Source organism: Kitasatospora sp. NPDC088779 (assembly GCF_040685395.1).
Taxonomy (GTDB): Bacteria; Actinomycetota; Actinomycetes; order Streptomycetales; family Streptomycetaceae; genus Kitasatospora.
Map to the genome: position 1 here is coordinate 1 of NZ_JBFBHW010000026.1, position 57,671 is coordinate 57,671.

Genomic DNA, 57,671 nt, shown 5'->3' on the forward strand with positions numbered 1-57,671 from the left:
CTGCGCGGCACCCTCGCCGACATCGCCGGGCAGGTCAAGGCCTCGGGCGTGGTGCGCACCGCCGTCATCCTGGTCGGACGGACACTGGCCGCCGAACAGTTCCGCGACAGCCACCTCTACTCGGCGGAGCGCGAGCGCCCGCACGAGCCCTGCGGGGCGTGAACCCCATGACCCGGCACGTCCTGATCCTCGGCGGGACGACGGAGGGGCGGGCGCTGGCCGCCGCACTCGCCGAGCCGCCGTCCCTGCGGGTCACCAGTTCACTGGCCGGCCGGGTCGCCCAACCCCGGCTGCCCGCCGGAGAGGTGAGGATCGGCGGCTTCGGCGGCCCCGAGGGGCTGGCCGACTGGCTGCGCGGCGAACGGGTCGACGCGGTCGTCGACGCCACCCACCCGTTCGCCGCCGGGATGTCCCGCAACGCGGCCCTCGCGGCGGCGGCCACCGGCGTACCGCTGCTGGTGCTACGCCGCCCCGGCTTCGCACCGGTCGCCGGGGACCGCTGGCTCCCCGTCCCCTCGCTCGCCGCCGCGGCCGAACTCCTGCCCGGCCTCGGGCGACGGGTCTTCCTCACCACCGGGCGACAGGGCATCGCCACCTTCGCCCACCTCGACGGGGTCCACTTCCTCGCCCGGTCAGTCGACCCGCCCGAGCCCCCGTTGCCACCGTCCTTCGAAGTCCTGCTGGACCGGGGGCCGTTCACGCTCGACGGCGAACGGGCACTCCTGCGCGAGCACCGCATCGACGTCGTGGTCACCAAGGACAGCGGCGGCGCCGCGACCGCACCCAAACTCACCGCCGCACGCGAACTCCACCTGCCCGTGGTCATCGTGCGGCGTCCGCCGGTCCCGGACGGCGTACCGGTGGCCCCGGACGTACCGGGCGCGGTGCGGTGGTTGCAGCACCTGCGCTAGAACGGCGGGTCGGGTCGGCCGAACCGACCGGGCCCGGGCGGACCGACCGGGCCGACCGGGCCGACCGGGCCGACCGGGCCGCGAGAAATTACCGGGCGGGTTTCGGCGCCGCACCGGCAGGATGGGCCGATGGCAGACGATCACCGCACCACGACCCTGCGCACGGCCGACGAACGGGCCACCCTGGCCAGCTTCCTGGACTACCAGCGCGACACGCTCGCGTTGAAGTGCGCCGACCTCACCCCCGAACAGCTCCGCATCCGGGCCCTCGAACCCTCCGGCCTCTCCCTGCTCGGGCTGGTCCGCCACCTCGCCGAGGTGGAGCGCAGCTGGTTCCGCAACGTCCTCAACGACGAGGCCCGGCCCGGCTTCTGGAAGAACCCCGACGGCTCCTTCGCCGAGTTCGACGCCGACACCGCCGACCCGGACGAGGCCTTCGCGGTCTGGCGCCGCGAGTGCGACCACGCCCGGCAACTCGTCGCGGCCACCGAGTCGTTGGACGTTCTGGGGCACTACGGCGAGGAGGTCTTCTCGCTGCGCTGGATCCTCACCCACATGATCGAGGAGTACGCCCGCCACAACGGCCACGCCGACCTCCTGCGCGAACACCTCGACGGCACCACCGGCGAGTAACCGAAACGGCCGACCAGCCCCAACGCGTGGGGCCGGTCGGCCATCCGACTGCCATTCGGATCCGGATCGGATCAGATGTCGCGGAAGGTCTCGATCTGCGCGCCGATGGAGTTGAGGCGCTCGGCGAGGTCCTCGTAGCCGCGGTTGATGACGTAGACGTTGCGCAGGACGGAGGTGCCCTGGGCGGCGAGCATCGCGAGGAGGATGACGACCGCGGGGCGGAGCGCCGGCGGGCACATCATCTCGGCGGCGCGCCAGCGGGTGGGGCCCTGGACCAGGACGCGGTGCGGGTCGAGGAGCTTGACGTCGGCGCCGAGGCGGGTCAGCTCGGTGAGGTAGATCGCACGGTTGTCGTAGACCCAGTCGTGGATCATCGTGGTGCCGTGGGCGGCCGCGGCGATGGCCGCGAAGAACGGCACGTTGTCGATGTTGATGCCGGGGAACGGCATCGGGTGGATGGTGTCGATCGGCGCGGTCAGCTTGGACGGGCGCACGGTGAGGTCGACCAGGCGGGTGTGGCCGTTGTGGGCCCGGTACTCGGGGGTCCGGTCGTAGTCGAGGCCCATCCCCTCCAGCACCGCGAGTTCGATCTCCAGGAACTCGATCGGCACCCGGCGGATCGTCAGCTCGGAGGAGGTGACGACGGCGGCGGCGAGCAGGCTCATCGCCTCCACCGGGTCCTCGGCCGGGGTGTAGTCGACGTCGCAGGTGATCTCCGGGACGCCGTGGACGGTGAGGGTGGTGGTGCCGATGCCCTCGATCCGCACGCCCAGCTTCTCCAGGAAGAAGCACAGGTCCTGGACCATGTAGTTGGGCGAGGCGTTGCGGATGACGCTGACGCCGTCGTGCCGGGCGGCGGCCAGCAGGGCGTTCTCGGTGACGGTGTCCCCGCGCTCGGTCAGCACGATCGGACGGTCCAGCGGGGTGCCCGGCTCGACCGAGGCGTGGTAGGCGCCGCCGGTGGTGGCGACCTCCAGCCCGAAGCGGCGCAGCGCGGTCAGGTGCGGCTCGACGGTGCGGGTGCCGAGGTCGCAGCCGCCCGCGTACGGGATGGCGAAGCGGCTGGCGCGGTGCATCAGCGGGCCGAGGAACATCAGCACGCTGCGGGTGCGGCGGGCCGCCTCGACGTCCATCGCCGCGAGGTCGAGCTCGGCGGGCGGGGTGAGTTCGAGGTCGCGGCCGTCGTTGGTCCAGCGGCTCTTGACGCCGATGCTGGTGAGCACCTCGAGGATGCGGTAGACCTCTTCGATCCGGGCGACGCTGCGCAGCGTGGTGCGTCCGGTGGTCAGCAGTGAGGCGCAGAGGATCGCGACGCAGGCGTTCTTGCTGCTGCGGACGTCGATGGCGCCGGAGAGTCGGGTGCCGCCGGCGACCCGCAGGTGCATCGGGCCGGAGTAGCCGAGGGAGACGATCTCGCTGTCGAGGGCTTCGCCGATGCGCGCGATCATCTCAAGGCTGACGTTCTGCTTGCCCTGCTCGATGCGGTTGACCGCGCTCTGGCTGGTGCCGAGGGCCTCGCCGAGCTGCGCCTGGGACCAGCCGCGGTGCTGGCGGGCGGTACGGATGAGGGTGCCGATACGGGTGAGGTAGTCGCCTGTCACTCGCCAGACCATATCTCATGGTTGAGATGACAACAGAGCCGGGGGTGGGTGTGACACTCCTTTTGTCCGTTTCTCGCCCCGCATGAACGTCAGATCTTCACATCACCAGGTGGTATTGCCGCGATTCTGTGAGAGCGTCACGGCCCGAGCGGCTCCGCCCTGCCGACGACGGTGCCCGCGCGGTCGATGCAGATGACGTCCACCGCCACCGGCGAGCCGACCAGCACGCCGAGCGCCGTCGCCCGCGCCGCCTCGGCGACCAGATCGCCCAGCGGCACCCCGGCCGCCCGGCACAACTGCACCGCCTCCAACCCGGTGTTGGCGGCGGCCACCGCCTCGGCCAACACCCCGTCGGCCCCGCCGCGCCGCGCCAGTTCTGCCAGGTACCCCTTGTCCACCTGGGAGCGCGCCGAGTGCAGGTCGAGGTGACCGGCGGCGAGCTTGGACAGCTTGGCGAAGCCGCCCGCGATCGTCAGCCGGGGCACCGGGTGGCGCTTGAGGTACTTGAGGACGGCGCCCGCGAAGTCGCCCATGTCGAGCAGCGCGTCCTCGGGCAGTCCGTGCACGGCGACGGCGACCTTCTCGGAGGTCGAGCCGGTACAGCCGGCCACGTGGGTGCGGCCCGCCGCCCGGGCCACGTCCACGCCGCGGCGGATGGAGTCGATCCAGGCGGAGCAGGAGTAGGGGACGACGATGCCGGTGGTGCCGAGGATGGACAGGCCCCCGAGGATGCCCAGCCGTGGATTCCAGGTGGAACGGGCGATCTCCTCGCCGTGGTCCACGGAGATCTCGACCACCACGTCCCCGCTGCCGCCGTGCGCGGCGGCCACCTCCGCCACGGCGTCGCGGATCATCTGCCGGGGCACCGGGTTGATCGCGGGCTCGCCGACGGGCAGCGGCAGGCCCGCCTTGGTGACCGTCCCCACCCCCGGTCCGGCCCGGAACACCACTCCGGCGCCGGGCTCGCCGGCCCGCACCGTCGAGCGGATCAGCGCGCCGTGGGTGACGTCGGGATCGTCGCCGGCGTCCTTGACCACGGCGGCCATCGCGCTCGCCGGCTCGGGCGGGACGGCGGCTCGACCTCCGGCCGCGAGGACCCCGGCGGCCAGTCCCCCGGCCCTGGGGGCGAGTTCCTCGGCGGTGAGCTCCTCGGCGGCGAGGGCGAAGGCCGGCTGCTGGCCCTTGGGGAGGGTGATGGTCACCGGGTCCGGGAACTCGCCGGTGAGCAGCGCGGTGTACGCGGCCTTGGTGGCGGCGGTGGCGCAGGCGCCCGTGGTCCAGCCGTGCCGCAGGCCGCTGCTCTTCAGCTGGCCGGCCCGGCCCCCGGCTTCGGCTCCGGCTTCGGCTCCGGCCTCGGCTCCCGCTTCGGCTCCCGCTTTGGCCACCTGCGTCTCGCTTCCGACTCCGTTGAGGTGCGGCCGCACCGACCGTCGGTACCGATTTTCCCCCATTCGCCTGACCGCGCCCCGACCGGGGGCGGTCAGCAGGGCCCCGCGACCCGGTGTCCGAGTCGGGGAGCGGCCGCTGCCCCGCGTTCCCGAAGAGTTCTCCGCACGGGCCTCGCACCTCGCGCCTACCAGTGAGTAATCTGGCGGTCCGCCAGAGGCGGGTTCATGACACGGGGTCCGGTGTCCGGGTTGTCCGGCCGGGCCATCAGCATGTGGGGGTTCTTGTGGCAGGGATGAGTCGGCGTACGTTCCTCACCGGTACGTCGGTGGCCGCCGCCTGGTCGGCCTTGTCGCTGGGCGGCGGGCAGTTCGCCTCGGCGGCGGAGCGCGAGCGCGCACTGGCGGCCACCGCCGCGCGGGCGGTCAGGACGACGGGCACCACGCTCGACCAGGTGGCCACGCCCGTCGGCACCGGCGGGTACAAGCGACTGACGGCCGGGCCGGGCTGGCCGCTGGTGGTACGCGGCGACCTGGCGGCGCCGGGCACCGGGCGGGACGACCGGCGGACCGGGCTGGCCAGCTTCGTCCAGTTCAGCGACCTGCACCTGGTGGACACCGAGTCCCCGGTGCGATTCGAGTACCTGGCCCGGTTCAACGGCAGCGCGTACCGACCGCAGGAGGCCCTGAACGCCCGCGGCGTCTCGGCCCTCGTCGAGCGGGTCAACGCGCTCGACGGCGGCCCCTACACCGGGATGCCGTTCAGCATGGTGATGGCCACCGGCGACAACACCGACAACCACGAGCAGGCCGAACTCGACTGGTACCTCACCGTCATGGGCGGCGGCCGACTCGCCCAGAACACCGGCGACCCGAACCGCTACGAAGGCGTGCAGAACTCGGGCAACGCCGCCTACTGGAACCCCGAACTCGCCTACAGCGACGGCTACAAGGCGAAGGGCTTCCCGCAGATACCGGGCTTCCTCGACGCCGCCGGCCGGCCGTTCGACGCGCCGGGCCTGCGTACGCCCTGGTACACGACGGTCGGCAACCACGACGACAGCCTTGAGGGTTCGCTGCCGGACCTCGGGCTGCTGAACGACCTCTACACCGGCCAGTACAAGCTGGAGGGCTGCAACGACGCGGACGCGGCCCAGCTGATGGACTCGCTGCGCCGCGACCCGGCCGGCGCCGCGCTCCTGCTCGCGAAGCTGCTCGCGAGCGGCGACGCGGTGCGCCGGATCACCCCGGACGAGCGCCGACGGCCGTTCACGCTCAAGGAGTTCGCCAAGGCCCACCTGAACCCGGCGCACACCGGCGCCGGCCCGTACGGGCACGGTTTCACCTCGGACATGATGGGCAGCGGCAAGCTCTACTACACCTTCCGCATCTCGGAGAAGGTGGTCGGCATCAGCCTGGACACCACCAACCAGGCCGGATTCGCGGACGGTTCACTGGGCACCGCGCAACTGCGCTGGCTGGAGCAGCAGTTGAAGGCGCACAGCGGGCACTGGTACGACACCGACGGACGCAAGGTGACGGGCGGCAGCACGGACGAGGTGATCCTCCTGTTCAGCCACCACACGAGCACCACCATGGGCAACCTGCTGCCCGACCCGCGCAACATCTTCGAGAAGCGGCACGACGGCAACGAACTGGTGGCGCTGCTCCAGCGCTACCCGAACGTGATCGCGTGGGTGAACGGGCACACCCACATGAACAAGGTCACGGCGCACGGCCACGCCGTGCCGGAGCGGGCGTTCTGGGAGATCAACACCGCCTCGCACATCGACTACCCGCAACACGGGCGCATCATCGAGATCGCGGACAACGGGGACGGCACGCTCTCCCTGTTCACGACGCTGATCGAGTCCTCCGCACCGTACGGCACGGACTTCGGCAGCACCTCGGACGCCAACCTCGCCGCGCTGTACCGCGAACTGTCGTACAACGACCCGAACGGCCGGCCGGCGGCGCTGCTGGGCGCGGGCGAGGACCACAACACGGAGCTGGTGATCACCAAGCCGACACGGTGACGGAGGCGGCGGCGAACAAGTAACAGAAAACAGATGACAGCTAACAGATGATGAAATCTGTTAGCTGTCATCTGTCAGTCATCGCCCGTTACTCCTCCGGGTACCGCCGCGGCGTCCAGACGACCTCCACGCCGCCGCCCCGCTCGACCGCCTGGGTCTGCGAGGAGCCGATCAGCAGGATCGTCCGCATGTCGACCAGCGCCGGATCCAGCTCGCCCAACCGGACGATCCGCACGCGCTCGGTCGGCCCGCCGACGTCGCGCGCCATCACCACCGGCGTCTCGGGCGCGCGGTACTCCAGCAGCAGGTCCCGGGCGAGGGCGACCTGCGTGGTGCGCGACTTCGAGCCCGGGTTGTAGAGCGCGAGCACCAGGTCCGCCTCGGCCGCCGCGCGCAGCCTGCGGGCCACCACGTCCCAGGGCTTGAGCCGGTCCGACAGCGACACCACCGCGTAGTCGTGCCCGAGCGGGGCGCCGGCCCGGGAGGCGGCCGCGTGGGCCGCGGTCATCCCCGGGACGATCCGCACCGGGACGTCCCGGTAGGCCTCCTCGCAGGCGACCTCCAGGACGGCGGTGGCCATCGCGAAGACGCCCGGGTCGCCCGAGGACACCACCGCGACCTTGTGCCCGCGGCGGGCCAGTTCGAGGGCGTACTCGGCGCGCTCCGACTCCACCTTGTTGTCCGAAGCGTGCCGCCGCTGCCCCGGCCGCTCGGGCACCCGGTCCAGGTAGGTGGTGTAGCCGACCAGGTCGGTCGCCTCGGCCAGGACGCCGCGCGCCTCGGGGGTGAGCCAGAGCGGCCCGGCCGGACCGGTGCCGATGACGGCCACCGCGCCGGCACCGTCCGTCCGCCGCTCCACCGGCTCCAGCGGCGCGACCTTGCTCGGCAGCACCGCCACCGAGAAGTACGGGACGGTCTCGCCCTCGACCTCCGCGAGCGGCAGGATGCGCTCCCCGTCCATGAACGCGCGCTCGACGTACTGCGCGTCGTCGAGCCGTCCGGCCCGCTCCAGCGCCCGCCGGACGGCCGGGAAGGTGCGCCCCAGCTTCATGATCACGGCGGAGTCGGCGGCGGCGATCCGCGCCGTCAGCTCCTCCTCGGGCAGCGTGCCCGGGATGACGGTGAGCGTCTCCTCGGCCTCGGTCAGCGGCTGGCCGAGCCGGGCGGCCGCGGCGCTGACGGAGGTCACACCCGGCACCACCTCGGTCGGGTAGCGGTGCGCGAGCCGCTTGTGCATGTGCTGGTACGAGCCGTAGAACAGCGGGTCGCCCTCGGCGAGGACCACGACGTCGCGGCCGGCGTCCAGGTGGGCGGCCAGCCGGGCGGCGGCCTCCTCGTAGAAGTCGTCCAGCGCGCCCCGGTAGCCGCCCGGGTGGTCGGTGGTCTCGACCGTGATCGGGTAGACCAGCTTCTCCTCTACCTGACCACCCGTCAGATAGCGCTCGGCGATCGAACGGGCGATGGACCGGCCGTGCCGGGCACTGTGGTAGGCCACCACGTCGGCCTTGCCGATGAGTTCGGCTGCCCGGACGGTCACCAGCGACGGGTCGCCGGGGCCGAGCCCGACGCCGTAGAGCCGGCCGACACCAGGGGTCTGACGATCCGTCACTCTTCTTCGCTCGCAATCGCGTTGACGGCGGCGGCGGCGATCGCGCTGCCACCGCGCCGGCCGCGCACCACCAGGTGCTCCAGGCCGGACGGGTGCTCGGCCAGGGCCTGCTTGGATTCGGCGGCGCCGATGAAGCCGACCGGGACGCCGATCACCGCGGCCGGGCGCGGCGCACCGGCCTCGATCATCTCCAGCAGCCGGAACAGCGAGGTCGGCGCGTTGCCGACGGCCACCACCGCGCCCTCCAGCCGGGGCAGCCACAGTTCCATGGCGGCGGCGCTGCGGGTGTTGCCCATCTTCCGGGCGAGTTCCGGCACGGACGGGTCGGTGAGGGTGCACACGACCTCGTTGTCGGCGGGCAGCCGCTTGCGGGTGACGCCGCTCGCCACCATGTTCACGTCGCACAGGATCGGCGCCCCGGCCCGCAGCGCCGCGCGCGCGGAGGCGACCACGCCCGGCGAGTACACCAGGTCCTCGACCAGGTCGACCATCCCGCAGGCGTGGATCATCCGCACCGCGACCTGGGAGACGTCCGCCGGGAGGGCGGCCAGGTCGGCCTCCGCACGGATGGTGGCAAAGGACTGGCGGTAGATGGACGCGCCGTCCTTCTCGTACTCGATCACTTCGTGGTCCTCCTGGCCTCGGCGACCGCCTCGGCCATCTCCTCGTTCGTCACGTCCACGGCCGCCCCGGCGGACGCCGGACCGTTCACCGTCACCCGGTAGCCCTGCCCGGTGGCGAGCACGTCCACCCACCGCCCGGCCGGATGACCGCAGCGCCGTTCACACCCCGACCAGTGCACCGGGAGACCGGCGGTCGGAAGGCCCGTAACCGGCGGGCTCCCGGCGACGGCCGCCGCATCGAGCGCCCGCGCCGCGTCGGCCCGGACGTCGGCCCGCGACTTGGCGCACCCCGGCAGCCCGGTGCAGGCGGTGGCCCGCTCCCAGGGCGAGCCGGGCGCGGTCCGGAACCCGGCCGCCGCCAGCGCGGGCAGCCGGTCGGCCGGCGCCCCCGGCAGCACCGCGCCGCGCCAGGGCGTCAGCCGGATCTCCCCGGCGCAGGCGCCCGCGAGTTCCCGCCACTGCGCGGCACCGGCCCGGCCGAAGCGCATGCCCACCGACAGCCCGCCCGCCACGGCCCCGCCCGCCGCCGTGGCGAGCGGGCCGACCGTCCGGACGGCACCGGCCGTAGGGACCACGCCGACCGCGGGCGCGGCCCCGGCGAAAGCGGGCACCGGCACGGGCCCGGCCGGCAGCAGCTCGGGGACCTCGCGCAGGTGCCAGGCCTTGCGCCCGCTCTCCCGCAGCACGTCCAGGAAGGTCCGGGCCGCGTCGAGCACGGCCGTCACCTCCTGCCCCGCCGGCGCCGGACGCCCGTGGGCGGCCCGTCCGAGGCGCAGCAGCGCCGACCCGTCCGGGCCTGCGATCAATGTCACATCGGCGTCGAACGCGGCGACGTCGCCCCGCCCGTCGTCCAGCGCGAACAGGAACTTGCCGGAGAGTCCGGCCGCCCAGTCGCTCGCGCACAGCCGCGCGTCCAGCTCCCGCACCCAGGCCTGCACGTCGGCGAAGCCGTGTCCGTCGAGCCCGGCGAGCGGGGAGGCCACGATGTTGCGGACCCGTTCGTGCGTGTCCGAGGGCAGCAGGCCGACGGCGCGCAGCCGTTCGGCGAGTTCGGCCCCGCAGTGCGAAGCCAGGCCGCGGAGTTGGACGTTGCCGCGGGAGGTGGTCTCCAGTTCGCCGTCGCCGAGCGCCTCGGCGGCGTCGGCCAGCGCCAGCGCCTGACGGACCGTCAGCAGGCCGCCGGGCAGGCGGACCCGGGCCAGGGCGCCGTCGTCGGCCGGGTGTAGACGAAGGGCCCCTGGGCAGGCGTCCGCGCGCCCCCGGTCGGGCACCGCGGCGCCCGGCGCGGTGGCGTCGGGTGTCGGTGGCATGGCCGCGAGCATACAGATGATCCGATCGGTTGCCTTTGTCCGTCGCCTCACACCCCGGGCGCTCCGGGCGGCCTCCCCGGGATCGCCCTCCCCCAGGTCAGCCGCACCCCGTACGATGCTGGCGGACGGTCCCCGCGGGCCGTCCGCACGCCAGCGACGGCGCAGGGGAGGAAACCGGTGCAAGCCCGGTGCGGTCCCGCCACTGTGACCGCGGTTCACCGGGAGACCGGACGGCCGCGGGAGCCAGGAACTCCTGCCGTCCTCCACCGGCCCGGGGCGCGGACCCCGAGGAAGGCTCGAAGAGCAATGCGCTGCCGCATGCCCGCGCCCGGGTCCCCGGGCGCCTCACGCCCGCCCGACTCCGGGCGCTTCGCCGACGCCTCGGCGCTCCTTCGGTCGCCGGCCACGCGCCGTCGCCCGCTTTCGTCCGCCAGATGCCACGCGCCTTCGTCCGCCGCGCACCACGCGTTTTCGTCCGTCGCTCGTCACTCGTCACTTTCCACGCCGGCGCGCCCTTCGGCTCGGGGCGGCTCCGAGGCCGGGAGGGCCTTCGCATGATCCTGCTGCTGTCGACGTCCGACACCGACCTGCTCAGTGCCCGCGCCGCCGAGGGCCCGGTCCGCTACCGGCTCGGCAACCCGGCCCGGCTCACCCCCGAGGACCTGCCCGCGCTGCTGGAGGGCACCGACCTCGTCGTGGTCCGCCTGCTCGGCGGTCGCCGCGCCTGGCAGGAGGGCCTGGACACGCTGCTGGCCGGCCCCCGCCCGGTGATCGTGCTGACCGGTGAACAGGCCCCCGACGCCCAGCTGATGGAGCTGTCCACCGTCCCGGCCGGCATCGCCGCCGAGGCGCACGCCTACCTCGCGCACGGCGGCGCCGCCAACCTCGCCGAGCTGGCCGCCTTCCTCTCCGACACCGTGCTGCTGACCGGCCACGGCTTCGCCCCGCCCGCCTCCGCCCCGGCCTGGGGGCCGCTGGAGCGCGAAGCCCGTACGCAGGACGGCCCGACGGTCGCGGTGCTCTACTACCGCGCCCACCACATGAGCGGCAACACCGCCTTCGTCGAGACGCTCTGCCGGGCGATCGAGGACCAGGGCGCGCAGGCCAGGGCCTACTACTGCGCCTCGCTGCGCGGCGCCGAGCCCGAACTGCTGGCCGCGCTCGGCGAGGCCGACGCGCTCGTCACCACCGTGCTCGCCGCCGGCGGCACCCGCCCGGCGGACGCGCAGGCCGGCGGCGACGAGGAGGCCTGGGACGCGGGCGCGCTCGCCGCCCTGGACCGGCCGATCCTCCAGGCGCTCTGCCTCACCTGGTCGCGCGCCCAGTGGGAGGCCAGCGACGACGGCCTGTCCCCGCTGGACACCGCCACCCAGATCGCGGTGCCGGAGTTCGACGGCCGGCTGATCAGCGTCCCGTTCTCCTTCAAGGAGCTGGACGAGGACGGCCTCACCGTCTACGCCGCCGACCCGGAGCGCGCCGCCCGGGTGGCCGGCACCGCCGTCAAGCACGCCCGGCTGCGGCACATCCCGGCCGCCGAGCGCCGCCTCGCGCTCGTGCTGTCCGCCTACCCGACCAAGCACGCCCGGGTCGGCAACGCCGTCGGCCTGGACACCCCGGCCAGCGCGATCCGCCTGCTGAACCGGCTGCGCGCGGAGGGCATGGACCTGGGTTCGGACCTCCCCGGGGTGGACGGAACGAACGGGGACGGCCACGACGGCTCCCACGACGCGTCCTCCGACGGCTCCCGCAAGGGCTCCCACGACGCGTCCCAGGACTCCTCGCTCGACGCCTCCCACGAGGGCGACGCCCTGATCCACGCCCTGATCGCCGCCGGCGGCTACGACCAGGACTGGCTCACCGAGGACCAGCTGGCCCGCAACCCGGTGCGCATCCCCGCCGCCGACTACCGCCGCTGGTACGCCACGCTCCCGCAGGCGCTGCGCGAGCAGGTCGAGGAGCACTGGGGCCCGGCCCCCGGCGAGCTCTACGTCGACCGCTCGCAGAACCCGGACGGCGACATCGTGCTGGCCGCGATCCGCTCCGGGAACCTGCTCGTCCTGATCCAGCCGCCGCGCGGCTTCGGCGAGAACCCCGTCGCCATCTACCACGACCCCGACCTGCCGCCGAGCCACCACTACCTGGCCGCCTACCGCTGGATCGAGGCCGCGCAGGCCGACGGCGGGTTCGGCGCGCACGCCGTCATCCACCTCGGCAAGCACGGAAACCTGGAGTGGCTGCCCGGCAAGACCGCCGCGCTGTCCGCCGAGTGCGGCCCGGACGCCGTCCTGGGCGATCTGCCGCTGATCTACCCGTTCCTGGTCAACGACCCGGGCGAGGGCACCCAGGCCAAGCGCCGCGCCCACGCCACCCTGGTCGACCACCTCGTCCCGCCGATGGCCCGCGCCGACTCCTACGGCGACATCGCCCGCCTGGAGCAGCTGCTGGACGAGCACTCCAACATCGCCGCGATGGACCCGGCCAAGCTGCCCGCGATCCGCGCGCAGATCTGGACCCTCATCCAGGCCGCCAAGCTGGACCACGACCTCGGCCTGGACGAGCGCCCCGAGGACGACGGCTTCGACGACTTCCTGCTGCACGTCGACGGCTGGCTGTGCGAGATCAAGGACGCCCAGATCCGCGACGGCCTGCACGTCCTCGGCCAGGCGCCAGCCGGCACCGACCGGGTCAACATCGTGCTCGCCATCCTGCGCGCCCGCCAGATCTGGGGCGGTGTCAGCGCGCTGCCGGGCCTGCGCGAGGCGCTCGGGCTGGACGAGGCCGCGCTCACCCTCGGGGCCACCGACGCCGCCGAGGCCCAGGCCCGCGCCCTGGTCGAGGCCATGGAGGCGCAGGACTGGGCGGTCGAGGCGGTGGAGAAGGTCGCCGCCGGGCTGCCGGAGGCCGTCCACGAGGTGCTGACCTTCGCCGCCACCCAGGTGGTGCCGCGACTGGCCGCCACCACCGACGAGCTGGACGCCGTGCTGCACGCGCTGCGCGGCGGCTTCGTCCCGGCCGGGCCGTCCGGCTCGCCGCTGCGCGGCCTGGTCAACGTGCTGCCGACCGGCCGCAACTTCTACTCCGTCGACCCGAAGGCCGTCCCGAGCAAGCTCGCCTGGGAGACCGGCCAGGCGCTCGCCACCTCGCTGGTCGAGCGGTACACCGCCGACAACGACGGCGACTACCCGCCCTCGGTCGGGCTGTCGCTGTGGGGCACCAGCGCGATGCGCACCGCCGGCGACGACATCGCCGAGGCCTTCGCCCTGCTCGGCGTCCGCCCGGTCTGGGACGACGCCTCGCGCCGGGTCACCGGCCTGGAGCCGATCACCCTCGCCGAGCTGGGCCGCCCGCGCATCGACGTGACGCTGCGCATCTCCGGCTTCTTCCGCGACGCCTTCCCGCACGTGGTCGCCCTGCTGGACGACGCGGTGCGCCTGGCCGCCGCCCAGGAGGAGCCCGCGGAGCAGAACTTCGTACGCGCCCACGTCCAGGCCGACCTCGCGGTGCACGGCGACGAGCGCAAGGCCACCGTCCGCGTCTTCGGCTCCCGCCCGGGCACCTACGGCGCGGGCCTGCTCCAGCTGATCGACAGCCGGGACTGGCGCACCGACGCCGACCTGGCCGAGGTGTACACGGTCTGGGGCGGCTACGCCTACGGCCGCGGGCTGGACGGGCGGCCGGCCCGCGAGGAGATGGAGACCGCGTACAAGCGCATCACCGTCGCCGCGAAGAACACCGACACCCGCGAGCACGACATCGCCGACTCGGACGACTACTTCCAGTACCACGGCGGCATGGTGGCCACCGTCCGGGCGCTCACCGGCAAGGCGCCGACCGCCTACATCGGCGACTCGACCCGCCCGGAGACGGTCCGCACCCGGACGCTGACCGAGGAGGCCGCCCGCGTCTTCCGCGCCCGGGTGGTCAACCCGCGCTGGATCGAGGCGATGCGCCGGCACGGGTACAAGGGCGCGTTCGAGATGGCCGCGACGGTGGACTACCTGTTCGGCTACGACGCCACGACGGGCGTGGTCGCGGACTGGATGTACGAGAAGCTCACCCAGGAGTACGTGCTCGACCCGGTCAACCGGGAGTTCCTGACCGGCGCCAACCCGTGGGCGCTGCACGGGATCAGCGAGCGGCTGCTGGAGGCGGCCAGCCGCGGGCTGTGGGAGCAGCCCGACCCGGAGCTGATCGCGCAGTTGCAGGCCGCGTTCCTGGAGACCGAGGGGGACCTGGAGGGCGACGAGGGCTGAGTCACGGGGGTGGCCACCAGTGTTCCCGTAGCCCATTCGGGTGACAGGAACACTGGTGGCGTAGTCCGTCCAAGCGGACAATACGGGGCATGCCCCGCCGCCTCGCCCTCACCAGCCCCGCCCGGCGCACGCCGCACTCCTCGCACCCCGATCACCCCGGGCACTCCGGACACTCCTCGAATCCCGGGCACCCCCGGCGCCCCGAACCTCCCGGGCACCCCGAACACGGCGGGCACCCCGGAAACGGCGGCCACCCGCAGGCGCGCCCGCACCGCTACCGCGCGCGGTTCGGTGCCCTGGCGGCCGGGGCCGTACCGGTGCTCGCCTTCCCGGCACCGGGGCAGGCCTGGCTGGCATGGGTCGCGCTCGTCCCCGGGATGCTGCTGATGCAGCGCGCGCCCGGCGGGCGGGAGGCGGCGGTGCGCGGGTGGTGGTTCGGGGCGGGCTTCATCCTGATCGCGATGTACTGGCTGGTCCCGTCCATCGGGCCGGGACTACCGGTGCTCGCCGTGCTGTTCGGGGCGCTCCAGGGCGGCTTCGGGTACGCCGTCCACCGGCTGCTGCACCCGCCGCTGACCGGCCGTCGGGCACTGCTCGCGCTGCTCGTCGTCCCGGCGGTCTGGGTGACCACCGAGTACGCGCGCTCCTGGGACGCGCTCGGCGGGCCGTGGGCGCTGCTCGGCGCCACCCAGTGGCAGCACCCGGCGATCCTCGGGCTGGCCTCGACCGGCGGGATCTGGCTGGTCAGCGCGGCCGTCGCGGCCGCCAACACCGGGGTGCTGATCGTCCTGACCGCCGTGCACCGGCGGCCGCGCGCCCTCGCGGCGCTGACCACCGTCCTGGTCCTGGCCGCCGGCCCGCTGCTGTTCGCGCTGCGCGACGCCCCCGCCCCGGCCGGGGCGGTCACCGTCGCGCTGGTCCAGCCCGGCATCGTGGACGACCCGCAGGCCCGGTTCGAGGCCAGCGCCCAGGCCACCGCCGCGCTCGGCGGGCAGCCGGTGGACCTGGTCGTCTGGGGCGAGAGCAGCACCACCGCCGACCTCGACCGCGACCCGGCCGCGCTCGACCGGCTGCGCCGACTCTCCACCGTCACCGGGGCGCAGATCATCGCCGGGGAGGACGCCCGCAAGGCGGACGGGCGGATCTCCAAGGACGCGGTGCTGGTCTCCCCCGCGGGCGTGCTGGACCGCTACCGCAAGATCCGGCTGGTGCCCTTCGGCGAGTACATCCCGCTGCGGCCGGTGCTCGGCTGGATCGCCGGCGTCAGCCGGGCGGCCGGCGAGAACCGGGCGCCCGGCACCGCCTTCCACGTCCTGCCGGCCACCGACCGGGCCGGCGGGCCGCTGCCGGTCGGCGCGCTGATCTGCTTCGAGTCGGCCTTCCCCGACCTGGCCCGCACCGCCGCGCGGGACGGCGCCCGGGTGCTGGTCTACCAGTCCTCCACCTCGACCTTCCAGCACACCTGGGCACCCGAACAGCACGTCTCGCTGGCGGCGATCCGGGCCGCCGAGACGGGCCGGCCGGCCGTGCAGGCCTCGCTGACCGGGGTGTCGGCGGCCTTCGACGCGCAGGGCCGCGAGCTCGCCCGGCTCGGTACCGACGGCACCGGAGCGCTGACCGTCCGACTGCCGCTCACCGAGCCCGGGACGCTGACCTGGTACGACCGGATCGGCGACGTGGTGCCGATCGGCGCGCTGCTCGTCACGGCGGGCGCGACGGCGGCGGCGTGGCGCTCCAGCCGCAGTCGGCGCCCGGCGTGAGGGCGGAGGCTGCGCCCGGCGTGAGGGCGGCGGGGTCCTCGGCAGGGGCGTCGGCAGGGGCGTGGGCAGGGGCGTGGCCTCCGGCGGGTCAGCCCTCGGTGCCGGCCAGGTAGACGCCGAACGACGCGCCCTGCGGGTCGCGCAGCACGGCGATCCGGGGGCCGCCCGGCACGTCGGTGGCCGCCATCAGCACGTCCGCGCCGAGGCCGCTCGCCCGGGCGACGGTGTTGTCGACGTCGGCGACCGAGAAGTACGGCAGCCAGTGCGGCGGCACCTGCGGCGGAAAGCGGTCGTCCATCACCAGCATGCCGCCGAAGTCCTCGCCGCCCAGGCCCCACTGGGTGTACTGCTCGGACAGGCTGACGGACCAGCCGAAGACCGCCGGGTAGAAGGCGGTCGCACCGGCCGGGTCGCGGGTGAGCAGTTCCACCCAGCCGAGCGAGCCCGGCTCGTTGAACACACCGGCGCCCGCGAACGCGCGGGCCTGCCAGAGCAGGAAGACCGCGCCGGAGCTGTCCCCGACCACCGCGAAGCGGCCGAGGTCGGACGCGTCGGTGGGCTCCTTCAGGACCTTGCCGCCGGCGTCCTCGACCTTCGCGACCGTGGCGTCGGTGTCGGTGACCGCGAAGCAGGTCGACCAGGCGATGGGCTGCTGCGGCGCGAACCGCGGGCTGACGGCGGCCGCCGGGGCGTCGCCGAGGAACATCTGGGTGTAGCCGTTGGCCTCGGGGCGCACATCGGCCTCGGCCCGCCAGCCGAACAACTCGCTGTAGAAGGTGCTGGCGGCGGCCGGGTCGGAGGTGCCCAGCTCGACCCAGCAGGGGCCGCCGATGGTCACGGAGTTCTGCTTCATGGCTTCTTCTCTCGACTTCTTCTCTCGGTTCTCGATCTCTCGGTCTTCACTGACTGATCGTCACTCTTGATTCGAGTCAAGCGACTTCGATGACCACCTTGCCGCTGGCGTGGCCGGACTCGACGAAGGCGAGCGCCTCGGCGGCCCGGGCCAGCGGGTAGCGGCCGGTGATGTGCGGGTCCAGCTCACCGGCGGCGACCAGGGCCGCCAGCGCGGACAGGGTCTCGGACGTCGTCGAGCGGGTGATGTAGCGGCCGCCGAGTTCCGCCACGGTGGCCGGGTCGGCGGTGCTGACCAGTTCCGTACGGTCCGTGCGCACGGGGGCGGCGGCCCGCAGGGCGTCGCCGCCGACCAGGTCGAGGATGCCGTCGACGCCGTCGGGCGCCGCGGCCGCGATCCGTTCGGCGACGCCGTCGCCGTAGCGGACCGGCACCGCCCCGAGGGACTCCACGTACGCGTGATTGGCGTCGCTCGCGGTGCCGAGAACGGTCAGGCCGCGACTGCGGGCGATCTGGGCGGCCGCGCTGCCGACACCGCCGGCGATGCCGAGGATCAGCAGCGTCCGGCCGGCGCCGAGGCCGAGGTCACGGACGGCGTCGTCCGCGGTGGCCGCCGACACGGGCAGGACGGCGGCCTGGTCGAAGCCGACACCCTCGGGTTTGAGGGCACTCAACTCGGCGAGCATCAGCGTCTGTTCGGCGTAGGCACCGGCGGCCGCGAGGCCGAACACCTCATCGCCCGGGGTGAACCCGGTGACCCCGGGGCCGACTTGCAGGACCACGCCCGAGGCCTCCTGGCCCATGACGGCGGGGAGTTCGCGCTCCCGGCCGAGCAGGCCCGTGCGGATCTTCCAGTCCACCGGGTTCACCCCGGCCGCACCGACCGCGATCGCCAGTTGCCCGGGGCCGGGCTCCAGCGCCGGGCGGTCCAGGAACTCCTGTGTCTCCGGCCCGCCGTAGTCGACGAAGCCGAATGCCTTGGCCATCGGTGATCCCACTCCTCGGGTAGCGGCTGCGATCCCCCGTCCTCCCCCGCCCCAGCATGCGGGCGGGGGAGGACGGGTGCGGGCGCTGCTGGGCCGAACGGGGGCGGGCGGGGCGGCGGGCGGCGGCAGTGGGCGTTGGCGGGCATTGGCGGGCGAACAAAAAACAGATGACAGATAACAGATTTCGAAATCTGTTATCTGTCATCTGTTTTTTGTCAGTTGTCAGCTGTCAACGGCCGTCCGTCAGCGCGGCGCCCGTGCCACCGGGATCCACAGCTGGGCTTCCGCCTGGCCGTCCGGCAGGAACCGGGTACGCAGGATCTCCGGCCCCGGCCGGAACTCGTACGGATTGGACGGGAACCACTGCGTGAAGACGTCCCGCCACATCTCCTGGAGGGCCTTCGGGAAGGTCCCGGTGTTGGAGAAGGCCGCCCAGGTCCCCGCCGGCACCTCCCGAACGTCCAGGCCGTCCGGGACGACGGTGCCCGCGTCCGCCACCACCGCGTGGTAGTAGTCGAGTTCGACACCCTCTTCGCGGCTCTCCGAGAAGAACTCGGTGACCGAGAGGATGCCTTCCGGCTCACGGCCCGAGAGCGCCGAGATCCGGTCGACGGTCTCCTGGCCGAGCCCCTTGATGAACGAGGCGATGGCCGGGTTCACCCCCTCGTGCACCAGCGGGACCCGAGCCCGCCGACCGATGATCCGGAAGTCCGGCTGCTCGATGATCCGGTATTCCATACTGCTGCTTCCCTCCACGACGAGTCGGAAGGACATCCGGGGTTGGGACTTGAGCACCGCGCCCTCGCGCCGGGCCTCACCGGGCCCGACCCCGTGCATCGCCCGGAACGCCCGGGCGAACGCCTCCCCCGAGGTGTAGCCGTACCGGATCGCGACCTCCAGCAACGTCCGCTCCCCGCCGAGGACTTCGGCCCCGGCGACGGTCAACCGCCGGCGCCGGACGTAGTCCGACAGCGGCATCCCGGAGAGCATCGAGAACAGCCGCCGGAAGTGGTACTCCGACGTCATCGCGATCCGGGCCAGCTCGGCGACCTCGACCTCCTGGTCCAGGTTCCGTTCGATGTGATCCATCGCCCGGTTCAGGTGTTCCAGCACTCCGACCCCGTCCTTCCCTTACTGATCACCACCGTAGGAAGGACCCACCCTGCCGCACCCGACAATCGGTGCCCGATCCGGTCGGGTACCGATCGCCGGGTGGCGGGCGGCAGGGCTCAGATCAGGCCCTGGGCCAGCATCGCGTCCCCGACCAGCTCGAAGCCGGCGATGTTCGCGCCCACCACGTAGTCGCCCGGGTGGCCGTAGCGCTCGGCGGTGGTGAAGCAGGAGTCGTGGATGTGCTTCATGATCCCGGCCAGCCGCTCCTCGGTGCGGGCGAAGGTCCAGGAGTCGCGCGAGGCGTTCTGCTGCATCTCCAGGGCGCTGGTGGCGACGCCGCCCGCGTTCGCCGCCTTGCCCGGGCCGAAGGCCACCCCGGCTTCCTGGAACACCCGGACCGCCTCCGGGGTGGTGGGCATGTTGGCCCCCTCGGCGACCGCCAGCACCCCGCCCCGCACCAGGGCCAGCGCGTCCGTCTCGGTCAGCTCGTTCTGGGTGGCGCAGGGCAGCGCGACGTCGCAGGGCACGCTCCACACGCCCGGGCCCTCGACGAACCGGACGTGACTGCCGCGCAGTTCGGCGTAGTCGGCGACCCGGCCGCGCCGGACCTCCTTGACCTCCTTGAGGAGCGCGAGGTCGATGCCCTTCTCGTCCACCACGTAGCCGGTGGAGTCGGAGCAGGTGAGCACGGTCGCGCCGAGCTGCTGCGCCTTCTCGATCGCGTAGATGGCGACGTTGCCGGAGCCGGAGACGACGACCCGGCGCCCGTCCAGGCTCTCGCCGCGGCTGTGCAGCATCTCGGCGGTGAACAGCACGCAGCCGTAGCCGGTCGCCTCGGTCCTGGCCTGCGCGCCGCCCCAGCCGAGGCCCTTGCCGGTGAGCACGCCGGTCTCGTAGCGGTTGGTGATCCGCTTGTACTGGCCGAACAGGTAGCCGATCTCCCGGCCGCCGACGCCGATGTCCCCGGCGGGGACATCGGTGTGCTCGCCGAGGTGGCGGTACAGCTCGGTCATGAAGGACTGGCAGAACCGCATGACCTCGGCGTCCGAGCGGCCCTTGGGGTCGAAGTCGGAGCCGCCCTTGCCACCGCCGATCGACAGCCCGGTGAGCGCGTTCTTGAAGATCTGCTCGAAGCCGAGGAACTTGACGATGCCGAGGTTCACCGAGGGGTGGAAGCGCAGCCCGCCCTTGTACGGGCCGAGGACGCTGCTGAACTCCACCCGGAAGCCCCGGTTCACGTGGATGTCGCCGGAGTCGTCCGTCCACGGCACCCGGAACATGAGCTGCCGCTCGGGTTCGCAGATCCGCTCGATGATCCGGGCGTCGACGAACTCGGGACGGCGGGCGAGCACCGGCCCGAGGGTCTCCAGGACCTCGTGGACCGCCTGGTGGAACTCCGTCTCACCCCTGTTCCGGCGGACCACGTCCGCGTAGAGCGCCTCGATCACGCGCTGCTCGGCGTCGAAGGAGGTCGGGGAGGTGGCGGCGGGAGGGGTTGTGGGCATCTGATCAGGACCTTCCGTGGTCGTCGGTGCTCGTTCGCGAGGCATTCCCGTGCCCAGGAAACGGGGGAATCCTCGCAGTGTCCACAGTCCGGCTCCCGACGCATCCACATGCTGAAACCCCCACGCCTCGCGGACCGTACGATCCACCAGCGCCCTCGCGTCCGCACGGAGCCCGGCTGAACCACGGTCCGTAGTCGCATCGGGCACGGGCGGTATTTAGTTGTTCAAATTGGAACTACCGAGTACGGTCATCGACATCCGCTCCACCCCGGGCCACCCGGTCCGCCCCTCTCGACCCCATCGGTTCGTCGGTTCGCCGACCCATCTCCTCATCGACGGAGGCCCACCCATGCCGCAGCCCGGTCCCGCCACGGTGCGCTCGCGTGTGCGCATCCCGCTGACCTTCTCCGACGGCTACCGCGCCGAGGCGGAGGCCCTCACCTTCCACGACCTCGCCGACGGCGCCGAACACCTGGCGCTCGCGTTCGGCGAGGTGCCGGAGGGCGGGACGCCACTGGTGCGCCTGCACTCGGAGTGCCTGACCGGCGACGTCTTCGGCTCGGACCGCTGCGACTGCGGCCCGCAGCTGCGCGAGTCGGTCGAGCGGATCACCGAGGCCGGCGGCTACCTGCTGTACCTGCGGCAGGAGGGCCGGGGCATCGGGCTCTACAACAAGCTGGAGGCCTACTCCTTGCAGGACTCCGGATTGGACACGTACGACGCCAACACGGCGCTCGGCCTGCCCGAGGACGGCCGGGACTACACCGCCGCCGCCCAGATGCTCACCACCCTCGGCGCCACCGGCATCGACCTGCTGAGCAACAACCCGGACAAGGCGCAGCAGCTGGCCGACCTCGGGATCACCGTGCGGCGGCGGGTGCCGACCGGCGTGCATCTGTCCGCGAGCAACGTGCGCTACCTGCGGGCGAAGGTGGAGCGGACCGGGCACTCGATCGAACTGTCCCGGCTGGTCGGCTGAGCCGGATGACGGCCGGACCGGATGACGGCCGGACCGTCAGCCGTCAGCCGTCCACCCCCGCACCCGCCCCCCGCGCCCGGACCGTGCGCAGCACCCCGTACGCCGCGAGCGGGAGCGCGACCAGCAGCGCGGCCCAGAACGCGCCGTGCCCCCAGAACTCCGCGACGGCCGCGAGCTGCCCCTTGAACACCGGGATCCGCAGCGCCTCGACCGGGCCGAGCGGTCCGGGCCAGGCGCCGAGCACCAGGGTGGCGGGGATCCAGCAGCCGAGGAGCGCCCGGGCGGTACCCGGCGTCCCCAGGGTGCTCGCGAGGGAGACGACGGCCAGCAGGACGACGAACCCGGACTGGTAGGCCGCGCCGGTCCGGCCGGTCCCCCAGGAGTCCGGCGTCGGGTGGTGCCCGGTGGCCGCCAGCCGCACCTCGACCGCCGCCCACAGCAGCAGGGCCAGCACACAGGTGCTCCCGAGCGCGAAGAGCACGCGGTCACGGGCGCCCACGGGGCCCGTCCGCCACTGCTTGCCGTCCCACCGTGCCGCCGCGCCCCGCCCGGCGAGCCGCCGCCAGGCCTCCCGCACCTGCCGCCGGGCCTCGTGCGCGGGCTTCAGCAACCGGTCCGCAGCGCGCTCGATCAGCGCGAACGACGCCACGATCGCCGCCACCGCCGCGAAGCCGGCCCAACTGCCCATCCCGCCCTCGAACATGACCACCCGCTCGGCCACCGGTCTCGGCATCTCCAGGCCCGTCATCGGCGGTCCGAGCCGCAGGTAGCCGATGGCGAAGGCCCCGACGCCGGTCAGGGCCGCCGTGCCGAGGCCGACCCGGGCGGGGAAGAAGGCCAGGACGGCGGCGGCGACCAGTGCCGCCCCCAGTTGGCCGACCACCTGCTGGGCCGCGTGCTCGCCGGCCTTCTTCAACGGCCCGCCGAAGGCGCCGTCCGGCGAGATCCTGAGCTGGACCCCGGCCTCGACGGGGTAGCGGAACACCGCCCCCGCCCACAGCAGCAACCCGAGCGCGAGGAACAGCAGCAGCACGGCGCCCGCCCGGCGCGGCAGGCCGGTCCGGGCGTGCGGCCACCACGCCCGCAGCCGGGCCGCCCAGTCCACCGGCGTCCGTCCACGCCCGCCCTGCCACAGCCGCCCCAGCCACCGGTCCCGGCCGGCCCGGCTCTCCCGCCCGGCCCCGCCCTCCCGGCCATCCGCGTCGTCGGGCCGCTCGCCCCGGCCCCGGCCGCGCGGGCGCAGCGTCTCGGCGGCGACCAGGGCCGCGCGCCCGGCGTCGTCCCCCGGGTCGGCGCCCACCGCCCGCCGCCGCAACGCCGACCAGCGGCGCCGGACCGCCTCCGGCGCGGCGGTCGGGTCCGGCGCGGGCCGGCGCACCGCGGCGCGTACGGCCGTGCGGATCCCGGAGCCGGCGGCCAGGGCCGCGTCCACCACCACCGCCGCGACGAGGGCGGCGAGCTCCGCCATCCGTTCGGGCAGCGGCAGCCGGTGCAGGGCGGTGGGCAGCGGCGAGAGCCGGCCGAGCAGCCGGTCGCGCTCCTCGGGGCGCACGCTCAGCCACACCACCAGCCGGTGTGCCTCCTCGCGCTCCTGCGGGCTGAGCCCGTCGCCGCCCCGCCGGCCGCCGCCGACGGTGCGGGCGGCACGGTCCACTTCGGCCAGGACGTCCGGGAGCCGGGCCAGGGCGAGCAGTCGGGAGCAGTGTTCGCCGGAGCACTCAGGGTGGAAGCAGTCGTAGCGGGCGGCGACGGCCGGGGCGCCGCCCCGGACCAGCGCGTCGATGAACACGGCGCCGTCCGGTTCGGTGGCGATGCGTTCCAGCCCGGGGGTGTCGATCGGGCGGTCGAGGTAGTAGGGGGTGGCGGAGGGGGCGAAGGCGGCGCCGAAGGCGAGCACCGCGAGGGCTCCCGCCGCGTCGCGGCGGGAGCCGGGCGCCCGGGCGACGTCGGTCAGGTGGTGCAGGTCGAAGATGTTGTCCTGGACGTCGTCGCGCAGCCAGTCGCGCAGCCGCTCCGCTCCCCCGGCGGAGAGCCAGCGGGCCGCGTCGCCGGAGCGCCTGAGCAGGACCTCGGCGAGCTTGGCCGGATCGGTGAAGGGGGAGCCGAGGAAGGTGATCGGCCGGTGGGTGCGGCCGGTGTCGGCCCGGGTCTGTCGCCGGACCACCGCGGGGCTGCCGCCGGCCAGCCAGCTGCGGACCTGCGGGGCGGTCCAGCGGTCCTCCGGGTTCTTGGTGAACAGCCCTTGGAGGAGCAGCAGTTGGCGGGGGTCGGCGAGGGCGGAGAGGTCGACCTCGTCCCCCAGGACCAGTTCCAGTTGCAGCACCTCGTCGCTGATCAGCAGGCCGTCCGCGCCGAGGAAGCGGGGGCGGCCGGTGAACAGCTCGTACAGGACGTTGCCGAGCGCCCACCAGGGCCCGGCCTCGTGATTGCGGCCGGCCAGGAGCTCGGGGGCCATGTACGGGATGGTGACGATCGTCTCGGGCGTGAAGCGGCGGCTGGCGGTGAGCCGGGCGACGCCGCCGAAGTCGGCTATCACGAACTCCCCGGGCGCGCGGCCGGGGCGGACCAGCACGTTGGCCGGCTTGAAGTCCAGCGGGTTGCGCTCGATCCGCCGTTGCCAGAAGTCGAGCAGGGCGACGAGCTCGTAGACGATCCGCTCGGCCTCCCGCGGGTCGGTGTACCGGCCGCGCTCGCGCAGTTCGGCGAAGTGGTCGGCGAGGGTGACCGGCAGGTACTCCATGGCCACCCAGTCGAGTTCGGCGCCGTGGTGGCCGACCCGCCCGAAGTCGACGATGTGCGGGACGTGGCGGCGGTAGTCGTCGTTGCGCAGGTAGCCGAGCAGGTCGGCGTCCATGGACTGGCCGGCGGCCGTCACCTTCACCGCGGCCTCGCCGCCGCCGTCGGTGCGCCGGACGTGCCAGACGGTGCCCTCGGTGCCGGAGCCGGCCACGCCGAGCGGGTCGAAGCGGCCGCGCAGGGCGTCCGGGAAAGCGCCCGCGAACCGTCCGCCGGTGGGCCCCGCACCCTCCGGCGCCCCGCCCGCCGATATCCCACCCCCTGACACCCCGCCCACGGGGCCCTCGCCCCTCCGGCTGGGCCCGGGGCCGACGTTGTCGGCCCAGCCGGGGGCGGCGGCGCGCCCGGTGCCCGCGCGCCGCTGGACCTTGGTCGGCGCCTCCGGGTCGACCCGCTCCGGCGCGGCCCGCTGGACCCTGGTCGGCGCCTCCGGGTCGAAGCGGGCCCCGCCGTCCGGCTCCCGCCCGGTCGCGGCGTCGGGGTCCGTCCGGGTGCGCGGGACGGCGCCGAGCCGGGACGGCCGGTCCGGCACGACACCGAGGCGCCGCCCCCACGGCCGCCGGTCCGCCCTGGTCGGGGGCTCGGGCCGGACCCCGGGGCCGCTCTCCGGCCAGGGGCCTCGTCGGTCGTCGTCGGCTGGGCCGGCGTCCTCCGGTGTGGCCATGGCGGCGCTCTCCTCCCCGCTTCCCGGGGCCGGCGCGGGGCCGTAGCCGCGCGCCGCACGGCCCCGGGTGGTGATTTTGACGCGCCATCATCCCGCATGGTGGGCCGTGGTGTTGGCCGATTTTCCGGAACGCGACCGAGCGGTTGCACGAACGCCGCCGAACGCCGCCGCGGGCCTCCCCCACCTGCCCGGCCCTGTCCCCTTCGGCCGCGGAGCCGACACCCCCGACGCGTCAGCCCCCGACCGGGCGTCCCCGGGGCTCCTCGGCGATCCGGCGGGCGATCTCGTCCGGCCGCACCGGGCGGCCGAAGTGCCAGCCCTGGGCCCAGTCGCAGCCGATGGTCCGCAGCCGTTCGGCGTCCTTGCGGGTCTCCACGCCCTCGGCGGTGACGGTCAGCCCGAGTGCGTGCGCCATCGACACCAGGCCGCTGACGATCCGCCACCCGGTGGACTCGTCCTTCTCCGGATCGTGCAGGTCTCCGACGAAGGAACCGGCGATCTTCAGCCCGGAGACCGGCAGGTCGCGCAGGTACGCGAGGTTGGACCAGCCGGTGCCGAAGTCGTCCACGGCCAGCGACACGCCGAGGTCCACCAGCCCGTGCAGGGTGCGCAGCGCCTCGTCCTCGGGCCCGACCACGGTCGACTCGGTGATCTCCAGTTGCAGCCTGGCCGGTTCGAGGCCGGTCGTGTCGAGGATCCGGCCGAGGTCGGTGACGAGCGCCGCGCTGCGCGCCTGGCGGACCGCCAGGTTGACGTTCAGCTGCGGCGCGGCGTCGCCGAACCGCTTGACCCAGTCCGCGGCCTGGCCACAGGCCTGCTCCAGCACCCAGCGACCGAGCGGCATGATCAGCCCGGTCTCCTCGGCGGTGGTCACGAACTCGTCCGGGCCGAGGACGCCGAGCTGCGGGTGGCGCCAGCGCACCAGCGCCTCCACCGCGGCCAGCCGGCCGTCCGCCAGCGCGTACAGCGGCTGGTAGTCGATGAAGAACTCGCCCCGGTCGAGGGCGGCCGGCATCCGCACCGACACCGCGTAGCGGCTGACCGCGCGGGCGTTCTCCTTGGGGTCGAACAGCGTCCAGCGGCCGCGGCCGGCCTCCTTGGCCCGGTACAGCGTCAGGTCGGCGGCCCGGACGGCCGCGCCCGGGGTGGTGGTGGACACCCGCCGCTCCAGCACGCCGACGCTCGCGCCCACGGCCAGCTTGTGGTCGCCGATCAGCACCGGCCCGGCCAGCGCCTTGAGCACCGTCTTCGCCGCCGCGACGGCCTCCTGCTCGCCCCGGCAGTTCTCCAGCAGCACCACGAACTCGTCGCCGCCGAGCCGGGCCACCAGGTGGCCGAGCGGGTTGAGCGCGGCCTTCAGCCGGGCCGCCACGGCGGACAGCAGCTGGTCCCCGGTGTCGTGGCCGAGGCTGTCGTTGACCACCTTGAAGCCGTCGAGGTCGACGTAGCAGAGGCCGAACCTGGCGCCCGGATCCGGATCCTCGAACAGCTTCTCCAGCCGCTCGAAGAAGGCCGCCCGGTTCGGCAGGCCGGTCAGCGGGTCGTGGGTGGCCTGGTGGCGCAGCCGCTCCTGGAGCCGGTAGCGGTCGGTGACGTCCTCCAGCATCGCGACCTGGTACTGCGGGACGCCGTCGTCGTCGCGGATCAGCGAGACGGTCAGATGGGTCCAGACCACCTCGCCGTCCTGGCGGTAGTACGGCTTGTCGAACTGGAAGTAGTCCCGCTTGCCGCTGATCAGCTCCTCGTACGCCTCCCACACGCCCGGGGTGTCCTCGGGGTGGACGAGATCGCCGACCCGGCGGCCGGTCATGTCCTCCGGGCTCGCGCCGAACAGCTCCTGGAGCGCCTTGTTGACCGCCAGGATGTTGCCGTCGGTGTCGCCGATGCCGATCCCGATGGCGGCGCTCTCGAACAGCGCCCGGAACCGGGCCTCGGAGGCGCGCAGCGCCCGCTCGGCCTCCTTGCGGGCGGTGTCGGCGGCGGTGCGGATCGCCTCCTGCTCCCGCAGCGTGCGCTCGCGCAGGGCGGCGGCCCAGCCGGCCGCGAAGGCGCCGGTCAGGGCCGGGCCGCGGTCGTCGCCGAGCGGCTGCGCCTGGAGCAGCTCCACCGCCCGGGCCAGCACCACCGGGTCGGTGAAGTGCGCGTCGACCAGTTCCGCGCCGGCCTGCTCGGCCAGCCGGGGCTCGAACGGCTCGCCCAGCTGCGCGCGGTGGAGCAGGGCGGCGGTCCGGGCGGTGAGGCGGCCGAGCAGCCCGGGGTGGACGGCCGTGCCGTGGTCGGCGGAGAGCAGTCGCGTCCAGGCCTCGTGGAACCGTTCGGCGCTGCCGGACACCGGGGCGGCGCTCATGCGTCCACCCGGGTGCGCGCGGTCACCGCTGCGGGGTGGTCGGCGCGGGCAGCGGACCGGGCGGGGGGAGCAGTGGTCCGCGCGGCGGGCACGGTGGGGTGAGCAGTGGTCCGCGCGGCGGGCACGGTGGGGGGACCGGCGGCCGCTTCGCGGAGCCCGCGGCCGTCGGTCACTCGCCCGATCCGTCCGCTCAAGGGCGGAACCCCACGCCCGCCACCCCGGTCATCCGCTCGGGGTGCTCGCCGACCGTCTCCGGCTGGTCCGGACGCCACTGCGGCAGGTAGACCACGCCCGGTTCGACCAGCTCGAAGCCGGCGAACATCCCGCTGATCTGCTCGTGGGTGCGCATGGTCAGCGGGGTCGGCGTCTTGCGGTAGAGCTCCTGGTGGTCCTCCGCCTGGTCCGGGCGGCCCTCCAGGGAGGCGTGCGAGAGGACCAGCGCGCTGCCGGGCGGGAGCGCGTCACGGAGCGTGCCGATCAGCTTCCACGGGTCCTCGTCGTCGGTGACGAAGTGCGCGACGGCGACCAGCAGGACGGCCACCGGCTCGCCCTGCGCCAGCAGCGCGGCCACCTCGGGGCGGGCCAGCAGGTCGTGGACGTCGCGCAGGTCGGCCTGGACGACCTCGCTGCCGGGGTCGTCCTCCAGCAGCAGGCGGCTGTGCGCGACGGCGACCGGGTCCCGGTCCACGTAGAGGACCGTCGCCTCGGGGCGGATCGCGCGGGCGATCTCGTGCACCGCGCCGAAGGTCGGGATGCCGGAGCCGATGTCCAGGAAGCGGGTGACGCCGCGCTCGGCCAGGTAGGACACGGCCCGCCGCAGGAAGGCCCGGTTGGAGCGCATGATCTGCGGCAGCTCCGGCCACAGGGCCATCGCCTTGCGCGCCATCTCCCGGTCGACCTCGAAGTTGTGCGAGCCCCCCAGGTAGTAGTCGTAGACCCGCGCGGCGTTCGGTTTGTCCAGGTCCGTGCCCTCCGGTACCCAGCTCGGTCGCCGCATGCCTGTGACTCCTTCACTCCGTTTTCCGGGGATGCAGTGCCTCGCGACAACTGCTGTGACAGACGAGACTACAAGCACACAAGATCCTCCCCTGCACCCCGAACGGCTGCAAGCGGAACACCTCCCTCCTGGCATGCGACGTTTACGGAGCGTTCCCCTCCCGTCTCACCGGAACCGGTCCCGCCGACGGCCGGGCCACCGTAGGGCCCGGCCGTCGACGAGGGAACCCGACCGAAACGGGCCGGCCCCGGACCGGGGCGCTCTAGGGTGGGGCGCGTGGACCCCAACCACTACCGCTTCCGGGGCATGTGGCGACTCGCGGCGCCGGCCCCCGACGTGTACGCGGCGCTGGAGGACGTGCGGAGTTACCCGCTGTGGTGGCCCGAGGTCCTCGAAGTCCGGCAGACCGGCGAGGAGTCCGGGGACCTCGTGGTGCGCGCGCTGCTGCCGTACCGGCTGGTGATCCGCCTGGAGGCGCGACGGCGCGACCGGGCCGCCGGAGTGCTGGAGGCGGTCATGCGGGGCGATCTCACCGGGTGGTCACGGTTCACCGTCACCTCGGACGGGCCGGGCAGCCGCGTGCTCTTCGAGGAGGACACCCGCCCCGGCAAACCCCTGCTGCGCCGCCTCGCCCTGCCCCTGCACCCGCTCTTCCGGGCCAACCACGCGGTGATGATGCGCCGGGGGCGGCGGGGGCTGGCGGCACACCTGGGCAGCGGGAGCGGGCCGGCGAACGGGTGACCACGCGGCCGGTGGCGGCCGGCACCCGTCCGGCTCTAGCGTGGCGGCGCACCCCCGACCACCGGAGGCCGTGATGCCCACCACCGCACCGGACGCGTTCGGCTTCGCGGCCCCCTTCGACCGGACCGGGACGGGCAGCAGCAAGTGGGCCCGCGCGGGGGCGCCCGGGGTGATCGCGATGGGCCTGGCGGACATGGACCTGCCCGGACCGCCGGCCGTGGCCGCCGCGCTGGAGCACCGGGCCCGCCACCGCGCGTACGGGTACACGGTGTGCGACCCGGCCGGGCGGGCGCTGGTGGCCCGCTGGTACCGCTCGCGGCACGGCGTCGAGGTGGATCCGGACTGGGTGCTGCTGCTGCCCTGCGGCCCGCGCACCGCCCTGCGCCTGCTGCTGGAGACCGTGCGCCCGCAGGCGCCGGTGCTGTTCCCGACGCCGGAGTGGGGCGGCTTCGCCCAGCTGTGCCGGGCGGCCGGCCTCCCGTACCGGGAACTGCCCCTGACCGCCGGCCCGGACGGCTACCGGCTCCCGGACGGTCCGCTCCCCCACCCGGCCGGAGCCGTCCTGCTGAGCAGCCCGCACAACCCCTCCGCCCGGGTCTGGCCGGCCGCCGACCTGCGGGCCCTCGCCGAGCGGGCGGCGGAGGCCGGCGCGCTGCTGGTCTCGGACGAGGTGCACGGCGATCTCACCCACCCCGGGTACGTCCACCCGGTGGCGGTGGCCACCGTCGACGCGGCGCTCCGGCCCCGGGTGGTCACGCTGAACTCGGTCGGCAAGACCTTCAACTGCTCCGGCCTGCCGAGCAGTTTCGCGCTCGTCCCCGATCCGGGCCTGCGCGCCCGGTTCACCGAGGTGCTGGCCGGCTTCGGCCTCTGGGAGGGCGGTCTGCTGGAGCAGACCGTCCAGCGGGCGGCGCTGGCCGAGGGCGGGCCGTGGCTGGACGCGCTGCTCGCCCACCTCGCCGCCGCCCGCGCCCGGCTCACCGGCCGGCTGGGGCCCGCCGTCCGCTCCGCGCCGCAGTCCTCCTACCTGCTCTGGCTGGACGCCGCCGCCCTGGGGCTGCCACCGGACGGGGCCCGCCGGGCGCTGCTGGAGCGCTACGGCCTGGAGGCCTCGGACGGCGCCGAGTTCGGCCCCGGCGGCCGGGGCGCGCTGCGGCTGAACTACGCCCTGCCGGGCCCGGTGCTGGACGCCGTCCTGGAGCGCCTCGACCGGCGGTGACCGAACCACCGGGCCACCCCGCCCGGCAGCCCCGCGCACGTCCCGCCCGGCGCCCCCGCGCACGCCCGGAAAGCCGCCCGGATCCCCGGATTCACCCGATCGCGCCACCCCTGACCTGCAGAAACGAACGTTCACACGATATTTGCGAAGCGCCCCCGCATGCTCCGTAGCAGACTGGGCAGGGTAGTTCGGGCCGCAATCCTGACCCCGAGGATGGTAAGTCCGGTGATACCGACATCCCGCACCACTCCGCCCGACCGGCAGAGCCCCCCAGCGCCCCCGCCGGGGGTGACCCCGCTGACCGAGTCGGGGGCGCTCAGCCACGTGTCGGGCGTCTGCTTCAAGATCGGACCGCCCCGGCTGGTGGGCGTCGAGGTCGAGTGGTTCGTCCACGACGACCGATGTCCCGGCAAGCCCGTCCGACCGGAACTGGTCCACGCCGCACTGGAGTCGCTGCCACTCGGCGGCCCGGACGGAGCCTCGCTCCCCTCCGGCTCGCGGCTCACGCTCGAACCCGGCGGGCAGGTCGAGCTCAGCTCCCCGCCCGCCACCGGCCTCCTGGCCTGCGTCGAGGACACCCGACGCGATCTGACCGCCCTGCGGGCCGCCTTCGCGGCGCAGGGCCTGCGCCTCACCGGCACCGGGACGGACCCGCTGGCCCGCCCCCGCCTGATGGTCCTGGACCACCCCCGCTACCTCGCGATGGAGCGGTTCTTCGACTCCGCCGGCCCCTGGGGCCGGATCATGATGACCGGCACGGCCTCGGTGCAGGTGTGCCTGGACGCCGGCGACGCGGACGGCCCGCACGCGGTGGAGCGCCGCTGGCGACTGACCCACCTGCTCGGCCCGGTCCTGGTCGCCGCCTTCGCCAACTCCCCACTGCTGGACGGCAGGCCGACCGGTCACCGCTCCACCCGGCAGACCGTCTGGTCCCGGATGGACCCGACCCGCACGCTCGCCCCGGAGCCGGACCACGGCGACCCCCGCGAGGCCTGGGCGCAGTACGTGCTGGACGCCGAGGTGCTGTGCGTGCGCCGCCCCGAGGGGCTGCCGTGGACGGCCCCACCCGGCCTGACCTTCCGCGACTGGGTCCGCGGCGGCGGCGAACGCCCGCCCACGCTGGGCGACTTGGACTACCACCGGACCACCCTGTTCCCGCCGGTGCGCCCGCACGGCCACCTGGAGCTGCGCATGATCGACGCCCAGCCCGGGGACGGCTGGGTGGTGCCCACCGCCCTGGTGACCGCGCTGCTGGACGACGTGCCGGCCGCCGAGGCCGCGCTCGCCGCGCTGGAGCCGCTGGGCCGCCCGGACGGTCCGCGCCCGCCGCGCAGCGACGTCTGGCGCCGGGCCGCGACGCTGGCCGTCGCCGATCCCGAGCTGCGCCGCGCCGCCCTGACCTGCTTCGCCGCCGCCGACGCCGCGCTGGGCCGCCTGCCCGGGGCCGGTCGGCTGCGCGCCGCCGTCGCCGACTTCGCCGAGCGCTACCCCGCGCGCGGCCGCTGCCCGGCCGACGACCAGCTGGACGCCCTGCGCTCCGGCACCCGACGCACTCCTCCGGAGGAGGCCGCACCATGACCGACGTCCGCCCCCCTGCCGCCCCGGCGGCGGGCACCGAGGAGTTGCGCGAGACCATCGCGGCCGAGCTGCTGGCCGCCCGCGCCCGCACCGCCGCGCTCACCGACTGCGTCGAGGACGGCGACCTCACCGCCCAGCACTCGCCGTTGATGTCCCCGCTGGTCTGGGACCTGGCGCACATCGGCAACCAGGAGGAACTCTGGCTGCTGCGCAACGTCGGCGGCCGCGACCCGATGCACCCGGAGATCGACCCGCTGTACGACGCCTTCCAGCACCCCCGGGCCGAGCGGCCGAGCCTGCCGCTGCTGGCACCCGCCGAGGCCCGGGCGTACGCGCACGAGGTGCGCGGCCGGGTGCTGGACCTGCTGGCGGCCAGTCCGCTGGAGGGGGCGCCGCTGCTGGACGCCGGGTTCGCGTTCGGGATGATCGCCCAGCACGAGCAGCAGCACGACGAGACGATGCTGATCACCCACCAGCTCCGCCCGGGGGAGCCTGCGCTGGCCGCTCCCCCGCCGCCGCCCGCCCCGGCGGACGCGGCCGCGCTGCCCGCCGAAGTGCTCGTCCCCGCAGGACCGTTCACGATGGGCACCGACACCGAGCCATGGGCACTGGACAACGAGCGCCCCGCGCACGTGGTCGAGCTGCCCGCCTTCCTGCTGGACACCACGCCGGTCACCAACGCCGCGTACCAGCGGTTCATCGCGGACGGCGGCTACGACGAGCCGCGCTGGTGGACGCCCGAGGGCTGGGAGCACCGGCGGCGGGCCGACCTGACCGCCCCGCTGTTCTGGCGCCTGGACGGCGGCCAGTGGCTGCGGCGCCGGTTCGGCACGGTGGAGCCCGTCCCGGCGGACGAACCCGTCCTGCACGTCAGCTGGTACGAGGCGGACGCCTACGCCCGGTGGGCCGGACGGCGGCTGCCGACCGAGGCGGAGTGGGAGAAGGCGGCCCGGCACGACCCGGCGAGCGGCCGCTCCCGCCGCTACCCGTGGGGCGACCAGGCCCCCGGAGCCGAGCACGCCAACCTCGGGCAGCGGCACCTGCGCCCGGCCCCGGCCGGCGGCTACCCGGCGGGCGAGTCCCCGTACGGCGTACGGCAGTTGATCGGCGACGTGTGGGAGTGGACGGCCAGCGACCTCCGCCCCTACCCCGGGTTCCGGGCCTGGCCCTACCAGGAGTACTCGGAGGTCTTCTTCGGACCGGAGTACAAGGTGCTGCGCGGCGGCTGCTTCGCGGTGGCGCCGGTCGCCTGCCGGGGCACCTTCCGCAACTGGGACTACCCCGTCCGGCGGCAGATCTTCGCCGGGTTCCGCACCGCCCGCGACCTGGAGGTGGCCTGATGTGCCGCCACCTCGCCTACCTGGGTGGGCCGGTGGCGCCACGGGAGCTGCTGGTGCACCCGCCGCACGGCCTGTACCGGCAGTCCTGGGCACCCCGGGCGCAGCAGTACGGCACGGTCAACGCGGACGGCTTCGGCCTCGGCTGGTACGCGGACGGCGACGAGGTGCCGGCCCGCTACCGCCGTGACGGGCCGATCTGGGCGGACGCCGCGTTCGCCGACCTCGCCCGGGTGATCCGCACCCGGGCGCTGCTGGCGGCGGTCCGCTCCGCCACCGAGGGCTGCGCGGCGGGCGAGAGCGCGGCGGCGCCGTTCGCGGCCGGGCGCTGGCTGTTCAGCCACAACGGCGCGGTGGCGGGCTGGCCGGGCAAGCTGGACGCGCTGGCCGCCCTGCTCCCGCCGGCCGAGCTGCTGGAGCTGGAGGCACGCTCCGACTCGGCGCTGCTGTGGGCCCTGGTCCTGCACCGGCTGCGGGCGGGGGCCGGGCTCGGCGAGGCGCTGGCGGGCACCGTCGCGGACGTCACCGCGCACACCACCGGCCGGCTCAACCTGCTGCTCACCGACGGCCGCACACTCGCCGCGACCGCCTGGGGCGACACCCTGCACCACCGCGACCTGCCCGGGCTCGGCACGGTGGTGGCCTCCGAGCCGTACGACGACGCTCCCGGCTGGACGGCCGTCCCGGACGGCTCGCTGGTGGTGGTCGACGAGCGCGGCGTCACCGTCCGTCAGCTCCTCGGCCGCTACTGATCCTCCACCGCCCCTTCATCTTCTGAACAGAGGACCCACCCTGTCATGGACACATTTGATCTCACCCGGCTGCTGCCCGCCGACCACTTCAGCAGCGCGCTGCGCCACGACGTGCAGCACGGCCTGACCTCCGAACCCAAGTGGCTGCCGCCGAAGTGGTTCTACGACGCGCGGGGCAGCGAGCTGTTCGAGGAGATCACCCGGCTGCCGGAGTACTACCCGACCCGCGCCGAGCGGGCCATCCTGACCGCCCGGGCCGGCGAGATCGCCGCCGCCACCGGGGCCCGCACGCTGGTCGAGCTGGGCTCCGGCTCCTCCGAGAAGACCCGGCTGCTGCTGGACGCGCTGCGCGCGCTCGGCACCCTGGAGACGTACGTCCCGGTGGACGTCAGCGAGAGCGCGCTGACCGCCGCCGGCGTCGCGCTCGCCGCCGAGTACCCCGGGCTCGCCGTGCACGGCGTGCTGGCCGACTTCACCGCCCGGCTCGGCCTGCCCCCGGAGGGCGGCCCCCGACTGGTCGCCTTCCTCGGCGGCACCCTGGGCAACCTGCTGCCCGAGGAGCGGGCGGCCTTCCTGCGCGGGCTGCGCGCCTCCCTCGACCCGGGCGACTTCCTGCTGCTCGGCACCGACCTGGTCAAGGACCCGTCGGTGCTGGTCGCCGCCTACGACGACGCGGCCGGGGTGACCGCCGAGTTCAACCTCAACGTGCTCAACGTGCTCAACCGCGAGCTGGGCGCCGACTTCGACCCGACCGCGTTCGCGCACGTCGCGCGGTGGGACCCGGATCGGGAGTGGATCGAGATGCGGCTGCGCTCGCTGCGCGCGCAGACCGTGAAGATCCCGGCGCTGAACCTGCCGGTGCACTTCGACCGGGGCGAGGAGCTGCGCACCGAGGTGTCCGCCAAGTTCCGCCGGGAGCGGGTGTCCGCCGAGCTGGCGGCGGCCGGGCTGCGGCTGAGCCACTGGTGGACGGACGAGGAGGGCCGGTTCGGGCTGTCACTGTCCGCCCCGGCGTAGGCACGGTCGGCGCAGCTGAATTTGCTTGTTCACCTTACGAATCCTCAGAGCAAAAATTGAGGTTTCCGGTGTACAAGACTTAAACGAATAAGGGTTACGATCTCGGCTACCGAGCTCAGCGTTGAGTACCAGGAGTCAAGATCGTGAGCGTCACCAAGCAGCCCTCCGGGGCGGTCGAGGCCTCCGCGCCCGGCCGCCTCGGCTTCGTCGTCTTCATCACCGCCGCCGCAGCCCTCGGCGGGTTCCTGTTCGGCTACGACAGTTCCGTGATCAACGGCGCCGTCTCCGGGATCCAGGAGAAGTTCGGCGTCGGCGACGGCGTGACCGGTCTGATCGTCTCCTCCGCCCTGCTGGGCTCGGCGATCGGCGCCGCACTGGCCGGCCGGTTCGCCGACCGCTACGGCCGCATCAAGGTCATGAAGGCGGGCGCGCTGCTGTTCGCGGTCAGCGCGATCGGCTCGATGCTCCCCTTCGCCGCCTGGGACCTCGCCTTCTGGCGCGTGCTCGGCGGCGCGGCCATCGGCATCGCCTCGGTGATCGCCCCGACCTACATCGCCGAGGTCGCGCCCACCAAGTACCGGGGCCGGCTGGCCTCCTTCCAGCAGGCCGCGATCGTGCTCGGCATCGCGATCTCCCAGCTGGTCAACTGGCTGCTGGCGAACGCGGCCGGCGGCGACACCCGCGGCCAGCTGCTCGGCCTGGAGGCCTGGCAGTGGATGCTCGGCATCTGCGTCGTCCCGGCCGCGGTCTACTTCACCCTCGCCTCGGTGATCCCCGAGTCCCCGCGCTACCTGATCCAGGCCGGCCGGCTGGACGACGCCCGCGCCGTGCTCGCCCAGGTCGAGGGCCAGGACGTCGACACCGACGCCCGGATCGCCGAGGTCCAGGGGCTGATCGCCTCCGACCACCGCCCGCGCTTCGGCGACCTGCTCGGCGGGCGCTTCGGCCTGCTGCCGATCGTCTGGGTCGGCATCGGCCTGTCGGTCTTCCAGCAGCTGGTCGGCATCAACGTGATCTTCTACTACTCGTCGATCCTGTGGCAGTCGGTCGGCATCGACCAGAGCAACTCGCTGCTGATCAGCTTCGTCGGCTCGGTCATCAACATCCTCGGCACCGTGGTCGCGATCCTGCTGGTGGACCGGATCGGCCGCAAGCCGCTCGCCCTGATCGGCTCGGCCGGCATGGCCGTCGCGCTCGGCGCGGCCGGCTGGGCGTTCTCCTCCGCCACCGGCAGCGGCGACAACGTCACGCTGCCCGACCTCCAGGGCACCGTCGCGCTGGTCGCCGCCAACGCCTTCGTGCTGTTCTTCGCGATGTCCTGGGGCGTGGTCGTCTGGGTGATGCTCGGCGAGATGTTCCCGAACCGCATCCGGGCCGCCGCGCTGTCCGTCGCCGCCTCCGCGCAGTGGATCGCCAACTGGGCGATCACCGTGTCGTTCCCGTCGATGTCGCGCTGGAACCTGTCGGCGACCTACCTGGTGTACGCGGCGTTCGCGGCGCTGTCGATCGTCTTCGTGGCGAAGTTCATGAAGGAGACCAAGGGCGTCCGGCTGGAGGACATGGGCTGATCCGACAGTCCGACCATCGGCCCCCGCACCCTAGCGCGATCATCGCGGGTGCGGGGGCCGAATCGTTCACTCCCTGCGGCGGCCCGGACACCTCCGGTACTCCTGTTCGCCAGGAGGGATGTGTCCTTGATCTTCAACCGGCTCCGCGCCCGCAGACCAGCCGCCGTCACCGCCACCGCCACCGCCGGCTGCCCGTACGCCCACACCCACGCCCACACCCACTCCCCGGCCGCGGCCCGGCCGTCGCCCACACCGTCGCCCCCGCCGTCATCCCCGCCGCCGTCCCCACCACCGTTCACCGACCCGGAGCAGGCCGCCGAGTTCATCCGCCGCTTCCATCACGAGCAGCCCGCCACCGGGGCCCCGGACACCCGGATACGGGCCGTCCTCGACGAGATCGAGCGCACCGGCAGCTACGAGCACACCCCCGCCGAACTCGCCTACGGCGCCAAGCTCGCCTGGCGCAACGCCGCCCGCTGCATCGGCCGGCTGTACTGGCGCAGTCTGGTGGTGCGCGACCTGCGCCACCTCGGCTCGGCCGACGACATCGCCGCCGAGTGCTTCGAGCACCTGCGGCTGGCCGGCAACGGCGGACGGATCCGCCCGGTGGTCTCGGTGTTCGCCCCCGACCGCCCGGGCCGCCCGGCCGCCCGCATCGTCAACCAGCAGCTGGTCCGCTACGCCGGCCACCGGGTCGGCGACGCCGTCGTCGGCGACCCGGCCGGCACCGAACTCGCCGCCCGCGCCCGCGACCTCGGCTGGAAGTGTGCCGAGGACCGCTTCGAGGTGCTGCCGCTGCTCGTCCAGGAACACCCCGGCGAGCGCCCGCACTGGTACGAGCTGCCGGACGACACCACTCTGGAGGTACCGCTCACCCACCCCGCGTACGAGTGGTTCGCCGGCCTGGGCCTGCGCTGGTACGCGGTGCCCGCGATCAGCGACATGACGCTGGAGATCGGCGGCGTCCGCTACCCGGCCGCGCCCTTCAACGGCTGGTACATGGGCACCGAGATCGGCGCCCGCAACCTCGCCGACGCCGACCGCTACGACCTGCTCGGCACCGTCGCCGAGCGCCTGGGCCTGGACACCTCCAGCGCGCGCACGCTCTGGCGCGACCGCGCGCTGATCGAACTCAACGTCTCGGTGCTGCACTCCTTCCAGGAGGCCGGAGTGACGATCGCCGACCACCACACCGAGTCCGAGCGCTTCCTCCGGCACGTCGCCCAGGAGAAGCGGCTCGGCCGGCCGACCCCGGCGGACTGGAGCTGGATCGTGCCCCCGGTCTCCGGCGGGCTCACGGCCGTCTACCACCGGTACTACGACCCGGTGGACCCGTCGCTGCGGCCGGCCTTCCTGCCGCGCGAGCCCTGGTGAGGCGGCGGGGGAGGGAACGGCGGAAACAGCGGAAGCAGCGGGACGGGGGGAAGGCCGGCGGCGGAGTCTAGGAGCGTTCGGTGAGGCGGTCGAAGCGCAGGACGAGCCCGTCGAGCAGCGCTTCCAGGCCGGTCTCGAAGGCGCCCTCGTCCACCATCCCACGATGCCCGGCCAGCCGGTGCGCCTCGCCGAGGTGCGGGTAGTCGGCCGCGTCGTACACCTCGGCGTCCGCGGGGAAGCCGGCCGCGAAGGAGGCCAGCGCCGAGCCGGTGACGAAGTAGCGCATCAGCGCGCCGATCCGGGTGGCCTGGCCGCGCGGCCAGCCGGCCTCGACCAGGTGGCCGAAGACCGCGTCGGCCAGGCGCAGCGCGTTCGGCCGGCGGCCAGGGCCCTGGGCGAGCACCGGCACGATGTTGGGGTGGGCGGCGAGGGCGGCGCGGTAGGAGCGGGCCCAGTCGCGCAGCGCGTCCGGCCAGGGCGTCGGCCTACCGCCGGGCGAGCGGTCGGGCGCGCCGTCGGGAGTGCCGTCGGGCAAGCCGTCGGGAGTGCCGTCGGGAGTGCCGAACATCGACAAGTCGACCTCGCCGATCACGCTGTCCACCACCGCGTCCAGCAGTTCGTCCTTGGTCGCGACGTGGTTGTAGAGCGAGGGACCGCTGACCGACAGTTCGGTGGCGAGGCGGCGGGTGGAGAGGGCCGCCAGGCCCTCGGCGTCGATCAGCCGCAGAGCAGCGGCGACGATGCGCTCGCGGCTGAGCAGCGGGGTGCGCGGGCGGGCCATCGGGGTGCTGCCTCCGGTTCCTCCGGTCGGGTGGGGCGGGGACCGATCCTGGCAGGCGCCCCTTCCCAGCGCGGGCCGGCCGGGGCTACAGTCCCTCCATAAAACTTGCAGCGCTAGTTTAATGGATCTGGAGCCGCCGCCGTGAACCTGGAGCTGTCCGAGGAGCAGAGCGCCGTCCGGGACCTCGCCGCCTCCTTCACCGACCGCGAGATCGTTCCGCACGCCGCCGCGTGGGACCGCGCCGAGTCCGTCGACCGCGCGATCATCGGCAAGCTGGCCAGGCTCGGCTTCCTCGGCCTCACCATCCCCGAGGAGTACGGCGGCAGCGGTGGCGACCACCTCGCGTACTGCCTGGTCCTGGAGGAGCTCGGCCGCGGCGACTCGGCCGTCCGCGGCATCGTCTCGGTCACGCTCGGCCTGGTCGCCAAGTCCGTCAACGGCTACGGGACTCAAGAGCAGAAGCGGCACTGGCTCCCCCGGCTCACCTCGGGCGAGTCGCTCGGCTGCTTCGCGCTCACCGAGCCCGGCACCGGCTCCGACGCGGCCAACCTCAGCACCCGCGCCGTCCGGGACGGCGACGACTGGCTGATCAGCGGCGCCAAGATGTTCATCACCAACGGCACCTGGGCCGACGTCGCCCTGGTCTTCGCCCGCACCGGCGGCGACGACCCCGACCGGCAGGGCCACAAGGGCATCACCGCTTTCCTGGTGCCCACCGACCTGCCCGGCTTCACCCGCACCGAGATCCACGGCAAGCTCGGCCTGCGCGGCCAGGCCACCGCCGAACTCGCCCTCGACCGTGTCCGGGTGCCCGACAGCGCACGGCTCGGCGAGGTCGACAAGGGGTTCCGGGTGGCGATGTCCGCGCTCGCCAAGGGCCGGATGTCGGTCGCGGCGGGCTGCGTCGGCATCGCCCGTGCCTGCCTGGAGGCCGCCGTCCGCTACGCCGGCGAGCGCGAGCAGTTCGGCCGCCCGATCGCCTCGCACCAGCTCGTCCAGGAACTGCTGGCCGGCATCGCCGTCGACGTCGAGGCCGCCCGGCTGCTCACCTGGAAGGTCGCCGACCACATCGAACGCGGCCTGCCGTTCGCCACCGAATCCTCCGTCGCCAAGCTCTACGCGAGCGAGGCCGCCGTCCGGGCCGCCAACAACGCGCTCCAGGTGTTCGGCGGCTACGGCTTCATCGACGAGTACCCGGTCGGCAAGTACCTGCGCGACGCGCGGGTCATGACCCTCTACGAGGGCACCAGCCAGATCCACCAGTTGCTCATCGGCCGCGCCCTCACTGGGGTCAACGCCTTCTGACCAGCCCGTTCATCCCATCCGATCAGCCAGGACGGGTCAATCGGACCACCCGGACCGTCCTGACTGCTCGGATCACCCCGACTGCTCGGATCACTCGGATCACTGAGATCACTCGGATTCAACCGGATAGGAGCCCGACGACGTGCGTCCCGTCTACTTCGCCGCAGCCCGCCGCACACCCATCGGCCGGCTGCGCGGAGCGCTCGCCACGGTCCGCCCGGACGACCTCTCGGCCACCGTGCTGCGCGCCCTGCTCGCCGACGTCCCCGCCCTCGACCCCGCCCGCATCGACGACGTCTACTGGGGCGCCGCCAACCAGGCCGGCGAGGACAACCGCAACGCCGCCAGGATGGCCGTCCTGCTGGCCGGCCTGCCGGAGACCGTCCCCGGCGCCACCGTCAACCGGCTCTGCGCCTCCGGGCTGGAGGCCGTCACCCTCGCCGCCCGGGCCATCGGCTCCGGCGAGGCCGACGTCGTCCTGGCCGGCGGCTGCGAGTCGATGACCCGCGCCCCCTTCGTCCTCCCCCGCCCCGACGAGGCCCTCCCGCACCGGATCGAGACCTACGACACCCGGCTCGGCTGGCGGCTCACCAACCCCCGGATGGCCGAACTGCACGGCGTGCTCAGCATGGGCGAGACCGCCGAGGAGGTGGCCGGCCGGTACGGCATCGGGCGGGAACGCCAGGACGCCTTCGCGCTGCGCAGCCACCAACGGGCCGCCGCCGCCCGCAAGGACGGCCACTTCGACGCCGAGCTGATCCCGGTCGAACGGCCCGACGGCGTGATGGTCAGCCAGGACGAGGGCATCCGCGAGGACACCAGCCTGGAGAAGCTCACCCGCCTCAAGCCCGCCTTTCGCCCCGGCGGCACCGTCACGGCCGGCAACGCCTCGCCGATGAACGACGGCGCGGCCGGGCTGCTCCTGGTCGGCGAGGAGGCGCTGCGCGACCTCGGGTTGCGCCCGCTCGGCCGGTACGTCGCCGGCGCCTCCGTCGGGGTGCACCCCGACGTGATGGGCATCGGCCCGGTGCCGGCCACCCGCAAGGTGCTCGGCCGGGCCGGCTGGTCGCTGGCCGACCTCGACACCGCCGAGCTCAACGAGGCCTTCGCCGCCCAGGCCCTGGCCTCCGCTGACGGCATCGGATTCACCCCCGAACAGGCCGACGAACTGGTCAACCCGAGCGGCGGGGCGATCGCGCTCGGCCACCCGCTGGGCGGCTCCGGCGCGCGCATCCTCACCACCCTGCTGCACCGGATGCGCCGCACCGACGCCCGGCGCGGCCTCGCCACCATGTGTGTGGGGGTCGGTCAGGGCACCGCCGTCCTCGTCGAGAACGTTGACTGAGTGCGCGCCCGCGTTCGCGCTCGCGTTCACGTCCGGGTTCGCGTTCACGTCCGAGTTCGAGTTCACGTCCGAGTTCGAGTTCACGTCTGAGTTCACGTCCGAGTTCAAGGGAGCACCGGGAATGACTGAAGTAGCCGCAGTGGCCGAAGTGACGGGCCTGGCGGGCAGGTTCGCGGGGAGGGTCGCCGTCGTGACCGGCGCCGCGCAGGGCATCGGCGCGGCCACCGCCCACCGGCTCGCCGAGGAGGGCGCGGCCGTCGCCGTCGTCGACCTCACCGCCGAACGGGCCGCCGGGACGGTCGCGGCGATCACCGCCAAGGGCGGCACCGCACGGGCGTACGGCTGCGACGTGGCCGACTACGACGCCGTCGAGGCGGTGTTCGCGCAGGTCGCGGCGGACCTCGGTGGGGTGCACATCCTGGTGAACAACGCCGGGATCACCCGGGACAACCTGTTCTTCAAGATGCCGAAGGCCGACTGGGACGCGGTCCTGACCGTCAATCTGACCAGCGCGTACAACTGCAGCCACGTCGCGCAGAAGTACATGGTGGCGCAGAAGTACGGGAAGATCGTCTCGCTCAGCTCGCGCTCCGCCCTCGGCAACCGGGGACAGGCCAACTACGCGGCCGCCAAGGCCGGCATCCAGGGGCTCACCGCGACCCTCGCGATCGAGCTGGGGCCGTTCAACATCAACGTCAACGCCGTCGCCCCCGGGTACGTCGCCACCGCGATGACCGCGGCCACCGCCGAGCGGGTCGGCAGCACGGCCGAGGACCAGCAGGCGGAGGTCTCCGCCCGGACCCCGCTGCGCCGGGTGGGACAGCCGGAGGAGATCGCGTCCGTGGTCGCCTTCCTGGCCAGCGAGGACGCCTCGTACGTCAGCGGGCAGACGCTGTACGTCAACGGCGGGGCGCGGTAGGTCTAGCCCGGGCAGGGACCTTCAAGGACCCTTCAGCATTAGTACGATAATACTGACGTGTTGTCACATAGCCGTCTCGGGCGTGGGGTTACCTTCACCTGGGACGGCCTTTACCTTTTCGCGTGGCCGAGCATGACCATGCCTCTGATCAGGCGACCCCACCAAATGACTATGGCATGATCATGCGGCAGTCGATGGGATGGCCGGACCGACCCGACCGGACCAGGTCGGGCCCTGCGCCCCAAGGAGTCCCATGGGCAGCCCCGCCCCCCTTCGCCGTGCCCTGGCTCTGCTCGCCGTCGGGGCCACCGCCCTCACGGCCGGCACCATCGCCGTCCCGGCGGTCGGCGCCGCGACCGCCGCCCCCGCGCACGACCTCACGGGCGTCCACGTCCGCCCCGCCTCCTTCGGGCACCACAACGCCCAGGGCCGCACCGCCCCGCTGACCACCACCCAGTGCGTCAGCCAGATCGGCATCCACTGCTACTCGCCGCTGCAGTACCGGAACGCCTACAACCTGAACCCGTTGTACCAGGAGGGCATCACCGGCAAGGGCCGCACGATCGTCATCGTCGACTCCTTCGGCTCGCCGACCATCCAGCACGACCTGGAGGTCTTCGACAAGCAGTGGGGCATCCAGGACACCAACGTCGAGGTGGTCAAGTGGGGCAACGTCCCCGCCTTCGACCCCAAGAACCCCGACCACACCGGCTGGGCCGGCGAGACCACGCTGGACGTCGAGTACGCCCACGCCATCGCCCCCGACGCGCACATCGTCCTGGTCGAGACCGGTGTCGCCGAGACCGAGGGCACCACCGGCCTGCCCGAGATGATGGACGCCGAGAAGGCCCTCATCAAGGCCGGTCGCGGCGACGTCATCTCGCAGAGCTTCGGCGCCACCGAGAACACCTTCCCGGGCTACGACAAGGGCGACTTCAAGTCGCTCACCGACCTGCGCTACGCCTTCCAGGCCGCCGCCGACCACAACGTCACCGTGCTCGCCGCCTCCGGCGACAACGGCGCCACCGACTCGCAGGCCAACGGCACCGACCTGTACCCGTACAAGGTCAACTCCTGGCCGTCCTCCGACCCGCTGGTCACCTCCATCGGCGGCACCCAGCTCACCCTGGACGACAACGGCGCGCGCACCGCGCCCGACAAGGTGTGGCACGACAAGTCCGGCGCCGGCGGCGGTGGCGTCTCCGGCATCTTCGAGCGCCCGTGGTACCAGGCCGGCGTCGCCAACGTCACCGGCAACCACCGCGGCACGCCCGACATCAGCATGAGCGCGGCCGTCGACGGCGGTGCCTGGACCTACGAGTCCTACGACCCGACCTCCGTCGGCTGGCACCTCACCGGCGGCACCAGCGAGGCCACCCCGCTGTTCTCCGGCGTCGTCGCCCTCGCCGACCAGCTCGCCGGCCACCGCCTCGGCCAGCTCAACTGGCGCCTGTACGGGCTCAACCTGCTCCCGAGCGCGTGGAGCGGCATCACGGACGTGAAGGAGGGCGACAACTCCTGGGGCAGCGTCACCGGCTACACCGCCACCGAGGGCTACGACCTCTCCAGCGGCCTCGGCACCATCGACGGCGCGAAGTTCGTCCACGCCATCGCCGGTCGCTGACGGGCCGCAGTGAGTAGCAGGTAACAACTAACAGCGAACAGATAACAGATTTCGAAATCTGTTATCTGTTCGCTGTTCTCTGTCATCTGTTCGCGGCCAGGTACCGGTCGTCCGGCCCAGCCGCGCGCGGCGCGAAGGGTCAGACGCGGTCCGCCGGGGCGGAAGCAGGCGTCGCGGCGGGCTCCGGGGCGGCGGCCAGTTGGGCGAGGTAGCGCTCGGCGGCGCGGAGCTTGCGGCCGTCGGGGCCCGGGAGGTAGGCGCGGAGCTCGATGATCTCCGGGGCGATCCGAAGGGCCGCCGCACGATCGGGGACAGAGCGCCAGCAGGCCTCGGCGTTGGTGGCCGCCTGTTGGGTCTCCGGGTGGTCCGGTCCCTGCGAACGGAGCAGCGCCAGGGCCACCTCGCGGTAGATGTCCGCGGCCTCGGCCGACCGGCCCGCGAGACGGCACACGTGCGCCCGGACCTGGCGCACCTGGAGGACCGGTTCGGAGACGGCGCCGTGCTCGGCGATCGCCTCCAGTTCGAGGGCGAAGGCGAGTTCGGTGGCGGCGCCGTGCTCTCCGGCGTCCGCGCTGCGGACGATCCGGCCGATGGCCTCCCGGTAGTCGGCACGCGGCTGACCGGACACCGGAGCGTCGACGGGCACCGCATCGGCAGGTACCTCGTCCGCCGGGACGGGGTCCGCCGGGGCCTCCGCCACCGGGACCGCGTCCACGGGGGCCTCGCCCACGGGGGCCTCGTCGTCGGTCGGGGCCGTGCCGTCCGGCGCTTCCGCCGTCGGCACCGCGTCGGCGGGGGCCTCGTCCACCGGAGGGGCCTGCGCCGGGACGGCGTCCTGCGGTTCCGCCGTCAGCGTGGCGGCGTCCGCCGGTGCCTGCTCCGGCTCCCGCTCCGACTCCGGCTCCATCTCCGGCTGCTGGGGCTTGGCCAGCGTCACGCCTGCGGACGGCTCGACAACCTCGGGCGTCGCGTCCGCCGAAGCGGGCTTGTGCAGGGTCACGCCGGCCGGACCGGCCGGCTGCCCCTTCAGCAGGCTGACCGGGCGGGCCGGCCTCGGCGGGGTGGGCGGCACGCCGGGCTTGACCAGGCTCACCGGACCGGCCTCGGCCGTGGGAGCGGGGGAGGCCGACGGCGGCGGAGCCGTGGGCGCCACGGGCGGTTCGACGACGGCGTCCTGTGACTCCGCCCGGCCCGGCACCGGCGGCACCGACAGCGCGGGCGGCCCGGACGACACCACATCGGCGCGCACGGCATCGACCGGCACCGCATCGACCGGCGGCACCGCGTCGGCCGACGCCGACACGTCGGCCGGCGGACCGTCGCCACGGCGGGCGGTGTTGCGGAAGACCGGGCGGTCCGGGGCGTGCGTGGCCAGGATGACGACGTCCGGCCGCAGCACCGAGTACACCTGCTGCCGCAGTTGCTCGGGCGCGAGCACGTCGCCCGCGCCGGGGCGGCCGCCGTGCAGCGCCTCGATCAGGGCGCGGGTGAAGGTGCCGATCTGCTCCGGGTCCGGGCTGACGACCGCCCAGAGCGGGATGCCCTCGCTGAGCGGCGAGGCGGCGCCCTGGAGGTACGGCCAGGCGTTCTGGTCGGCACTGAGGTCGGCGACGACGAGGGTCTGCCACTCGGCCGGGCGGTGGCTCAGCTCGGCGGCGACGGCCTGCCAGGGCAGGCCGTCCTGCTTGGAGTCGCGCAGGGTGAGCTGGAGCTGTCCGCCGCGCTTGTCGGCGACCACGTGACCGCCCAAGTGGACGAGCAGCGGCCCCGGATGGCGGGACGCGGCGCGCAGGTGGGCGAGGACGGTGTGCGGGTCACTGGCGCCGGGGAGGTGGACGGCGTCCACCGCGTCCGCGGCGAGCAGCACCTGCGGTGAGACGGCCGCGAGCATCGCGGACAGCACCGACGCCTGGGCGGGACCGCCCCGACCCCAGGTGCGGCGCCCGGAGTTGCCGTACCCGCCCTCGACGACCAGGATCCGTCCGCGCGGCGCCGCCCCCAGTCCGCCCGTACCGGGAGCGCTCACGCCCGGGGCCGGGAAGGACAGCGGCGTGGCCGTGGACGGCAGCGCGCCCACGGCGGGCATGCCGGTGACGGTCCATCCGGTGGGCGCGGTCGGCGGCGGGCCCGGCACCGCGGCCGGAGCCGTCGGCGGGGTTGCCGGAGCGGACGGCGGGAGCGGGGGCACGGGCGGCGGCTCGTAGAGCGCGGCGGGCCCGGGCGGGTGCTCCTCGGCCGGGGTGCGCGGCGGCGGTACGGCGTCCCAGGGGCCCGAGTCCGCTGCCGGTTCGGGGCCTCCGGGGACAGCTGTCGTCTCCGCCATCTTCTGGTCACCGCCCACCCCGCCGCTTCGCGGCGTCTGATGCCCTTGCTGGGTGGTGCCTACCACCACTCCCGTCGCGCCACCCTACGAGATCCCGGCACACCCGATCCAGGCCGGGTCTCCGATCGGCGCGCCACGCGGCCCGCTATCGTGCCGTCATGGCAGGCCCCGGTACACCTCTCCTGTTCCTCGACGTCGACGGACCACTCATCCCCTTCGGCGCGCCGCCCCCTGGCGGCTACCCCGTCTTCCGCGGCGACTCCGCCGCCGCACCCGGTCCGGGCGTCAACCCCCTGCTGGCCCGCGTCGATCCGGCACTCGGCGGGCGCCTGCTGAGCCTGCCGTGCGAACTGGTGTGGGCGACGACGTGGATGTCCGATGCGAACGAGTGCCTCTCCCCCTGGCTCGGACTGCCGCAACTACCCATCGTGGACTGGCCGGTGGCGGAAGGCGACGAACCGGCCGGCCTGCACGGGAAGACCCGCGCGCTGGTCGCCCGAGCTGCCGGCCGCCCGTTCGTCTGGGTGGACGACGAGATCACCGCCACCGACCGCCGCTGGATCGCGGCCCACTCGCCCGCCCCCGCACTCCTCCACCGCGTCGACCCCCAACGCGGCCTCACCGCAGCCGACTTCGCCACCCTGGACGCCTGGTTGCGCGCACTACCGACTCGACGCGCCCTGGACTCCCCGACCATCTAGACTCCCGGACCGTGGACTACGCCGCCGGACCGCCCCTGCCCTGGCGCCTGACGCTGGACGGCGGGGCGGTGGTCGAGCTGTGGGCGGACGGGTACGGCGTCGAGGGCGGGGCGTACGTCTTCAGCGTGCTCGCCCGGGCCACCGTGGCGGAGCAGGGGCAGGTCGACGTCGTCGCCCGGACGCCGGCGGACCCGACCGGGTGGGTGTGACCGTGGCCCGCGTCCCGGTCGCCGCCGTCTGGGACGTCCACACCGCCACCGAACGCACCGTCGACGGCCGGTGCGTCTGCCCGACCTGACCGACCCCACCGGCCCTGCCCTGCATGCCGCTGCCCGGTCACCCCGAGGGGCGGCCGGGCAGCGGCATGCAGGGGACGTCAGGAACCGGCCAGCAGATCGCGGAGCAGGGCGACGGTGTCGGCGTCCAGGTCACGGCCGGTGCGGCGGCTGAGCGCGTCGAGACGGTTGACGGCGCGCAGGAGTTGGTCGCGGGCGCCGGCCGAGGCGTAGGCGTAGAAGAGGTCCCGGTGCAGGAGTTCGACGTCCGGGGCGACGGCGAGGCCGCGGAAGACGGCGGCCTCGGCGCTACGGTGGTCGCCGTACTGCAGGCGGCGGGCGGCCAGTTCGTGGGCGGTGTCGACGATCGCCGCGATCATGTCCTGGCGTTCGGCCTCGGCCCAGCCGTAGGAGGCGGGCGGGGCCTCAGCGAACGGGGCGCCGCGCACCAGGGCCAGGGCGTGGGCGAGGGCGGCGTCGGCGGTGGCGCTGGTGCTGCGCATGCCGCGCCGGTAGAGGCTGCGGAACTCGTCCCAGTCGCAGGTGACGACCGGGGTGAAGGAGTAGCCGTCGGTGGTGTCGGTCGGCAGGAAGGCGCGGCCCTCGGGCGAGGTGCCGAACCAGGCGGCCAGGTCGGCGAGTTTGCCGGGGAGCGGGCTCTTGGCGTCGGCCGCGGTGGGGTGCGGGTCGAGGTGGGCGGCGCCGGGGTGGAGGTCGTGGTCGAGGGCGTGGTGGTCGGCGCCGGGCCGCAGCGCGAGGTAGACGGCGAGTTCGGTGAGCCGGGACAGCGCGCCGGGTTCGGCGGCACCGAGGGCTCCGGCGACGTCGACCGGGCCGAGCAGGCGGATCCGGGGGGCGTTGCGGGCGGCGTGCGCCTCCGGGGAGCGCAGGATGGCGAGCAGGTCGTCGCTGTCGCTGCGCCCGGGGGTGGTCTGGGCGACCGGGGCGGCGGCGGGGCCGGGCTCGGATCCGGGTTCGAGCCCGGGCTCGGCGTAGGAATCGGCCTGGGAGCCGGCTTCGGCCGGGGCCTCGGCTTCGGTGCCGGGCACGAGGTCGGGCGAGGGCTCCGGCCGGGACGGGACGCGCGGGTCGACGCCGGAGGGCGCGGGCGCGGGCTGGTGGACCGGGGCCGGCTCGACGGGCGGCGGCGGCACGACCGGCTGGACGGACTGGACGGCGGGCACGGACGGCACGGACAGCACGGGCTGGACGGACGGCACGGCGAGGACCGCCGCGGGGGCTTGCTGCGGTGCCTCCGCCGCGTCCCCCGCCACCGCGTCCGGGCGGCGCAGGTCCCGGGTGGCCTCGTCCGCTGCCTCGTCCGCGGCCTCGTCAACGACCTGACCGACCACGAGCTCTTCCTCGGTCCCGATCCCGCTCCCGGTACCGGCTCCGCTCCCGACCTCGACCTCGACCTCGGTCTCGACCTCGGTCTCGGTCTCGGCGGAGGCGGCCTGCCGCCCCTGTCCGTTGACCGCGTACCGCCCCGGCCCGGCCGGAGGGGCCGGCACCGGCGTCGCCGGGTCGGTGCCCGCGAACGGGCTGGCGCCGGTGCCGATGACCCGGGCGAGCAGCCGGGGCCCGGCGGCCGTGTCCGTACCGCCCTGCACGCCGGCCGCGGGGGCCCCGACGGCGGCCAGTACGGGTACGGCGGCGGGCAGTTCGGCCGTGTCGGCGTCGTCGTCCGCGTCGGGGTCGAGGCCGGGACCGTCCAGGGTCCAGGCGGGGGCCGGGTGCTGGGTGAGGTCGTCGGCGGCGCGGAGCAGTTCGGCGACCTGGTCGTACTGCTGGTCGCTGAGCCGCTGGAGTTCGACGGTGAGGTGCAGGCCGGGGATGGCCGCCTGGCCGGTGGCCGGGAGGGTCCAGCGGGCGACCGGGCCGGTACCGCGTTCGGGGGCACGGGTGATGACGGCGACGCAGGTGCGCGGCCGGGCATCGAGCAGGCGGCCGAGTTCGGCGGGGACCTCGCCGCCGGGCTGCTGGGCGCAGAGCACGATCTCGGGGGTCCAGGACTCGTCGGCCTGGCCCCGGCTGCGGGCGTCGCGCGGGCTGGCGGCCTCGGCGGCGACCAGCGTGGCGCGGGCCTTGGCGGTGCGCGGGCCGAGGGCGGCGAGCGCGGCCTCCAGGGTGGGGTGGCGGTGGATGCGTTCGGCGGCCGGGCCGCTGATCGGCACCTCCTCGGCGAGGTCGACCAGGTGCAGGTGGAGCCGGTCGGCGAGCGGGCTGTGCGCGAGTTCGATGGCGAGGGTGCGCAGGATGTCGCGGGCGTCGTCGGGGTGGCCGGAGAGGTGGAGCAGCCGGACGGCCTCCAGATCGGCGAGGACGACCGAGCCGTCGGGCGAGGTGCCGAGGGTGACCAGGGCGGGGTAGGGCGCGGCGGTCTTGCGGGCCTGGGCGGCGCTGAGCAGGTCGCCGGAGTCGAGGCTGCACCACCAGACGTTGGCGGCGTGCGCGGCACGGAACGGCGCGATCGGGGTGGCCGGGCCGGAGAGGTGCAGTTCGATGGTGTGGCCGGGGGTGATCCGGGCGGCGACGATGGCGGGCAGGCGCTTGCCGCCGCGCACGGTGTTGCGGGCCATGGTGCGCAGGGCGCGGTCGAGCAGGTCGAGGCCCGCGTCGTCCTGACGGGCCCTGAGCTCGTTCTCGAAGGCGGCGGCCTCGGCGTCGGGCATGGTGATGCGGTGCCGGGGGCGGCGGGCGCGCAGCTGGGTGCCGCGCTTGTGCGCGACGGTGCCGACCATGACGGCGGCGAGCAGGACACCGACGGTGGAGGCGGTGAGGGCGATGGAGTAGTCGTCGCCGGCGGCCGGTTCGGCGTGCGCGGCGGGGGCAGGCGCATGGGTGGGCGCGTGGGTGGGCGCGTGGGTGGGCGCCGGGGTGACGGGATTGGACGCGGCCGGGGTCGGCGCGGCCGGGGTCGGCGCGGCCTGGGTCGGCGCGGGGGCGGGGGTGGCGGGCGCCTGATCGGCCGGCGGCTGGCCGGTCGACGGCGCCGACTGCGGCGCCGGAGCGGGAGCGGGAGCGGGCTCGGACGAAGGAGCAGGCGCGGGAGCGGCGGCCCCCGGCACCGTGAGCACCATCCCGGGCACCAGCACGTCCGGATCGGTCAGCCGTTCCCCGTCCGGCGCCTGGGCGCCCTTGTTCGCCTCGAACAGCTTCGGCCACGCCTCGGCGTCCCCCAACTCCCTTTGGGCGATGGCGGACAGGCTGTCCCCGCCCTGGACGGTCACCGTCGCATGCCCGCCCGCACCCGGCTCCGTCCCGGCCTGCGGCACCTGGGCCGACCCGGCACCGGGAGCGGGAGCGGGGGCGGGGGCAGGCTCGGACGAAGGAGCGGGCGCAGGAGCAGGCGCGGGCGCCGACCCGTCCGCCTTCGCGTCCCCCGGCATCAGCAGCGCCCACCCCGGCTGGATCGGCCGGTCGGCGTCGAAGCGGATGCCGGAATCGTCCATCACCCGGCCGTCGTTGAGCTTGGCGATATCCACCCACCGTTCACCGGAGCCCAGTTGGCGTTCGGCGATGGACCACAGGCTGTCGGCGGGCCGACTGTCCCGCACGGTGTACGTGGGGTTCTGCTCGGCGGCGGGCGCCAGGGCGGGCGCGGCCTGGGCGGCGGGCAGGGCGGCGCGCTGCACGCCGGCCGCCAACTGCGCGGGGGCGGTGGCGGTGTGGGCCGGGGTGGCGGCGAAGGCCGAGCCGGCGACCGGCATCAGCGCGAACACCGAGCCGACCAGGCCGGCCGCCATCCGCTGGCTCCAGCCGAAGGCGGGGATGCGGCGGGCGATCCGGCCGCGCAGCTGCGCGGGGATCTCCAGCAGGACGGAGAGCGCGAAGCAGGCCCAGGCGAGCCAGCCGACCACGACCAGCAGCCAGAGGAACAGCCGTCCGTCGTCCGGGCCGGTGAGCGCCTGGCCGACGCCCTCCGGCGCGACGTCGCCCATCGCGGCGACCGCACGGGTGCCGTAGAGCAGCAGCGCGGGGACACCGAGCAGCAGGGCGAGCAGGGTGACCAGCGCGGCGAGCGCGGCGATCAGGGCTGCGCCGCGGCCGCGCCCGCGCGGTGGGCGGGGCGCCGGGGCGGCGGGGCGGCCCGCGGCCCGGTGTCCGGTGTGGGCCCGGCCGTCGGCGCCCCGGGCCTGGTCCTTGGCGCCGGGGCTCCGGCCCTTGGCGGTTCGAGCCCGGCCCGGGGCGGTTCGGGCCTGGTCCTTGGCACGTGGCGCGGCCATCAGTCGGTCTCCGCTTTCTCGACTCCGTGGACGAGGGTCGCACTGCCCTTGCCCGTTACCTTCCGCTCCCCGAGCGCGCCCAGCAGGACGGGCCGGTAGTCGGCCCGCACGGTGACGGTGACGACCTTGCCGTCGCCGGAGAACTCGACCTCGCCCGCCTGAAGGCCGTACAGGGCCAGGTAGGCGTCGGCGGCCTGCCGAACGTAGTCCTGCTGGACCTTGAAGCCCTTCCCCTGGAGGACGGCGGCCTGGTCGAGCTGCTGTCCGCCGACCCGCGCGGCCTCCTGGGCGTAGGCGTCGGTGCGTTCGGCGACCCGCAACCGGCCGCCGGCGTCGATCACCAGGGCGATGACGAGCACGACGTAGGCCGCGCAGATCGCCACGAAGAGGGCGACCGCGCCCCGGTCGGAGCGGCGCCGGCGCCGCGCCCTGACAGGCACTCCCATCCCCCCTGCCCCTCCCGCCCCTCGTCCTCCCCACCGGCCCCCACCGGGCGCCGGCCGGTCCCGTCGTGTCATCCCCCGTGCGCTCTCCGCTTGCGTCTCCCCCGCGCGGGCCGTCCCCAATCCCCCGTCGTGGCCCGTGTCCCGCCGGGTGCCGCCCCGGGTCGTCATGTGCCCCGGTAGCGGTCCACCACGGAGGTGAACTCGCCGACGAGGTGCTTCGTCACGGGTACGCCGGACGGTCCGCCGAGCAGGTCCGCCAGTTCGACGTCGCACACCACGGTGACCTTGACGGTCGTGACGGCGCCGCCGGGCAGGTCCAGTTGGCCGGGCACGACCTGGACGTCCCCGTTGCGGCAGGAGACGCCCTGCTGGCGCAGCGTCGCGAGGGCCGAGTCCCGGCCCGGCTGCGTCATCCCGTCGACGCTGCGCTGCAGCGAGGCGGTGCGGGCGCCGGCCCGGGCGGCGGCCTCGACCGTACCGGCCGTGGTCTGCACCCGCCCGGCGGCGATGGCCACCAGGACCAGCCCGACCACCGGGGGCACGACGATCGCCGCCTCGATGGCGACCGCGCCGCCGTCGCTCCGCCGGACCGGCCACCACCGGGGTCGGCGCGCGGCGCGGGGCTCGGAACGGCCCTCGGAACGGCGCTCGGCGCGGAGCGCCGGCCACCGATCGGCCCGGGTCCGCGGTCTCACGGCGCCACCGCCACCGGCGGGACGAAGTGCTCGCGCGGCGCCTCGGCGAACTGCGTGAGGGCGGGCGCCGACAGCCCGGGTATCAGCAGCGGCGGGCGTACCGCCACCGTGACCCGGACCACTTCGGGCGTGCTGCCGTCGGTCGTCACCGTGTACGAGTGCACGCCCTGCCGGTCGAGGAAGTCCCTGGCCTGTCGGCGCGCCGCCTCGTTCTTCACCTCGTCCGTCGCGTTGCCCTGGATCCGGCCGGCGTCCACGCCCTCGCGGGCGGCGGTGAGCGCGAGCTGGCGGTCGTACCACAGCAGCGCGGCCTGGACGACGAGCATCAGGAGCACCAGGACGACCGGGAAGACGATGGCGAGGCTCACGCTCATCGACCCCCGGTCGCCGCGGCGGCGAGGTCGGTACGTCACTTGGTGGCGCCTCCCGCGCCCGCACCCGGCATGTTCGGGTCCTGCTCGACCTTCTGCACGACCTTGTCCTTCAGCAGGTACAGCGCGGTCGCGACGGCGCCCGCGACGAAGACCAACGCGATGATGGCGAGGGCGAGTTCGATGCTGATCGCGCCGCGGTCGCCGCGCGCGCGGGCGGCCCGCAGCCGGCCGAGCCGCAGGGTGAACAGCAGCAGGGCGAACTGCACGGGCAGCAGGACGGGCCGGATCAGCCGGCCTGCCAGGTGGACGAGTCGGACGGTCATTCGGGTCTCCCGGGGGTGGAGTGCGGTGTGGTGCCAGATGCCCTGCGAGGAGGGTCAGTTGAGCATCTGGTGGAGTGCGGGAAAGACGATCAGGACGGTCATCAGCAGGGTGAGGGCGGCTCCGGGTGCGACCATCCGCTCGCTGTCGGCGTTGGCGCGGGCGAGGTCCTCGGCGAGCAGCTCACCGCGCAGGCCCTTGGCGCGCGCCCGCAGGGTGTCGTACACGGCGGCGCCGTCGGTGCCGGACAGCCGCATGATGTCCGCCACGTCCTGCAGCGGGCTGAGCCCCAACTCCTCGGCCAGCGCGTCGAGTCCGGCCCAGGGCGGGAGCCGGTCGGTGGCGGCGCGGTCGAGGGCGTCGCGGATGCGCCGGAACACGGTGCCGCGCCCGACCGCGGCGGCGCGGCGCAGCGCCTCGGCCGGCCCGCAGTCGGCGGCCCGTTCCAGGGCGACGAGTTCGAGGTAGGCGGCGATGCCGTGCAGGTACTCGGTGCGCGCCTCCTTGGCCTCGCCGCGCACGATGGCGTCGGGGACGAACCAGAGCAGGCCGGCCAGCAGCGGCCCGGCCAGCAGCGGCAGGGCGAAGGGCAGGCCGATGTCCATCAGCGCGGCCATCGCGCCCAGGTAGGCGGGCAGCAGCAGGCCGATCGCGGCGAACAGCAGCTTGTGCACCATGAACCGGGCCGGGGCGCGGCCGATCAGGGCGAGTTCGCGGTGCGGCAGGGACACTCCGCGCAGGCCGATCGAGCGCTCGCCGATCCGGTCGTACCAGCGCGGCCGCTCGTCCGGGTCCGCGGCCCGTTCGGCGGGGGTGCGGTGCAGCCGGTCCAGGGCCTGGCGCAGGTCGGGCGGCGCGGGCCGCAGTTCGGCGATCAGCAGGGCGACGCCGCCGGCGGCGACGGCCCCGGCCAGCACGGACCAGGGGGAGATCACCGGACCTCCCCGAGCTGCTGGAGCGCCTCGTCCTCGCGCACCGGGGCGCGGCGCCCGGCCTTGCCGCGCCGGTCGGGCGCCAGCAGCCGGGGCACCGGCGGGTGCGAGGCGAGGGCGCGCATCCAGGCGATGATCGCGACGAACAGGGCGGCGACGACGGCGAGCACGATCTGGCCGAGCAGCGTGCCGTACGGCCGGGTGTACTCGGTGTTGAAGGAGCCGACCGTGACGACCAGCACGATGATGCCGACCAGCCAGCGGATGGTGGTGCGGTGCTTGGCCCGGTCGGCCTCGATGGCGCGGCGCTGGCGGACCTCCTCGCGCACCGAGTCGGCCATGTCGGCCAGTGCCCGGGCCAGGCCGGGGCCGCTGTCGCCGGACCGCAGCACGAGCGCGGCGAGCACCTTGTCGGCGGTGGCGTCGGCGACGCTGTCGGCGAAGGCCTGGAGCGCCTCCTCGGGCCGCCAGCGGGCCTGGAGCCGGGCGGCCAGTTCACCGATCTCCTCCTCCAGGGCGGCGGGGGCGGTGCGGCGGCTGGTGACGATGGCCTGGTTGAGGCCGACGCCGAGCAGCAGCACGTCGGCGATGCGCTGGGTCCACTCGGACAGCGCCTCCAGGCGTTCGATCCGACGGGTGTCCGGGCGGGTGGTGTCGAACAGCCAGGGCAGGCCGAACACGGCCAGCGGCACCAGCAGGGCGGCCAGCGGGATGCCGGTGAACAGCCAGGCGAGCGGGGCGCCGGCGAGCGCGAGCGGCAGCTGGATCCGGCGCAGCCGGGCGACCCGGGCCGAGGCGGCGCCGGGGGCGCCGTACCAGAAGACGTGGGCGCGGCCGGCCAGCGGGTTGCTCCGCTCCGGGGTCTCGTCCTCGTCCGCCGGGTCGCTGCCGCGGGCCCAGGCCACCAGGGCGACCAACCCGCCCGCGACGGCCAGCCCGCACAGGGCGAACAGCAGCATCATCGCGCGCCACCGCCGATCCGCAGTTGCAGCGGGGTGGCCCAGCCGCCGTAGCGGGAGCCGAGCAGGGCGGCGTCGAAGCCGGCCCTGCGCAGGTCGTCCAGGCACTGCGGCGGGGTGTGCGGGACGGCCCGCGGCTCACCGAGGTCCACCCGGGGGCCGAACACGGTGTTCAGCGCGGGCCGGCCGCTCTCGCCGAGGCCGGCGACCTCCAGGACGTGGGAGACGAAGCGGTGCCGGCGTCCGCCGACGGCGGTCTCGTCGACCATGGTGACGTGCACGATGAGGTCCAGGGCGTTGGCGGTGAGCCGGTAGGCGAGCGAGTCGGTCATGTGCGAGCCGTACTCCAGGCAGAGTTCGGCGATGCGGTCGACGACCATGTGCGGGCCGCGGGCGTGCAGGGTGCACATCGAGCCGCCCTCTCCGTTGGTCATGACCCGCAGCATCGGGACGACCTCGCCGGATCGGACCTCGCCGACGATGATCCGGGACAGCGTCATCCGCAGCGCCGCCGGGATGAGGTCGCCGATCGTCAACTCGCCCGCCAGGCGGCCTTCGACGCGTTCGCCGTTGCCCTCGCGGGCCTCCATCGGGACGACCTGGCGCAGGTGGCCGAGAGTGTGCAGCCACAGCTCGAACTCCGACTCCAGGGTGCCGATCCGCTCGTCCGGCGGGATCTCTGCGGCCATCGCGCGCAGCAGGCTGGTCTTGCCGACTCCCTGGGTGCCGGTGATCATCACGTTCTTCCGGGCCCGGATCGCGGCGGCCAGGAACGCGGCCAAGGTGCTGTCCAGGGTGCCGAGTTCGACCATCTCCGGCAGGGTCGCCGAGGCCACCCGGTGGCGCCGGATCGCCACGTACGGGCGGGGCGTCACCTCGGTGAGCGCCTGGAGGCGCATGCCGCCCTCCAGGCGCAGTGCGAGGGTCGGGCTGGCGGTGGACAGGCTGCGCTCGCCGCCGCCGTGCTGACGGGCCAGGTCCTGGAGCAGTTCGACGAGTTCGGCGTCGCTCTCGGCCACCGGCGGTACCTGGCGCAGGGGTTGGTGCACCCGGGAGACCCAGACGTCGTCACAGCCGTTGATCAGGATGTTCTCGATCTCCGGGTCGTCCAGGTAGGGCTGGAGTCGCCCGGCCCGGAACAGCAGGTCGAAGACGGCCTCGGCGAGCGCGCGGTCCTGCTCCCGGGTGGGCGGGATGCCGTGGGTCTGCGCGTAGGCGTCGGACCAGCGGGCGACTGCCTCCTCGATCAGCGCGCGGCCGCGCTGGCGGCGGGTGGCGCGGTCCGGTTCGGCGCCCGAGGTGGCGGTCAACCGGGTGATCTGCTGGTGCAGTTCGGCCGCGACCTGGCGCTTCAGCTCGCGGGCCACCTGCGGGTCGACGGCCGGCCGGGTGGCGGCGCCGCGCAGGTCGAGCGAGGGCAGCTGGGAGGGCACGGCGGTGGGCGTGGCCGCGCCGCCCGCCGGGACGTACGGCGGCGGCGCGGGCTGCGGGGCGACGGGGCCCGGCCGGTAGGCCTGGGGCGGGGCGGCCGCCGGCGCCTGCGCCTGCGCCTGTGTCTGCGTCTGGGCCTGGGCCTGGGTGGCCCAGGGCAGCGCGGCCGGGTCGGCCGCGGGGTGCTGGTGCAGGGGGCTACCGCGCACGGAGCACCTCCCCGGGGTTGTACGGCTGCGGACCGTTCGGGTGTGCCTGATCAGGTGTCACGGCGGGCTGCTGGAGCGGGTAGCGGCCGTCGTCCTCGGGCTCCGGGCGGACGTACCCGGGCTGCTGGCCGTACGGGGCCCCCACCTGCTGGTCGTACGGGGTGGACCCGCCCTGCTGGTCGTACGCGACGTAGCCGGCCTGCGGCCCGTACGGCGGCTGCGGCTGCGGCTGGACGTGCCCCGGGAACGGGGCCGGAGCGGCCGGCTGGGGGGCCAGCCCGGCCAGCGGCGCCACCGGGCCGGTGGTGATCACCGGCCCGACCGGCTGCGGCGGGGTGTACGAGGGCTGCTCCCCCTCCACCGGCCGGTACGCCGTCGGCGCAGCCGCCTGCGGGGTCGGCACCGGGGGCTGGGCGTGAACCGCGGTCGGGGGCTGGGCCGGGGTCCCGGTCCGGGCCGCGGCGGTGAGCTGGGCCGGGACCGGCGCGACGGTCGGCGCGAGCCGCTGGCGACGGCGGCGGACCAGCAGCTGCACCTCGTCCGCCGCCGAACGCGCCGTCCGCATCAGCTCCGAGCGGATGAACCGCCGGTCGGTGATGTCACCGCCGTCGGAGAGCACCCGGGCGGTGCGGGTGGCGTGCGGCAGCAGCCCCAGCACCGGCAGGCCGAACTCGCGCGCCACCTCCGGCCCCGAGTACGGCCCCTCGGCGACCAGCAGCAGTCCGAGCGCGTCCACCCCGGTGCCGGCCGTGGCGAGGTCCTCGGCGAGCGCGGCCAGTCGGGGCCGGGCCGAGCTCAGGCCGCGCAGCGTGGTGCGGACGGTCACCGCGACCACGTCCGCCCGGCGGGCCAGCACGGC

At 74.4% G+C, this 57,671-nt stretch carries 43 protein-coding genes, 1 pseudogene and 1 riboswitch (1 of these 45 running past the window's edge); of the genes and pseudogenes, 21 read left to right on the plus strand and 23 right to left on the minus strand.

From position 1 onward, the window contains the following. From AB0P03_RS23600 to AB0P03_RS23610, 3 genes and pseudogenes are all read left to right on the plus strand, one after another. Nucleotides 1-162: pseudogene (locus AB0P03_RS23600) on the plus strand (precorrin-4 C(11)-methyltransferase); the annotation flags it as partial. A gap of 5 nt (nt 163-167) precedes the next feature. Further along, complete coding sequence (locus tag AB0P03_RS23605; protein WP_363630698.1) at nt 168-911, plus strand: cobalt-precorrin-6A reductase; 744 nt, start codon at nt 168-170, stop codon at nt 909-911. A gap of 129 nt (nt 912-1,040) precedes the next feature. Then, nucleotides 1,041-1,544 (plus strand): DinB family protein, encoded by a 504-nt coding sequence (locus AB0P03_RS23610; protein WP_363630616.1) that lies wholly within the window; start codon nt 1,041-1,043, stop codon nt 1,542-1,544. Between the two features lie 71 nt (nt 1,545-1,615). On the opposite strand, the gene AB0P03_RS23615 is transcribed toward AB0P03_RS23610, so the two are convergent. After that, nucleotides 1,616-3,145, minus strand: coding sequence for a UDP-N-acetylglucosamine 1-carboxyvinyltransferase (locus AB0P03_RS23615; RefSeq protein WP_363579107.1), 1,530 nt, complete (start codon nt 3,143-3,145; stop codon nt 1,616-1,618). 137 nt (nt 3,146-3,282) lie between these two features. Next, nucleotides 3,283-4,530, minus strand: a complete 1,248-nt coding sequence (locus AB0P03_RS23620; RefSeq protein WP_363630618.1) for a cobalt-precorrin-5B (C(1))-methyltransferase — start codon at nt 4,528-4,530, stop codon at nt 3,283-3,285. 296 nt (nt 4,531-4,826) lie between these two features. On the opposite strand from AB0P03_RS23620, the gene AB0P03_RS23625 reads away from it, so the two are divergent. Continuing rightward, nucleotides 4,827-6,566: a TIGR03767 family metallophosphoesterase gene (locus AB0P03_RS23625; protein ID WP_363630620.1), complete on the plus strand. Its 1,740-nt coding sequence runs from the start codon at nt 4,827-4,829 to the stop codon at nt 6,564-6,566. A gap of 88 nt (nt 6,567-6,654) precedes the next feature. Here the strand turns inward: AB0P03_RS23625 and AB0P03_RS23630 are convergent, their stop codons facing one another. From AB0P03_RS23630 to AB0P03_RS23640, 3 genes are read right to left on the minus strand one after another with little or no spacing between them, the layout of a single operon-like run. Then, a complete protein-coding gene (locus tag AB0P03_RS23630; RefSeq protein WP_363630621.1) occupies nt 6,655-8,175 on the minus strand; it encodes a precorrin-2 C(20)-methyltransferase in 1,521 nt (506 codons plus the stop codon). Beyond that, the gene (locus AB0P03_RS23635) at nt 8,172-8,798 is read right to left on the minus strand and encodes a precorrin-8X methylmutase (protein WP_063350072.1); all 627 of its coding nucleotides are present in this window, start codon (nt 8,796-8,798) and stop codon (nt 8,172-8,174) included. The genes AB0P03_RS23630 and AB0P03_RS23635 overlap by 4 nt, the downstream gene beginning before the upstream one ends. After that, nucleotides 8,795-10,108, minus strand: coding sequence for a hypothetical protein (locus AB0P03_RS23640; RefSeq protein ID WP_363630623.1), 1,314 nt, complete (start codon nt 10,106-10,108; stop codon nt 8,795-8,797). Before AB0P03_RS23640 ends, AB0P03_RS23635 begins: the two co-directional genes overlap by 4 nt. 167 nt (nt 10,109-10,275) lie before the next feature. Next, nucleotides 10,276-10,361: riboswitch (cobalamin riboswitch) on the plus strand. A gap of 301 nt (nt 10,362-10,662) precedes the next feature. Between AB0P03_RS23640 and cobN the strand changes: the two genes are divergently transcribed. Together cobN and lnt are read left to right on the plus strand one after the other, a co-directional pair. After that, a complete protein-coding gene (gene cobN / locus AB0P03_RS23645) occupies nt 10,663-14,361 on the plus strand; it encodes a cobaltochelatase subunit CobN (RefSeq protein WP_363630624.1) in 3,699 nt (1,232 codons plus the stop codon). Between the two features lie 89 nt (nt 14,362-14,450). Continuing rightward, nucleotides 14,451-16,121 (plus strand): apolipoprotein N-acyltransferase, encoded by a 1,671-nt coding sequence (gene lnt / locus AB0P03_RS23650; protein WP_363630625.1) that lies wholly within the window; start codon nt 14,451-14,453, stop codon nt 16,119-16,121. 88 nt (nt 16,122-16,209) lie between these two features. On the opposite strand, the gene AB0P03_RS23655 is transcribed toward lnt, so the two are convergent. The 4 genes from AB0P03_RS23655 to gdhA form a co-directional block, all read right to left on the minus strand. Further along, complete coding sequence (locus tag AB0P03_RS23655; RefSeq protein ID WP_363630627.1) at nt 16,210-16,974, minus strand: VOC family protein; 765 nt, start codon at nt 16,972-16,974, stop codon at nt 16,210-16,212. A gap of 76 nt (nt 16,975-17,050) precedes the next feature. Next, complete coding sequence (locus AB0P03_RS23660; protein ID WP_363579125.1) at nt 17,051-17,959, minus strand: NADP-dependent oxidoreductase; 909 nt, start codon at nt 17,957-17,959, stop codon at nt 17,051-17,053. A gap of 243 nt (nt 17,960-18,202) precedes the next feature. Continuing rightward, on the minus strand, nt 18,203-19,072 hold the full coding sequence (locus AB0P03_RS23665; RefSeq protein WP_363579127.1) for an AraC family transcriptional regulator: 870 nt from the start codon (nt 19,070-19,072) through the stop codon (nt 18,203-18,205). Nucleotides 19,073-19,188: 116 nt separating this feature from the next. Further along, on the minus strand, nt 19,189-20,577 hold the full coding sequence (gdhA, locus tag AB0P03_RS23670; protein WP_363579129.1) for an NADP-specific glutamate dehydrogenase: 1,389 nt from the start codon (nt 20,575-20,577) through the stop codon (nt 19,189-19,191). A 349-nt stretch (nt 20,578-20,926) separates the two neighbouring features. On the opposite strand from gdhA, the gene ribA reads away from it, so the two are divergent. After that, the gene (gene ribA / locus AB0P03_RS23675) at nt 20,927-21,556 is read left to right on the plus strand and encodes a GTP cyclohydrolase II (protein WP_363579131.1); all 630 of its coding nucleotides are present in this window, start codon (nt 20,927-20,929) and stop codon (nt 21,554-21,556) included. A 43-nt stretch (nt 21,557-21,599) separates the two neighbouring features. On the opposite strand, the gene AB0P03_RS23680 is transcribed toward ribA, so the two are convergent. The 3 genes from AB0P03_RS23680 to AB0P03_RS23690 all read right to left on the minus strand — a co-directional run bounded on the left by AB0P03_RS23680 (nt 21,600) and on the right by AB0P03_RS23690 (nt 28,360). After that, the gene (locus tag AB0P03_RS23680) at nt 21,600-25,016 is read right to left on the minus strand and encodes a hypothetical protein (protein WP_363579133.1); all 3,417 of its coding nucleotides are present in this window, start codon (nt 25,014-25,016) and stop codon (nt 21,600-21,602) included. Nucleotides 25,017-25,248: 232 nt separating this feature from the next. Beyond that, nucleotides 25,249-27,363, minus strand: a complete 2,115-nt coding sequence (locus tag AB0P03_RS23685) for an EAL domain-containing protein (RefSeq protein ID WP_363630628.1) — start codon at nt 27,361-27,363, stop codon at nt 25,249-25,251. Nucleotides 27,364-27,553: 190 nt separating this feature from the next. Further along, nucleotides 27,554-28,360 carry an SAM-dependent methyltransferase gene (locus AB0P03_RS23690; RefSeq protein ID WP_363579137.1) on the minus strand — a complete coding sequence of 269 codons (807 nt, stop codon included), beginning with the start codon at nt 28,358-28,360 and terminating at the stop codon, nt 27,554-27,556. 276 nt (nt 28,361-28,636) lie between these two features. Between AB0P03_RS23690 and AB0P03_RS23695 the strand changes: the two genes are divergently transcribed. From AB0P03_RS23695 to AB0P03_RS23730, 8 genes are all read left to right on the plus strand, one after another. Then, complete coding sequence (locus AB0P03_RS23695) at nt 28,637-29,101, plus strand: SRPBCC family protein (RefSeq protein WP_363579139.1); 465 nt, start codon at nt 28,637-28,639, stop codon at nt 29,099-29,101. Nucleotides 29,102-29,174: 73 nt separating this feature from the next. Beyond that, complete coding sequence (locus tag AB0P03_RS23700) at nt 29,175-30,320, plus strand: aminotransferase class I/II-fold pyridoxal phosphate-dependent enzyme (protein WP_363630630.1); 1,146 nt, start codon at nt 29,175-29,177, stop codon at nt 30,318-30,320. 288 nt (nt 30,321-30,608) lie between these two features. Next, a complete protein-coding gene (egtA, locus tag AB0P03_RS23705) occupies nt 30,609-31,898 on the plus strand; it encodes an ergothioneine biosynthesis glutamate--cysteine ligase EgtA (protein WP_363579142.1) in 1,290 nt (429 codons plus the stop codon). Continuing rightward, nucleotides 31,895-33,238, plus strand: a complete 1,344-nt coding sequence (gene egtB, locus AB0P03_RS23710) for an ergothioneine biosynthesis protein EgtB (protein ID WP_363579144.1) — start codon at nt 31,895-31,897, stop codon at nt 33,236-33,238. Before egtA ends, egtB begins: the two co-directional genes overlap by 4 nt. Further along, nucleotides 33,238-33,987 carry an ergothioneine biosynthesis protein EgtC gene (egtC, locus tag AB0P03_RS23715; RefSeq protein WP_363630631.1) on the plus strand — a complete coding sequence of 250 codons (750 nt, stop codon included), beginning with the start codon at nt 33,238-33,240 and terminating at the stop codon, nt 33,985-33,987. The genes egtB and egtC overlap by 1 nt, the downstream gene beginning before the upstream one ends. A gap of 45 nt (nt 33,988-34,032) precedes the next feature. Then, nucleotides 34,033-35,004 carry an L-histidine N(alpha)-methyltransferase gene (gene egtD, locus AB0P03_RS23720; protein ID WP_363579148.1) on the plus strand — a complete coding sequence of 324 codons (972 nt, stop codon included), beginning with the start codon at nt 34,033-34,035 and terminating at the stop codon, nt 35,002-35,004. A 143-nt stretch (nt 35,005-35,147) separates the two neighbouring features. Continuing rightward, nucleotides 35,148-36,572 carry a sugar porter family MFS transporter gene (locus tag AB0P03_RS23725; RefSeq protein WP_363579150.1) on the plus strand — a complete coding sequence of 475 codons (1,425 nt, stop codon included), beginning with the start codon at nt 35,148-35,150 and terminating at the stop codon, nt 36,570-36,572. A 120-nt stretch (nt 36,573-36,692) separates the two neighbouring features. After that, complete coding sequence (locus tag AB0P03_RS23730) at nt 36,693-37,946, plus strand: nitric oxide synthase oxygenase (RefSeq protein WP_363630632.1); 1,254 nt, start codon at nt 36,693-36,695, stop codon at nt 37,944-37,946. Between the two features lie 67 nt (nt 37,947-38,013). Here AB0P03_RS23730 and AB0P03_RS23735 read toward each other — a convergent pair whose 3' ends face one another. Further along, a complete protein-coding gene (locus tag AB0P03_RS23735; protein WP_363630633.1) occupies nt 38,014-38,727 on the minus strand; it encodes a TetR/AcrR family transcriptional regulator in 714 nt (237 codons plus the stop codon). Between the two features lie 141 nt (nt 38,728-38,868). Here AB0P03_RS23735 and AB0P03_RS23740 point away from each other — a divergent pair, with 141 nt between their 5' ends. The 4 genes from AB0P03_RS23740 (at nt 38,869) to AB0P03_RS23755 (ending at nt 43,920) form a co-directional block, all read left to right on the plus strand. After that, on the plus strand, nt 38,869-40,032 hold the full coding sequence (locus AB0P03_RS23740; protein ID WP_363630635.1) for an acyl-CoA dehydrogenase family protein: 1,164 nt from the start codon (nt 38,869-38,871) through the stop codon (nt 40,030-40,032). Nucleotides 40,033-40,174: 142 nt separating this feature from the next. Further along, a complete protein-coding gene (locus tag AB0P03_RS23745; protein ID WP_363579157.1) occupies nt 40,175-41,377 on the plus strand; it encodes an acetyl-CoA C-acyltransferase in 1,203 nt (400 codons plus the stop codon). Nucleotides 41,378-41,498: 121 nt separating this feature from the next. Then, the gene (fabG, locus tag AB0P03_RS23750; protein ID WP_363579158.1) at nt 41,499-42,296 is read left to right on the plus strand and encodes a 3-oxoacyl-ACP reductase FabG; all 798 of its coding nucleotides are present in this window, start codon (nt 41,499-41,501) and stop codon (nt 42,294-42,296) included. A 253-nt stretch (nt 42,297-42,549) separates the two neighbouring features. Beyond that, on the plus strand, nt 42,550-43,920 hold the full coding sequence (locus AB0P03_RS23755; RefSeq protein WP_363579160.1) for a S53 family peptidase: 1,371 nt from the start codon (nt 42,550-42,552) through the stop codon (nt 43,918-43,920). Nucleotides 43,921-44,059: 139 nt separating this feature from the next. On the opposite strand, the gene AB0P03_RS23760 is transcribed toward AB0P03_RS23755, so the two are convergent. Then, complete coding sequence (locus tag AB0P03_RS23760; protein WP_363630637.1) at nt 44,060-46,243, minus strand: hypothetical protein; 2,184 nt, start codon at nt 46,241-46,243, stop codon at nt 44,060-44,062. A gap of 158 nt (nt 46,244-46,401) precedes the next feature. On the opposite strand from AB0P03_RS23760, the gene AB0P03_RS23765 reads away from it, so the two are divergent. Together AB0P03_RS23765 and AB0P03_RS23770 are read left to right on the plus strand one after the other, a co-directional pair. Further along, a complete protein-coding gene (locus tag AB0P03_RS23765; protein WP_363630639.1) occupies nt 46,402-46,944 on the plus strand; it encodes an HAD domain-containing protein in 543 nt (180 codons plus the stop codon). An 11-nt stretch (nt 46,945-46,955) separates the two neighbouring features. After that, on the plus strand, nt 46,956-47,153 hold the full coding sequence (locus tag AB0P03_RS23770; protein ID WP_363630641.1) for a hypothetical protein: 198 nt from the start codon (nt 46,956-46,958) through the stop codon (nt 47,151-47,153). 167 nt (nt 47,154-47,320) lie between these two features. Here AB0P03_RS23770 and AB0P03_RS23775 read toward each other — a convergent pair whose 3' ends face one another. The 9 genes from AB0P03_RS23775 to AB0P03_RS23815 form a co-directional block, all read right to left on the minus strand. Continuing rightward, nucleotides 47,321-51,445, minus strand: a complete 4,125-nt coding sequence (locus tag AB0P03_RS23775; protein ID WP_363630642.1) for a BTAD domain-containing putative transcriptional regulator — start codon at nt 51,443-51,445, stop codon at nt 47,321-47,323. Beyond that, nucleotides 51,445-51,891 (minus strand): hypothetical protein, encoded by a 447-nt coding sequence (locus tag AB0P03_RS23780; RefSeq protein ID WP_363579169.1) that lies wholly within the window; start codon nt 51,889-51,891, stop codon nt 51,445-51,447. Before AB0P03_RS23780 ends, AB0P03_RS23775 begins: the two co-directional genes overlap by 1 nt. Before the next feature lie 164 nt (nt 51,892-52,055). Next, the gene (locus AB0P03_RS23785; protein WP_363630644.1) at nt 52,056-52,586 is read right to left on the minus strand and encodes a TadE/TadG family type IV pilus assembly protein; all 531 of its coding nucleotides are present in this window, start codon (nt 52,584-52,586) and stop codon (nt 52,056-52,058) included. Continuing rightward, complete coding sequence (locus tag AB0P03_RS23790) at nt 52,583-52,960, minus strand: TadE/TadG family type IV pilus assembly protein (protein WP_063350046.1); 378 nt, start codon at nt 52,958-52,960, stop codon at nt 52,583-52,585. The genes AB0P03_RS23785 and AB0P03_RS23790 overlap by 4 nt, the downstream gene beginning before the upstream one ends. 35 nt (nt 52,961-52,995) lie before the next feature. Further along, nucleotides 52,996-53,283 carry a hypothetical protein gene (locus AB0P03_RS23795; protein WP_363579173.1) on the minus strand — a complete coding sequence of 96 codons (288 nt, stop codon included), beginning with the start codon at nt 53,281-53,283 and terminating at the stop codon, nt 52,996-52,998. Between the two features lie 54 nt (nt 53,284-53,337). Beyond that, nucleotides 53,338-54,216: a hypothetical protein gene (locus AB0P03_RS23800; protein ID WP_363579175.1), complete on the minus strand. Its 879-nt coding sequence runs from the start codon at nt 54,214-54,216 to the stop codon at nt 53,338-53,340. Continuing rightward, nucleotides 54,213-55,175, minus strand: a complete 963-nt coding sequence (locus tag AB0P03_RS23805) for a type II secretion system F family protein (RefSeq protein WP_363630645.1) — start codon at nt 55,173-55,175, stop codon at nt 54,213-54,215. The genes AB0P03_RS23800 and AB0P03_RS23805 overlap by 4 nt, the downstream gene beginning before the upstream one ends. Next, nucleotides 55,172-56,812 carry a CpaF/VirB11 family protein gene (locus AB0P03_RS23810; RefSeq protein ID WP_363630647.1) on the minus strand — a complete coding sequence of 547 codons (1,641 nt, stop codon included), beginning with the start codon at nt 56,810-56,812 and terminating at the stop codon, nt 55,172-55,174. The genes AB0P03_RS23805 and AB0P03_RS23810 overlap by 4 nt, the downstream gene beginning before the upstream one ends. Next, nucleotides 56,802-57,671, minus strand: partial view of a hypothetical protein gene (locus tag AB0P03_RS23815; RefSeq protein ID WP_363630648.1) — the 3' portion only. It continues 423 nt past the right edge of the window; only the last 870 of its 1,293 coding nucleotides appear in the window; its start codon lies off the right edge, out of view — the gene reads right to left on this strand; the stop codon is at nt 56,802-56,804. The genes AB0P03_RS23810 and AB0P03_RS23815 overlap by 11 nt, the downstream gene beginning before the upstream one ends.

Bases quoted from the DNA above. Each gene is read 5' to 3' on its own strand.
- AB0P03_RS23610 (WP_363630616.1), top strand. From the start codon at position 1,041: ATGGCAGACGATCACCGCACCACGACCCTGCGCACGGCCGACGAACGG.
- AB0P03_RS23680 (WP_363579133.1), bottom strand. From the start codon at position 25,016: ATGGCCACACCGGAGGACGCCGGCCCAGCCGACGACGACCGACGAGGC.
- AB0P03_RS23775 (WP_363630642.1), bottom strand. From the start codon at position 51,445: ATGGCCGCGCCACGTGCCAAGGACCAGGCCCGAACCGCCCCGGGCCGG.
- AB0P03_RS23625 (WP_363630620.1), top strand. From the start codon at position 4,827: ATGAGTCGGCGTACGTTCCTCACCGGTACGTCGGTGGCCGCCGCCTGG.
- AB0P03_RS23700 (WP_363630630.1), top strand. From the start codon at position 29,175: ATGCCCACCACCGCACCGGACGCGTTCGGCTTCGCGGCCCCCTTCGAC.
- AB0P03_RS23605 (WP_363630698.1), top strand. From the start codon at position 168: ATGACCCGGCACGTCCTGATCCTCGGCGGGACGACGGAGGGGCGGGCG.
- AB0P03_RS23790 (WP_063350046.1), bottom strand. From the start codon at position 52,960: ATGAGCGTGAGCCTCGCCATCGTCTTCCCGGTCGTCCTGGTGCTCCTG.
- cobN (WP_363630624.1), top strand. From the start codon at position 10,663: ATGATCCTGCTGCTGTCGACGTCCGACACCGACCTGCTCAGTGCCCGC.
- egtD (WP_363579148.1), top strand. From the start codon at position 34,033: ATGGACACATTTGATCTCACCCGGCTGCTGCCCGCCGACCACTTCAGC.
- AB0P03_RS23685 (WP_363630628.1), bottom strand. From the start codon at position 27,363: ATGAGCGCCGCCCCGGTGTCCGGCAGCGCCGAACGGTTCCACGAGGCC.
- AB0P03_RS23755 (WP_363579160.1), top strand. From the start codon at position 42,550: ATGGGCAGCCCCGCCCCCCTTCGCCGTGCCCTGGCTCTGCTCGCCGTC.
- egtC (WP_363630631.1), top strand. From the start codon at position 33,238: ATGTGCCGCCACCTCGCCTACCTGGGTGGGCCGGTGGCGCCACGGGAG.
- ribA (WP_363579131.1), top strand. From the start codon at position 20,927: ATGCCGCAGCCCGGTCCCGCCACGGTGCGCTCGCGTGTGCGCATCCCG.
- AB0P03_RS23795 (WP_363579173.1), bottom strand. From the start codon at position 53,283: ATGACCGTCCGACTCGTCCACCTGGCAGGCCGGCTGATCCGGCCCGTC.
- fabG (WP_363579158.1), top strand. From the start codon at position 41,499: ATGACTGAAGTAGCCGCAGTGGCCGAAGTGACGGGCCTGGCGGGCAGG.
- lnt (WP_363630625.1), top strand. From the start codon at position 14,451: ATGCCCCGCCGCCTCGCCCTCACCAGCCCCGCCCGGCGCACGCCGCAC.
- egtB (WP_363579144.1), top strand. From the start codon at position 31,895: ATGACCGACGTCCGCCCCCCTGCCGCCCCGGCGGCGGGCACCGAGGAG.
- AB0P03_RS23690 (WP_363579137.1), bottom strand. From the start codon at position 28,360: ATGCGGCGACCGAGCTGGGTACCGGAGGGCACGGACCTGGACAAACCG.
- AB0P03_RS23735 (WP_363630633.1), bottom strand. From the start codon at position 38,727: ATGGCCCGCCCGCGCACCCCGCTGCTCAGCCGCGAGCGCATCGTCGCC.
- AB0P03_RS23655 (WP_363630627.1), bottom strand. From the start codon at position 16,974: ATGAAGCAGAACTCCGTGACCATCGGCGGCCCCTGCTGGGTCGAGCTG.
- AB0P03_RS23660 (WP_363579125.1), bottom strand. From the start codon at position 17,959: ATGGCCAAGGCATTCGGCTTCGTCGACTACGGCGGGCCGGAGACACAG.
- AB0P03_RS23640 (WP_363630623.1), bottom strand. From the start codon at position 10,108: ATGCCACCGACACCCGACGCCACCGCGCCGGGCGCCGCGGTGCCCGAC.
- AB0P03_RS23760 (WP_363630637.1), bottom strand. From the start codon at position 46,243: ATGGCGGAGACGACAGCTGTCCCCGGAGGCCCCGAACCGGCAGCGGAC.
- gdhA (WP_363579129.1), bottom strand. From the start codon at position 20,577: ATGCCCACAACCCCTCCCGCCGCCACCTCCCCGACCTCCTTCGACGCC.
- AB0P03_RS23805 (WP_363630645.1), bottom strand. From the start codon at position 55,175: ATGATGCTGCTGTTCGCCCTGTGCGGGCTGGCCGTCGCGGGCGGGTTG.
- AB0P03_RS23780 (WP_363579169.1), bottom strand. From the start codon at position 51,891: ATGGGAGTGCCTGTCAGGGCGCGGCGCCGGCGCCGCTCCGACCGGGGC.
- AB0P03_RS23765 (WP_363630639.1), top strand. From the start codon at position 46,402: ATGGCAGGCCCCGGTACACCTCTCCTGTTCCTCGACGTCGACGGACCA.